Origin of the sequence: Streptomyces sp. NPDC058246, assembly GCF_042881985.1 — a bacterium.
Classification (GTDB): Bacteria; Actinomycetota; Actinomycetes; order Streptomycetales; family Streptomycetaceae; genus Streptomyces.
In genome coordinates this window covers 1-57671 of the sequence record NZ_JBHVWZ010000027.1, presented here as the reverse complement: position 1 = coordinate 57671, position 57671 = coordinate 1, and the positions used below count along the sequence as shown (strand labels likewise).

Annotated in this window: 48 protein-coding genes (1 of these 48 running past the window's edge); 17 read left to right on the top strand and 31 right to left on the bottom strand. The window is 71.6% G+C overall.

Annotation, left to right across the window (positions count from 1 at the left end; genetic code table 11):
- Both ACFVXA_RS30700 and ACFVXA_RS30695 read left to right on the top strand, forming a co-directional pair.
- Positions 1-308, top strand: partial view of a maleylpyruvate isomerase family mycothiol-dependent enzyme gene (locus ACFVXA_RS30700; protein WP_384400771.1) — the final stretch only. Its footprint begins 517 nt before the window's first position; only the last 308 of its 825 coding nucleotides appear in the window; its start codon lies beyond the left edge, outside the window; it ends in the stop codon at positions 306-308.
- 210 nt (positions 309-518) lie between these two features.
- Positions 519-1286 carry an SAM-dependent methyltransferase gene (locus ACFVXA_RS30695; protein WP_390027800.1) on the top strand — a complete coding sequence of 256 codons (768 nt, stop codon included), beginning with the start codon at positions 519-521 and terminating at the stop codon, positions 1284-1286.
- 39 nt (positions 1287-1325) lie between these two features.
- Here the strand turns inward: ACFVXA_RS30695 and ACFVXA_RS30690 are convergent, their stop codons facing one another.
- Together ACFVXA_RS30690 and ACFVXA_RS30685 are read right to left on the bottom strand one after the other, a co-directional pair.
- Entirely contained in the window at positions 1326-2630 is a 1305-nt protein-coding gene (locus ACFVXA_RS30690; protein ID WP_390027798.1) for a nitrate/nitrite transporter, read from the bottom strand.
- On the bottom strand, positions 2627-3313 hold the full coding sequence (locus tag ACFVXA_RS30685) for a GntR family transcriptional regulator (protein WP_362022368.1): 687 nt from the start codon (positions 3311-3313) through the stop codon (positions 2627-2629). Before ACFVXA_RS30685 ends, ACFVXA_RS30690 begins: the two co-directional genes overlap by 4 nt.
- Positions 3314-3540: 227 nt before the next feature.
- Here ACFVXA_RS30685 and ACFVXA_RS30680 point away from each other — a divergent pair, with 227 nt between their 5' ends.
- Positions 3541-4437, top strand: coding sequence for a D-alanyl-D-alanine carboxypeptidase (locus tag ACFVXA_RS30680; RefSeq protein WP_362022371.1), 897 nt, complete (start codon positions 3541-3543; stop codon positions 4435-4437).
- A gap of 91 nt (positions 4438-4528) precedes the next feature.
- Here the strand turns inward: ACFVXA_RS30680 and ACFVXA_RS30675 are convergent, their stop codons facing one another.
- From ACFVXA_RS30675 to pdhA (ACFVXA_RS30665), 3 genes are read right to left on the bottom strand one after another with little or no spacing between them, the layout of a single operon-like run.
- A complete protein-coding gene (locus tag ACFVXA_RS30675) occupies positions 4529-5959 on the bottom strand; it encodes a dihydrolipoamide acetyltransferase family protein (RefSeq protein WP_390027795.1) in 1431 nt (476 codons plus the stop codon).
- Between the two features lie 10 nt (positions 5960-5969).
- On the bottom strand, positions 5970-6950 hold the full coding sequence (locus ACFVXA_RS30670; RefSeq protein WP_362022376.1) for an alpha-ketoacid dehydrogenase subunit beta: 981 nt from the start codon (positions 6948-6950) through the stop codon (positions 5970-5972).
- Positions 6951-6952: 2 nt separating this feature from the next.
- Complete coding sequence (gene pdhA / locus ACFVXA_RS30665) at positions 6953-8185, bottom strand: pyruvate dehydrogenase (acetyl-transferring) E1 component subunit alpha (protein ID WP_390027793.1); 1233 nt, start codon at positions 8183-8185, stop codon at positions 6953-6955.
- A gap of 414 nt (positions 8186-8599) precedes the next feature.
- Here pdhA (ACFVXA_RS30665) and ACFVXA_RS30660 point away from each other — a divergent pair, with 414 nt between their 5' ends.
- From ACFVXA_RS30660 to ACFVXA_RS30650, 3 genes are all read left to right on the top strand, one after another.
- Positions 8600-9265: a response regulator gene (locus ACFVXA_RS30660; RefSeq protein WP_384400764.1), complete on the top strand. Its 666-nt coding sequence runs from the start codon at positions 8600-8602 to the stop codon at positions 9263-9265.
- A gap of 231 nt (positions 9266-9496) precedes the next feature.
- Positions 9497-9994 (top strand): pyridoxamine 5'-phosphate oxidase family protein, encoded by a 498-nt coding sequence (locus tag ACFVXA_RS30655; RefSeq protein ID WP_384400761.1) that lies wholly within the window; start codon positions 9497-9499, stop codon positions 9992-9994.
- Between the two features lie 45 nt (positions 9995-10039).
- Positions 10040-11158 carry a phosphotransferase gene (locus ACFVXA_RS30650; protein ID WP_390027790.1) on the top strand — a complete coding sequence of 373 codons (1119 nt, stop codon included), beginning with the start codon at positions 10040-10042 and terminating at the stop codon, positions 11156-11158.
- Between the two features lie 81 nt (positions 11159-11239).
- On the opposite strand, the gene ACFVXA_RS30645 is transcribed toward ACFVXA_RS30650, so the two are convergent.
- Positions 11240-12808 (bottom strand): protein kinase, encoded by a 1569-nt coding sequence (locus tag ACFVXA_RS30645; protein ID WP_383907967.1) that lies wholly within the window; start codon positions 12806-12808, stop codon positions 11240-11242.
- A gap of 389 nt (positions 12809-13197) precedes the next feature.
- Between ACFVXA_RS30645 and ACFVXA_RS30640 the strand changes: the two genes are divergently transcribed.
- Complete coding sequence (locus ACFVXA_RS30640; RefSeq protein WP_362022393.1) at positions 13198-14835, top strand: protein kinase; 1638 nt, start codon at positions 13198-13200, stop codon at positions 14833-14835.
- Positions 14836-15090: 255 nt separating this feature from the next.
- On the opposite strand, the gene ACFVXA_RS30635 is transcribed toward ACFVXA_RS30640, so the two are convergent.
- Positions 15091-15633, bottom strand: coding sequence for a bacterial proteasome activator family protein (locus tag ACFVXA_RS30635; RefSeq protein ID WP_362022395.1), 543 nt, complete (start codon positions 15631-15633; stop codon positions 15091-15093).
- Positions 15634-15861: 228 nt separating this feature from the next.
- Here ACFVXA_RS30635 and ACFVXA_RS30630 point away from each other — a divergent pair, with 228 nt between their 5' ends.
- A complete protein-coding gene (locus ACFVXA_RS30630) occupies positions 15862-16386 on the top strand; it encodes a hypothetical protein (RefSeq protein ID WP_384022131.1) in 525 nt (174 codons plus the stop codon).
- 46 nt (positions 16387-16432) lie between these two features.
- On the opposite strand, the gene ACFVXA_RS30625 is transcribed toward ACFVXA_RS30630, so the two are convergent.
- The 7 genes from ACFVXA_RS30625 to pdhA (ACFVXA_RS30595) form a co-directional block, all read right to left on the bottom strand.
- Positions 16433-17413, bottom strand: a complete 981-nt coding sequence (locus ACFVXA_RS30625) for an NAD(P)H-quinone oxidoreductase (RefSeq protein WP_383744526.1) — start codon at positions 17411-17413, stop codon at positions 16433-16435.
- A gap of 38 nt (positions 17414-17451) precedes the next feature.
- A complete protein-coding gene (locus ACFVXA_RS30620; RefSeq protein ID WP_362022403.1) occupies positions 17452-18549 on the bottom strand; it encodes a potassium channel family protein in 1098 nt (365 codons plus the stop codon).
- A 112-nt stretch (positions 18550-18661) separates the two neighbouring features.
- The gene (locus tag ACFVXA_RS30615; protein ID WP_390027788.1) at positions 18662-20080 is read right to left on the bottom strand and encodes a molybdopterin molybdotransferase MoeA; all 1419 of its coding nucleotides are present in this window, start codon (positions 20078-20080) and stop codon (positions 18662-18664) included.
- On the bottom strand, positions 20080-21066 hold the full coding sequence (locus ACFVXA_RS30610; protein WP_390027786.1) for an NTP transferase domain-containing protein: 987 nt from the start codon (positions 21064-21066) through the stop codon (positions 20080-20082). Before ACFVXA_RS30610 ends, ACFVXA_RS30615 begins: the two co-directional genes overlap by 1 nt.
- Positions 21067-21141: 75 nt before the next feature.
- Positions 21142-22698: a dihydrolipoamide acetyltransferase family protein gene (locus ACFVXA_RS30605; protein ID WP_390027783.1), complete on the bottom strand. Its 1557-nt coding sequence runs from the start codon at positions 22696-22698 to the stop codon at positions 21142-21144.
- Entirely contained in the window at positions 22698-23702 is a 1005-nt protein-coding gene (locus tag ACFVXA_RS30600) for an alpha-ketoacid dehydrogenase subunit beta (RefSeq protein WP_362022415.1), read from the bottom strand. The genes ACFVXA_RS30605 and ACFVXA_RS30600 overlap by 1 nt, the downstream gene beginning before the upstream one ends.
- Complete coding sequence (gene pdhA / locus ACFVXA_RS30595; protein ID WP_383907946.1) at positions 23699-24856, bottom strand: pyruvate dehydrogenase (acetyl-transferring) E1 component subunit alpha; 1158 nt, start codon at positions 24854-24856, stop codon at positions 23699-23701. The genes ACFVXA_RS30600 and pdhA (ACFVXA_RS30595) overlap by 4 nt, the downstream gene beginning before the upstream one ends.
- Before the next feature lie 174 nt (positions 24857-25030).
- Between pdhA (ACFVXA_RS30595) and ACFVXA_RS30590 the strand changes: the two genes are divergently transcribed.
- A complete protein-coding gene (locus tag ACFVXA_RS30590; protein WP_383744539.1) occupies positions 25031-25531 on the top strand; it encodes an Lrp/AsnC family transcriptional regulator in 501 nt (166 codons plus the stop codon).
- 154 nt (positions 25532-25685) lie between these two features.
- Here the strand turns inward: ACFVXA_RS30590 and ACFVXA_RS30585 are convergent, their stop codons facing one another.
- Both ACFVXA_RS30585 and ACFVXA_RS30580 read right to left on the bottom strand, forming a co-directional pair.
- On the bottom strand, positions 25686-26276 hold the full coding sequence (locus ACFVXA_RS30585; protein WP_390027780.1) for a TetR/AcrR family transcriptional regulator: 591 nt from the start codon (positions 26274-26276) through the stop codon (positions 25686-25688).
- Positions 26273-27787, bottom strand: coding sequence for a 3-hydroxyacyl-CoA dehydrogenase (locus ACFVXA_RS30580; RefSeq protein ID WP_362022423.1), 1515 nt, complete (start codon positions 27785-27787; stop codon positions 26273-26275). The genes ACFVXA_RS30585 and ACFVXA_RS30580 overlap by 4 nt, the downstream gene beginning before the upstream one ends.
- 148 nt (positions 27788-27935) lie before the next feature.
- Here ACFVXA_RS30580 and paaN point away from each other — a divergent pair, with 148 nt between their 5' ends.
- Positions 27936-29627 (top strand): phenylacetic acid degradation protein PaaN, encoded by a 1692-nt coding sequence (gene paaN / locus ACFVXA_RS30575; RefSeq protein ID WP_390027777.1) that lies wholly within the window; start codon positions 27936-27938, stop codon positions 29625-29627.
- Positions 29628-29693: 66 nt separating this feature from the next.
- Here the strand turns inward: paaN and ACFVXA_RS30570 are convergent, their stop codons facing one another.
- From ACFVXA_RS30570 to ACFVXA_RS30560, 3 genes are read right to left on the bottom strand one after another with little or no spacing between them, the layout of a single operon-like run.
- Entirely contained in the window at positions 29694-30443 is a 750-nt protein-coding gene (locus ACFVXA_RS30570; protein ID WP_384400736.1) for a TrmH family RNA methyltransferase, read from the bottom strand.
- Entirely contained in the window at positions 30440-31651 is a 1212-nt protein-coding gene (locus ACFVXA_RS30565) for an HTTM domain-containing protein (protein ID WP_390027775.1), read from the bottom strand. The genes ACFVXA_RS30570 and ACFVXA_RS30565 overlap by 4 nt, the downstream gene beginning before the upstream one ends.
- Positions 31648-32736 (bottom strand): DUF5819 family protein, encoded by a 1089-nt coding sequence (locus tag ACFVXA_RS30560; protein ID WP_390027773.1) that lies wholly within the window; start codon positions 32734-32736, stop codon positions 31648-31650. Before ACFVXA_RS30560 ends, ACFVXA_RS30565 begins: the two co-directional genes overlap by 4 nt.
- Before the next feature lie 304 nt (positions 32737-33040).
- On the opposite strand from ACFVXA_RS30560, the gene paaA reads away from it, so the two are divergent.
- From paaA to ACFVXA_RS30530, 6 genes are all read left to right on the top strand, one after another.
- Positions 33041-34183 carry a 1,2-phenylacetyl-CoA epoxidase subunit PaaA gene (gene paaA / locus ACFVXA_RS30555; RefSeq protein WP_384400730.1) on the top strand — a complete coding sequence of 381 codons (1143 nt, stop codon included), beginning with the start codon at positions 33041-33043 and terminating at the stop codon, positions 34181-34183.
- Positions 34180-34467 carry a 1,2-phenylacetyl-CoA epoxidase subunit PaaB gene (gene paaB, locus ACFVXA_RS30550; RefSeq protein WP_362022439.1) on the top strand — a complete coding sequence of 96 codons (288 nt, stop codon included), beginning with the start codon at positions 34180-34182 and terminating at the stop codon, positions 34465-34467. The genes paaA and paaB overlap by 4 nt, the downstream gene beginning before the upstream one ends.
- On the top strand, positions 34464-35183 hold the full coding sequence (paaC, locus tag ACFVXA_RS30545; protein ID WP_362022442.1) for a 1,2-phenylacetyl-CoA epoxidase subunit PaaC: 720 nt from the start codon (positions 34464-34466) through the stop codon (positions 35181-35183). Before paaB ends, paaC begins: the two co-directional genes overlap by 4 nt.
- On the top strand, positions 35177-35743 hold the full coding sequence (paaD, locus tag ACFVXA_RS30540; RefSeq protein ID WP_384400727.1) for a 1,2-phenylacetyl-CoA epoxidase subunit PaaD: 567 nt from the start codon (positions 35177-35179) through the stop codon (positions 35741-35743). The genes paaC and paaD overlap by 7 nt, the downstream gene beginning before the upstream one ends.
- Entirely contained in the window at positions 35743-36807 is a 1065-nt protein-coding gene (locus ACFVXA_RS30535; RefSeq protein WP_384400724.1) for a 2Fe-2S iron-sulfur cluster-binding protein, read from the top strand. The genes paaD and ACFVXA_RS30535 overlap by 1 nt, the downstream gene beginning before the upstream one ends.
- 112 nt (positions 36808-36919) lie before the next feature.
- On the top strand, positions 36920-38062 hold the full coding sequence (locus ACFVXA_RS30530; RefSeq protein ID WP_384400721.1) for an acyl-CoA dehydrogenase family protein: 1143 nt from the start codon (positions 36920-36922) through the stop codon (positions 38060-38062).
- Positions 38063-38382: 320 nt separating this feature from the next.
- Here ACFVXA_RS30530 and ACFVXA_RS30525 read toward each other — a convergent pair whose 3' ends face one another.
- The 4 genes from ACFVXA_RS30525 to ACFVXA_RS30510 all read right to left on the bottom strand — a co-directional run bounded on the left by ACFVXA_RS30525 (position 38383) and on the right by ACFVXA_RS30510 (position 42149).
- Positions 38383-38712, bottom strand: coding sequence for a rhodanese-like domain-containing protein (locus tag ACFVXA_RS30525; RefSeq protein ID WP_362022517.1), 330 nt, complete (start codon positions 38710-38712; stop codon positions 38383-38385).
- Positions 38713-38850: 138 nt separating this feature from the next.
- On the bottom strand, positions 38851-39696 hold the full coding sequence (locus ACFVXA_RS30520; protein WP_390027835.1) for a hypothetical protein: 846 nt from the start codon (positions 39694-39696) through the stop codon (positions 38851-38853).
- A gap of 383 nt (positions 39697-40079) precedes the next feature.
- Positions 40080-41447, bottom strand: coding sequence for a DUF2252 domain-containing protein (locus ACFVXA_RS30515; protein WP_383908059.1), 1368 nt, complete (start codon positions 41445-41447; stop codon positions 40080-40082).
- Between the two features lie 330 nt (positions 41448-41777).
- A complete protein-coding gene (locus ACFVXA_RS30510; protein ID WP_362022457.1) occupies positions 41778-42149 on the bottom strand; it encodes a helix-turn-helix domain-containing protein in 372 nt (123 codons plus the stop codon).
- A gap of 172 nt (positions 42150-42321) precedes the next feature.
- On the opposite strand from ACFVXA_RS30510, the gene ACFVXA_RS30505 reads away from it, so the two are divergent.
- The gene (locus ACFVXA_RS30505) at positions 42322-42975 is read left to right on the top strand and encodes an NAD(P)H-dependent oxidoreductase (RefSeq protein WP_362022460.1); all 654 of its coding nucleotides are present in this window, start codon (positions 42322-42324) and stop codon (positions 42973-42975) included.
- Positions 42976-43396: 421 nt separating this feature from the next.
- Here ACFVXA_RS30505 and ACFVXA_RS30500 read toward each other — a convergent pair whose 3' ends face one another.
- From ACFVXA_RS30500 to ACFVXA_RS30465, 8 genes are all read right to left on the bottom strand, one after another.
- Complete coding sequence (locus ACFVXA_RS30500; RefSeq protein ID WP_383744559.1) at positions 43397-44602, bottom strand: cytochrome P450; 1206 nt, start codon at positions 44600-44602, stop codon at positions 43397-43399.
- Positions 44599-47826, bottom strand: coding sequence for an AMP-binding protein (locus ACFVXA_RS30495; RefSeq protein WP_390027771.1), 3228 nt, complete (start codon positions 47824-47826; stop codon positions 44599-44601). The genes ACFVXA_RS30500 and ACFVXA_RS30495 overlap by 4 nt, the downstream gene beginning before the upstream one ends.
- Entirely contained in the window at positions 47823-49007 is a 1185-nt protein-coding gene (locus tag ACFVXA_RS30490) for an aminotransferase class V-fold PLP-dependent enzyme (protein WP_390027769.1), read from the bottom strand. Before ACFVXA_RS30490 ends, ACFVXA_RS30495 begins: the two co-directional genes overlap by 4 nt.
- Before the next feature lie 40 nt (positions 49008-49047).
- Positions 49048-50016 carry a proline dehydrogenase family protein gene (locus ACFVXA_RS30485; protein WP_390027766.1) on the bottom strand — a complete coding sequence of 323 codons (969 nt, stop codon included), beginning with the start codon at positions 50014-50016 and terminating at the stop codon, positions 49048-49050.
- A complete protein-coding gene (locus ACFVXA_RS30480; RefSeq protein WP_383907916.1) occupies positions 50013-51101 on the bottom strand; it encodes a fatty acid desaturase in 1089 nt (362 codons plus the stop codon). Before ACFVXA_RS30480 ends, ACFVXA_RS30485 begins: the two co-directional genes overlap by 4 nt.
- A 106-nt stretch (positions 51102-51207) precedes the next feature.
- A complete protein-coding gene (locus tag ACFVXA_RS30475) occupies positions 51208-53151 on the bottom strand; it encodes a S9 family peptidase (RefSeq protein ID WP_390027763.1) in 1944 nt (647 codons plus the stop codon).
- Positions 53148-55472: an ATP-grasp domain-containing protein gene (locus tag ACFVXA_RS30470; RefSeq protein ID WP_390027760.1), complete on the bottom strand. Its 2325-nt coding sequence runs from the start codon at positions 55470-55472 to the stop codon at positions 53148-53150. Before ACFVXA_RS30470 ends, ACFVXA_RS30475 begins: the two co-directional genes overlap by 4 nt.
- Positions 55462-56745, bottom strand: coding sequence for an ATP-grasp domain-containing protein (locus ACFVXA_RS30465; RefSeq protein WP_383744574.1), 1284 nt, complete (start codon positions 56743-56745; stop codon positions 55462-55464). The genes ACFVXA_RS30470 and ACFVXA_RS30465 overlap by 11 nt, the downstream gene beginning before the upstream one ends.
- Positions 56746-57671 lie beyond the last annotated feature (926 nt).

The following is a 57671-nucleotide window of genomic DNA, read 5'->3' as shown; positions in this document are numbered from 1 at the left end:
AACTCCTCGCCGCCCTCCCGAAGGTCGTCGCCAAGGACGCGGGCGCGCCGGCGAACTCGGCAGTGGTCTTCGACATCCACGGACCCGTGGAATTCCTCCGCACGGTCCGCGTCGACGCCGACGGCCACGGCTCCATAGACGGCGCCCCCTCCCTCGGCCCGGCCGCCACCCTCGTCCTCGACTGGGAAACCTTCGTCCGCCTCACCTGCGGCCGCGTCCACCCCGACGCCGTCTCCGACCGCATCAAGTCCGAGGGCGACCCGGACCTGGCCTCAGCCATCCTCAGGTCTCTCGCGGTCACTCCGTAGCGCCGAGCCCTTCCGGCGTCTCCCGTCCGGCGTCAGCGCTGAGCCCCGTCCGGCGTCAGCGCTGAGCCCGTCCGGCGTCTCCCGTCCGGTGTTCGAGGACGATGCCGTGCGGGCCGAAGGGGCCTGGGGCGCAGCCCCAGGTACGGAGGGCAGGGGCGGCGGGGGCGAAAAAAACTGTCGCCGCCACCCCCGCGAACCTACCCTCCCCCTATGACCGCCGCCCCCGCAGACACCCCACCCCGCCTCACCCGCCTCACCTTCCACGGCCCTCTCTCCGAGGCCCGCGCGACCCGTCTGGTGGAGCGGCTGGCGCAGACGAACCCCGCCACCGTGCTCGACATCGGCTGCGGCTGGGGCGAGCTGATGCTCCGTCTCCTCACCGCCGCGCCCGCCGCGAAGGGCGTAGGCATCGACCTGAACGCCGAAGACCTGGCCCGTGGCCGACAGAACGCCACGGACCGCGGCCTGTCGGCCAGGGTCGACTTCGTCGAGGAGTCCGCGCTCGGCACGGCTCGGGGCCCCGCCGACCTCGTCCTGTGCCTGGGCTCCGGTCACGCCCTCAGCGAGGCCGAGCCTCCGACGCACACCGCCGAGGTCCTCCGTGAACTGCGCCGGCTCGTGGCCGACGGCGGACGTGTGCTGCTCGGCGAGGGGTTCTGGCAGCGCACGCCCACACCCGGGGAGCTGTCCGGCATGTGGCCGGGCGCCTCGGCCGAGGAGCTCTACGACCTCGCGGGCCTGGTCGAGCTGGCCGTCGCGGCCGGTTTCCGGCCGGAGTGGATCGAGACGGCCGGCATGGCGGAGTGGGAGGAGTTCGAATCGGGATACCAGGCGGACGCGGAGGTATGGCTCGCCGGCCACGGTGACCACCCCCTCGCGGCCGAGACCCGGGAACGCCTCGACCGGCACCGCCGCGCCTGGATGAGTTACCGAGGCGTCCTGGGCCTGGCCTATCTCACCCTGGTCCCCACCACCTGACGTACCCCGGGGCCGCCGGATCCCTGGGTGGGCAGGCCCCTAGGCCGGCACATGCACCGTCTCCACCCGGCTCGCCACCAACCGCTCCCGCTCTCTCCTCGCCGCCTGCTTCCGCAGGCGGAAGATCTGGCTGAGCCCGACCGCCTGGAGGACGAACACGGCGGCGAAGGCGACCTGGTAGTTGTCGCCGGTCGCGTCCAGCAGCACGCCGATGGCCAGCAGCGTCGTCATGGAGGCGACGAAACCGCCCATGTTGGTGATGCCGGAGGCGGTGCCCTGACGCTCGGGCGGATTGGCGGGCCGGGCGAAGTCGAAGCCGATCATCGAGGCCGGCCCGCACGCCCCCAGCACCACGCACAGCACGATCAGCAGCCACATCGGATCGTGCTCGGCGGGGTACGCCAACGCCCCCGCCCAGACGACCGCCGTGGCGGTCACCGTGCCGAGCGCCAGCGGAAGCCGCGCCGCGTGATGCCGGGCGACGATCTGCCCGTACACCAGGCCGACGACCATGTTGGAGAGGACGACCAGCGTCAGCAGCTCACCGGCGGTCGCCCGGCTGAGCCCCTGCGCCTCGACCAGGAACGGCAGGCCCCACAGCAGCAGGAACACCATCGCCGGGAACTGTGTCGTGAAGTGCACCCACATCCCGAGCCGGGTGCCGGGCTCCCGCCAGGAGGCGGCGATCTGCCGGCGGACGTACGCGGCCCCCTGGTGCGGGAACGGCTCCGGCTGGTGCCCCTCGGGGTGGTCCTTCAGGAAGAGGAGCAGGAGGACGAGGACCACGACACCGGCGAGCGCGCTGCCCGCGAACGCCGCCGTCCAGCCGACCCCGTGCAGCAGCCGGGCGATGACGAGGGTGGACACCAGGTTGCCCGCCATCCCGACCAGCCCCGCCAACTGCGCGACCAGCGGGCCGCGCCGGGCCGGGAACCAGCGGGTGCCGAGCCGCAGCACGCTGATGAACGTCATCGCGTCCCCGCAGCCCAGCAGTCCGCGCGAGGCCAGCGCCATGCCGTACGAGGAGGAGAACGCGAAGCCCAACTGCCCGGCCGTGAACAGCAGGACACCGATGGTCAGCACCTTCTTGGTGCCGAGCCGGTCGACCAGCAGGCCGACGGGTATCTGCATGCCCGCGTAGACCAGGAGCTGGAGTATCGAGAAGGTGGAGAGGGCGGAGGCGCCCACGTGGAAGCGGTCGGCCGCGTCCAGGCCCGCCACGCCCAGCGACGTACGGAAGATGACGGCGACGAAGTAGACGGAGACGCCGATGCCCCAGACGGCGATCGCGCGCCGGCCGCCGGGCGGGTCCCCGGGCAGCGAGACGGCGGAGCCGGAGCTCATCGGACCTCGCCCCGCGCCAGGTTGGAGAACCAGCTGACGTGCCGGTGGATGATCCCGACGACCGCCTCCGCGTCACCCGAGCGCAGCGCTTCGAGGATCTGCTGGTGCTCGGCGAGCGTCTTGGTGATCCGGTCGGGGTGGGCGTGCATCACGGCGACTCCCATCCTCAACTGCCGGTCGCGGAGCTGGTCGTAGAGCCGGGAGAGGATCTCGTTGCCGCCGCTGCGGACGATCTCGGCGTGGAAGCAGCGGTCGGTGACGGCGGCGGCCGCGAGATCTCCGGCGGCGGCCTGCTCCTTCTGCTGGGCCAGCAGCTCCTCCAGGCGCGCGAGGAGCTGCGGCGACGCGGGTACGGCCTTGCGTGCGGCGTGCTCCTCGACGAGCTGGCGGGTTTCGACGACGTCCGCGATCTCCTGGGCGGAGACGGGCAGGACGAGCGCGCCCTTCTTCGGGTAGAGCTTGATCAGCCCCTCGACCTCCAGCCGGAGCAGCGCCTCGCGCACGGGGGTCCGCGAGACCCCGACCGCGTCGGCGAGCTCGCCCTCGGTGAGCAGCGTCCCGCCCTCGTAACGGCGTTCCAGGACAGCCTGCTTGACGTGCGCGTAGACGCGGTCCGCGGCGGGCGGCTGTTTCACGGGGTGCTTCACCGGGTGGTTCGCGGGCGCGGGTGGGGCTGAAGGCATGCGCACATCATAGATACAACACGTACGCATGGTCGCGACCGTTCCAGAATGCGGAACGGCGGGAACCTCCACGCGTGCAACCGGCGGAACCTCCCTGTGTAACTCACGTCACACAACGCCCTACCCGTTTCCCTACATCCCTTTGCGCGGTTCACGAGTCCGTACGTAAGACGGCACTGCCATGTGCCGTTCTCTCAGGGGCATTTCGCGCATTCGGAGCGTTCATTTTGATTACCGGCATTAAGGGCACGCGTTTCCGCAGGGCCGCCGCTGTGACCGTCACGACCGGCGCCGTACTGGCGGCCGGAGCCTTCGGCGCCGCGCCCGCGGGCGCCGTGGCCGCGCCCACGATCGCCGCCAAGGGCGGCTATGTGATGAACAACGGAACGGCCAAGACCCTCTACACCAAGGCCGCCGACACCAAGCGTTCCACCGGCTCCACCACCAAGATCATGACCGCCAAGGTGGTGCTGGCGCAGCCGAACCTGAACCTGGACGCCAAGGTCACCATCCAGAAGGCGTACAGCGACTACGTGGTCGCCAACAACGCCTCCCAGGCCCACCTGATCGTCGGCGACAAGGTCACCGTCCGCCAGCTCCTCTACGGGCTGATGCTGCCGTCCGGCTGCGACGCCGCGTACGCGCTTGCCGACAAGTTCGGCTCGGGCAGCACCCGCGCCGCCCGCGTGAAGTCGTTCATCGGAAAGATGAACGCCGCCGCGACGAGCCTCCACCTGACGAACACGCACTTCGACTCGTTCGACGGCATCGGCAACGGCTCCAACTACTCGACGCCGCGCGACCTGACGAAGATCGCCAGCAGCGCGATGAAGAACACCACGTTCAAGACGGTCGTCAAGACGAAGTCGTACACGGCCAAGACGATCACCAAGACCGGCAGCACCCGCACCATGGCCGCGTGGACCAACACCAACGGTCTGCTCAGCAGTTACACCGGCACCATCGGCGTGAAGACCGGCTCCGGTCCCGAGGCCGGCTACTGCCTGGTCTTCGCCGCCACCCGCAACGGCAAGACGGTCATCGGGACGGTCCTCTCCTCGACGTCCATCCCCGCCCGCGAGTCGGACGCGAAGAAGCTGATGGACTACGCCTTCGCCCAGTAGTCCCGGGCGCACGGGCGAACAGCCCGAGGTGTACGCCGAAGGGGCCTGCCGCGGATGACGCGGCAGGCCCCTTCGGCTTGTCGGAACGGGCTCACGCCCAGGTGATCAACCGCTTCGGCTGTTCCAGGATCGCCGCCACGTCGGCGAGGACCTTGGAGCCCAGCTCGCCGTCGACCAGACGGTGGTCGAAGGAGAGCGCCAGCGTGGTGACCTGACGGGGCTTGACCTTGCCCTTGTGGACCCAGGGCTGGAGCTTGATCGCGCCGACCGCGAGGATCGCGGACTCGCCCGGGTTGAGGATCGGCGTGCCCGTGTCGACGCCGAAGACGCCGACGTTCGTGATCGTGACCGTGCCGCCCTGCATCGCGGCGGGCGAGGTCTTGCCCTCGCGGGCCGTGGAGACCAGTTCGCCCAGTGCCTCGGCGAGCTGGGGGAGCGTCTTGGCCTGGGCGTCCTTGATGTTCGGGACGATCAGGCCGCGGGGCGTGGCGGCGGCGATGCCCAGGTTCACATAGTGCTTCTGGACGATCTCCTGGTTGGCCTCGTCCCAGGACGCGTTGACCTCGGGGTTGCGCTTGATCGCGACCAGCAGGGCCTTGGCGATGAGCAGCAGCGGGTTCACCCGCAGCCCCTGCATCTCCTTGTCCTGCTTGAGCTCCTCGACGAGCCTCATCGTGCGCGTCACGTCGACCGTCACGAACTCGGTGACATGCGGCGCGGTGAACGCCGAGCCGATCATCGCGGCGGCCGTGGCCTTACGGACCCCCTTGACCGGGATACGGGTCTCCCGCGCCGTGTCGAACGAGGCGACCGGCGCGGGTGCCTGCGTCCGGACGGGAACCGGGGTCTCCTCCACGACCGGCGCCGGGGCGGGCTGGGCCGGGCCGGCCTGGGCGGGGGCCACCGCCGCGTGCACGTCCTCGCGGGTGATGATGCCGTCCGGGCCCGACGGGGTGACCGTCGCCAGGTCGACCCCGAGGTCCTTGGCGAGCTTCCGGACCGGGGGCTTGGCCAGCGGGCGCTGCTCGGTGTGTCCGTGGCCGTTGAGCTCGCCCTGGATCGCGGTGGCCGCGTAGAGCGTCTCGGACTGCTGGGCCGGTACCTCGACGCCCTTGCGGGGGCGGCGCTTGGTGGAGGACTGGGCGACGCCGTACCCCACGAGGACCGGGGTGCGGCCCTCGGGCTTGGGTTCCTCGGCGGGGGCCGGCTCCTCGGTTACGGTCTCCTGGGCCGGGGTCTGGGCCGCGGGTGCCCCACCGGCCACGTCCACCGCGATGATCACCTGGCCGACGTCCACCGTGGTCCCCTCGGGGAAGCGGAGCTCGCGCACCACACCGTCGTACGGGATGGGCAGCTCCACGGCGGCCTTGGCCGTCTCGACCTCGCAGACGACCTGGCCGTCGGTGACGGAGTCACCGGGCTGGACGTACCACTTGAGGATCTCCGCCTCGGTGAGTCCCTCGCCCACGTCGGGCATCTTGAACTCGCGGAGCCCCGACGCGTTCTCAGTCATCGTCGTCACGACCCTCTCCTCAGTACGCCAGCGAGCGGTCGACGGCGTCGAGCACCCGGTCCAGGCCCGGAAGGTACTCCTCTTCCAGGCGCGCCGGCGGGTAGGGGGCGTGGTAGCCGCCGACCCGCAGGACGGGTGCCTCCAGGTGGTAGAAGCACCGCTCGGTGATGCGGGCGGCGATCTCCGCGCCCGTACCGAGGAACACCGGGGCCTCGTGCACCACGACCAGGCGGCGGGTCTTCTCGACCGAGGCCTGGACGGAGTCGAAGTCGATGGGGGACATCGAGCGCAGGTCCAGGACCTCGATCGACTTGCCCTCCTCCTGGGCCGCCGCGGCGGCCTCCAGACAGACCTTCACCATCGGGCCGTACGCGGCGAGGGTGAGGTCGCCGCCCTCGCGCACCACACGTGCCTTGTGCAGCGGTCCGGGAATCGCGTCCTTGTTGACCTCGGACTTGTCCCAGTAGCGGCGCTTCGGCTCGAAGAAGATCACCGGGTCGTCGCTCTGGATGGCCTGCTGCATCATCCAGTAGGCGTCGCCCGCGTTCGACGGGGAGACCACCTTCAGGCCCGCCACGTGCGCGAACAGCGCCTCGGGGGACTCCGAGTGGTGCTCGACCGCGCCGATGCCGCCGCCGTACGGGATGCGGATGACGACGGGGAGCTTGATCTTGCCGAGCGCCCGCGCGTGCATCTTCGCGAGCTGCGTGACGATCTGGTCGTACGCCGGGAAGACGAAACCGTCGAACTGGATCTCCACCACCGGGCGGTAGCCCCGCAGGGCGAGGCCGATCGCCGTGCCGACGATGCCGGACTCGGCGAGCGGGGTGTCGATCACCCGGTCCTCGCCGAAGTCCTTCTGGAGGCCGTCGGTGACCCGGAAGACACCGCCGAGCTTGCCGACGTCCTCGCCCATGATGAGGACCTTGGGGTCGGTGTCCAGGGCTGTGCGCAGCGACTCGTTGATCGCCTTGGCGAGCGCCATCTTTTCCGCGGCCATCGCTACTTGCCCTCCCCTTCGTCCGCGAACGACGCCTGGTAGGCGGCGAACTGGGCCCGCTCCTCGTCGACGAGCGCGTGCCCGTCCGCATACACGTTCTCGAAGATGGCGAAGTGGTCCGGGTCCGGCATGGCACGGACGACCTCGCGTACTCGTTTGCCCAACGCTTCGCTCTCGGCCTCGAGTTCCGCGAAGAATCCCTCGTCCGCGTGGTTCGAGGCCTCCAGGTACGTGCGCAGGCGCAGGATCGGATCCTTCACCTCCCACGCCTCGCGCTCCTCGTCGGCCCGGTACTTGGTCGGGTCGTCGGAGGTGGTGTGCGCGCCCATGCGGTAGGTGAACGCCTCGACGAGCGTGGGGCCCTCGCCGCGGCGGGCGCGCTCCAGCGCCCACTTGGTGACGGCCAGGCAGGCGAGGACGTCGTTGCCGTCGACGCGTACGCCCGGGAAGCCGTAGCCCTGCGCGCGCTGGTAGAGCGGGACGCGGGTCTGCTTCTCGGTGGGCTCGGAGATGGCCCACTGGTTGTTCTGGCAGAAGAACACGACGGGAGCGTTGTAGACCGCGGAGAAGGTGAACGATTCGGCGACGTCGCCCTGGCTGGAGGCGCCGTCCCCGAAGTACGCGATCACGGCCGAGTCGGCACCGTCCTTGGCGATGCCCATGGCGTAGCCGGTGGCGTGCAGCGTCTGCGAGCCGATGACGATCGTGTACAGGTGGAAGTTGTTGCTGTTCGGGTCCCAGCCGCCGTTGTTCACCCCGCGGAACATGCCGAGCAGGTTGGTGGGGTCGACCCCGCGGCACCAGGCGACGCCGTGTTCGCGGTAGGTCGGGAAGACGTAGTCGTCCTCGCGGGTGGCCCGTCCGGAGCCGATCTGGGCCGCCTCCTGGCCGAGCAGCGAGGCCCACAGACCCAGCTCGCCCTGGCGCTGGAGGGACGTGGCCTCGGCGTCGAAGCGGCGGGTCAGCACCATGTCCCGGTACAGACCGCGCAGCTCCTCGGGCGTGATGTCGGCGACGTACGGGTCGTACGTGGCGTCCTTGACCCGCTTGCCCTCCGGGGTCAGCAGCTGAACCAGTTCCGGGTCGGTGCCCGGTGACTTCTTGGCGGCCGCGCCGGTGCGCTTGGCACCGGCGCTCGCGGCGCTCTTCGTACCGGTCGTACTGGCGCTGCTCTTCGCGCCGGTTGTCCCGGCGCTGCGGCGCGGCTTGCGCGCGGCAGTGCTCTCCACGGTCACGTGTGCTCCTCCGTCGGTCCGGCCCCCGGGGTTGCCGGATGGCTGGGGGTCCCCCCTTGCTCGCTTTTTTGAGCTTGGGGGAGCGGCTCGCCTGTTCCAGTACCCGTGCACGGGGTGGGTGCCCTCGGCCGGGAACAGGCGTGACAGGTGCCCCGGCGAGCGCCCTGCAACAGTCACGTTACCCAGTGCTTCACAATTCTGTGAAACCCCTCCTGACCTGCGTTTTTGCTTGGATTTCCAAGTACTTATTAGTCGGATTTCCAAGTAATTCGCGTGGGCCGGGAACAGTCGCTGGTCACAGCACTGGTTACAGCCTTGCAGGGGGCCGGAACACGGGCACGTTATCCCGGCCACCCCTTGCTCGGGAAGAGTTCACTTCGGGCGGGGCAAAGGGGCGTGTGTGAGACTGACCTCGTGCGTGAAGACGGAAAAATCACCGTATTCCTCCTCGACGACCACGAGGTGGTGAGACGGGGAGTCCACGAGCTGCTCTCGGTGGAGGACGACATCGAGGTGGTCGGCGAGGCCGGTACGGCGGCCGACGCGCTGGTAAGGATTCCGGCCACCCGCCCGGACGTCGCCGTCCTGGACGTACGGCTGCCGGACGGCAGCGGCGTGGAGGTCTGCCGCGAGATCCGCTCCGGGGACGCGGACATCAAGTGCCTGATGCTGACCTCGTTCGCCGACGACGAGGCCCTCTTCGACGCGATCATGGCGGGCGCCTCGGGCTATGTCCTCAAGGCCATCCGCGGTAACGAACTGCTTTCGGCCGTACGAGACGTCGCCGCCGGAAAGTCCCTGCTCGACCCGGTGGCCACCGCCCGTGTCCTGGAGCGGCTGCGCGACGGCGGCAGCGCCAGGAGCGACGACAGGCTCGCGCACCTCACCGAGCAGGAGCGCAAGATTCTCGACCTGATCGGTGAGGGCCTCACCAATCGCGCGATCGGGGAACGGCTGCACCTGGCCGAGAAGACGATCAAGAATTACGTGTCGAGTCTGCTGTCCAAGCTGGGAATGGAACGGCGGTCCCAGGCGGCGGCGTATGTGGCGCGGATACAGGCAGAGCAGCAGAACCACTGATCGGGCGGCGCCGGCGCCGACGGATCGGCTCAGTGGCCCTGATTCGGTGCCCATGTCGATCTGCCCGGTTCCGGGGTCGTCGATCGGTTCGGTTCCGTTCGGTTCCGGGGGGCGAGCGGCCGGGTTCCGGGGTGTCGATCTGCCCGGTTCCGGGATTCGGGACTTATGGCCCCCCTGGCAGGGGGCGGGCGCCTCTTTTTCGTGGCGTTCCGTGTCCCGGAGATTGGTGGCATGCCCACCGACGAACGGTCTGCCGAACGGCGGCCCGCCGACGCACAGCTCGCCGACGAACAACTCGCCGTGGACCTGATCGGCCGCACCGACTACGGCCGGGCGGCCACCAGCATGCGCGCGCTGCCCTTCCTCGCGTTCGCCCGCCACATCGTGGTCGACGGCCGTGTGCTGCTGCGGATGCCGCGCAACTGCGGATACCACCACGCCTGCACCGGCAGCGTCGTCGCGTACGGCACCGACAACCTGAGCTCCGCGCGGCCGGGCGAGAGCCTGTGGTCCGTGCAGATCGTGGGCCGGTGCGAACCCGTCGAGCCGACCGCGGCCGAACTGGAGCTCTTCGGTCCCGCGCCGCGCCTCGTGGACGGGGAGCCCTACGAGCCGGTCTATCTGGGCATCGAGCCGCAGTTCTCCACTGTGCACTCCACGGACGGGGGCCTGGAGGGCGGTTCCAGGACGTCCTGTGACTCACGAGTGATCGAAGACGACTGTCTGTGACACGTGCGAGGTCAGGGGTCCGGCTGGTGCCCTAGCATCTGGCGCGTGCCGCGCTCATCTGTACCACCCCTTGCGTCTTTCGCGCCCCCTCTGGGCGCCCTCCTCCGCCAGTACGCCGCCGGGTCCGCGCTGACCTGCGAACCGGTAGACCAGGGGCTGCTCAACCGCGGCTACCGGCTCTGCACCACCCGCGGCCGGTACTTCCTCAAGCACCACTTCGACCCGGAGACCGCCGACCCGGTCGCCATCGCCCGCCAGCACCGCGCGACCCAGCGCCTGGCGGACCTCGGCGTCCCGGTCGCCCCGCCGCTGACCGGCACCGACGGGCGCACGGTCGCCGTCGTCGGGGGCCACGCGTACGCGCTGCACCCGTGGATCGACGGCCGGCACCGGCACGGCGGCCAGCTCAGCACCGAGCAGTGCACCCGCCTGGGAGCCCTCCTGGGCGTCGTACACGCGAGTCTGGAACGGGTGATGCCGGCGCAGGGGCGCGTGACGACGCAACGCGCCGACGGGGGCGGGTCGGCCGACGACAGGTCGAGCGACGCCGGGCCGGCCGACCGCGCCGAGGGCGCCGTGGAGGGCGCCGATCCCGCCCGGGGTGCCGACCCCGCCGACACCTTCGCGCTCATCGACCGCCTGCTCGCCGAGGTGCGCCGCCACCGCCCCTCGGACGCCTTCGACGAGCTGGCCCGGCACCGGCTCCTGGAACGGCGCGCCCTCCTGGAACGGCACGCCGACCGACGGCCTCCCCAGGGCGGCTCGGTCGGCTGGGTGCACGGCGACTTCCACCCGTTCAACCTGCTCTACCGCGACGGCGAGCCGGCCGCGATCGTCGACTGGGACCGGCTGGGCGTCCACCCTCGCGCGGAGGAGGCCGTACGCGCCGCGGTGATCTTCTTCGTACGCCCCCTCGGCACGCTCGACCTCACGAAAGTACGGGCCTACGCGCGCGCGTACCGCCGCGCCGCGGGCGCCACCCCGTCCGAGCTCACGGCCGCCGTGCACCGAGTGTGGTGGGAGCGCCTGAACGACTTCTGGATACTGCGCTGGCACTACGAGCGCGGGGACACCCGCGCCGATCCGCAGTTCCCGGCGGCCTCGGCGCTGGCGGTGTGGTGGACGCGGGAGTACGAGTCGGTGTGCGAGGCATTCGCGGGGTGACCCTCGGACTCGGACTCGGACTCGGAGCGGTCCGGACTCGGACTCGGACTCGGATTCGGACTCGGAGCGGTCCGGATTCGGTCAGAGGCCGCCCGGGCCGCCCTGCGGCGTCCCGGCGCTGCCGCCCGTTTCCGTCGGCTGTGCCGTGTCCGGCGCCGACGTGGTCGGGTCCGCAGTCGTCGGCTGGTCCGTCGGCGTCGTGTCGGTCGGCTGGTTGTCCGTCGGCTCCGTGGTCGGCTGGCCGGTGTCGCTCTGGGACGGCGTGTACGACGGTGTGTAGCCCCCGCCGGTGCCGGTGCTGGTCGAGTTGTCCGTGGAGTTGTCCGTGGACTGGTCCGTCGCCCCGTCGCTGGGCGTCTGGCTGGACTTGTCCTGAGTGCTGGAGTGGGTGGTGGTCGGCGACTTCGTCGTACCGGTCCCGCCGCCCGTGCCGCCCCCGCCGTTGTTGAGCGCCAGCGCGACACCCGCCGCGATCGCGATCACCGCGAGGACCGCGAGGATCCACAGCTTGCCGCGGCCACCGCCCCGGTTGCCGTGCCCCTCGAAGCCGCCGTCGTCCCCGCCGCCGTACCCGGCGGGCATGATCGGCTGCGGGATCTGCGTGGTGCCGGAGTCACCGGGGTGCGGCAGCGCGGACGTGCCCGCGAAGCCGCCCGCCGGGGTGTGCAGACCCTCGTGCGCGGTGACCGGCCCGGTGTTCCAGGTGCCGGTGTGCCCGCCCTGGTCGTACAGCATCTGCAGCCCGTACTGGACCAGCCCGCGCATCTCCTCGGCGGTCTGGAACCGGTCGTCCGGCTCCTTCGCGAGCGCGCGCATGACGAGCCCGTCGAGCTCCGGCGGCACCGCGTCCGAGACCTCGGACGGCGGCATGGGAATGTCCTGGACGTGCTGGTAGACCACCGACAGCGGCGTCTCGCCGGTGAACGGGGGCCGCAGCGCGAGGAGTTCGTAGAGCAGGCAGCCGGTCGCGTACAGGTCGGAACGGTGGTCGACGGCCTTGCCGAGCGCCTGCTCCGGGGAAAGGTACTGCGGCGTGCCCATGACCATGCCGGTCTGCGTCATGGTCGACTGCGCGCCGTGCAGGGCGCGCGCGATGCCGAAGTCCATCACCTTGACCGCGCCCGTGTGCGTGATGATCACGTTCGCCGGCTTGATGTCGCGGTGCACGATGCCGTGCTGGTGCGAGTAGGCGAGGGCTTCGAGGACGCCCGAGACGATGATCAGCGCCTGCTCGGGCCCGGGGGCCTCCGCGTTGAGCAGCAGATCGCGGATCGTGCGGCCCTCGACGATCTCCATCACGATGTACGGGACGACACCGTGGCCGACCACGTCCTCGCCGGAGTCGTACACGGCGACGACCGCGTGGTGGTTGAGCCCGGCGACCGACTGGGCCTCGCGCGTGAAACGGGCCTTGGACACCGGGTCCTCGGCCAGGTCGGAGCGGAGCAGCTTGACCGCGACGGTCCGCCCGAGGCGTACGTCCTCGGCCGCGAACACCTCGGCCATGCCGCCCCGGCCGAGTCTGCGGGTCAGCCGATATCGGCCGTCGCCGACCAGCCCGCCGTTACCCCACATCTCCGGCGCATCTGACATACCGCCGCCAGTCGCCTCGGGGTCGGACGGGCCCTGAGCGCGCTGCTGCTGTGCCATCAGTCCTCGCCGTCGTTTCTGCCCGCGGTCTGCGCGGTGGTTGTTACGGTCTCCGTCGGGCCACGCTACAGGCTCGGCGCAAGGCGCCGGTCCGAGATGGACGTGAGATGGACCGGCCATCAAACCCGCCGCAGGGGCCCGCGTGCAAATTCTGTGTACCGCCCGTACGGCACCTGTAACGCTTCCGCGACGCTTCTTTCGCAGACGGTCACGGAACGGGCACCGAGCTTGACGTGTCAGTGCCCTCGGGCAGACTTGGCCGGGAATAAGCCAATGGATCACCGAACACCGGCCGGTCGACGAGAAATCGGTCGTCGGTCACGGGACATTCGATCACGGACCGCGGGAGCAACCAGCCGCTGCCGCCGCGCCGATGGGGGACGCAGAACATGAGCCAGGACGGCGCACAGGGCCGGTACGCGGGGCGTGCGGTCGCCGGCGGCCGCTACCAGCTGCGCGATCTGCTCGGCGAGGGCGGCATGGCGTCGGTGCATCTCGCGTACGACTCGGTGCTCGACCGCCAGGTCGCCATCAAGACGCTGCACACCGAGCTCGGCCGCGAGCAGGCGTTCCGCGAGCGGTTCCGCCGCGAGGCCCAGTCGGTGGCCAAGCTCACGCACACGAACATCGTCTCGGTCTTCGACACCGGCGAGGACGACCTCGACGGCATGACGACCCCGTACATCGTCATGGAGTACGTCGAGGGCCGCCCGCTCGGCTCCGTGCTCGACCAGGACATCGCCCAGCACGGCGCCATGCCCGCCGACAAGGCCCTGAAGATCACCGCCGATGTGCTGGCGGCCCTGGAGATCAGCCACGAGATGGGCCTGGTCCACCGGGACATCAAGCCGGGCAACGTGATGATGACGAAGCGGGGCATCGTCAAGGTCATGGACTTCGGCATCGCCCGCGCCATGCAGTCCGGCGTCACCTCGATGACGCAGACAGGCATGGTCGTCGGCACCCCTCAGTACCTCTCCCCGGAGCAGGCGCTCGGCAGAGGCGTGGACGCCAGATCCGATCTGTACTCCGTCGGCATCATGCTCTTCCAACTGGTCACCGGGCGGCTGCCGTTCGAGGCGGACTCGCCGCTGGCCATCGCGTACGCGCACGTCCAGGAGGAGCCGGTCGCACCCTCCTCCATCAACCGCTCGCTGCCCCCGGCGGTGGACGCGCTGGTCGCCCGCGCGCTGAAGAAGAACCCGAACGAGCGTTTCCCGAGCGCCGAGTCCATGCGCGACGAGTGCCTGCGGGTGGCCCAGTCCTTCCAGGCCGCCGCGCCGAGCATCGTGCCGGGCGCCCAGACGTCGAGCGGCGCGGGTGTCAGCTCCGCCGTCTTCCCGCCCGTCGAGCAGGGCGCCCCGGCGCCGGGTCCGGTGCACACGCCGTACCAGCCCGGTCCGTACGGGACGCCGACCCCGGCGCCCCAGGCTCCGGCCCCGGCGTACGGCTATCCGCAGCAGGGCGGCTACCAGACTCCGCCGCAGACCGCCGCGTACTCCCCGCAGCAGGCGCCGTCCACTCCGCCGCCGTACAACCTCACGCCCCAGCCCACCACGCCCGTGTCGGGCGGTTCGGGGGGCCGCAAGAGCAACAAGGGGGTCGTCGTCGGGTCGATCGTGGTCGCGCTCCTCGCGATCGGCGGCCTGATCACGGCGCTCACGCTGAACGGCGGCAGCGGCGACGACAAGGGCGGCGGCAACGCCAGCAAGTCGCCGACGACCGCGGTGGCGGGGCACGTGGGTCCGGACACGTCCAAGACGATCGACACGGAGAAGTGCACGGATCCGCAGGAGTCCTACGACGACCCGAACAAGATCCAGGTCCCGGACTTCGCGTTCAAGAACCTCAAGTCGGTGAAGTCCTGCTTCCAGGCCGCCGGCTGGCAAATGAAGGTCACCCGCGTCGACGAGAACACCTACGGCGAGGACACGATCATGGACCAGTTCCCCTCCGCCGGAACGGACGTCGACCCGAAGAACATGCCCGAGATCGAGCTGAAGGTCTCGACGGGCGACCCGGCCTGAGTCGTCAGCCTTGAGCCTTTGGCCTTGAGTCCTTGGCCTTGAGCCCTTGGCCCTGAGCCTTTGGCCTTGATGCCTTGGCCCTGAGCCCTTGGCCTTGATTCCTTGGCTCCCATTCCTGACGCGGAGAGCGGGCCCGGCACCTTTGGTGCCGGGCCCGTTTCGTAAGGGGTCGGTGGCCTGGGTCAACGGGTCCGATGGGTAAAGGGGTCGGCGCCTTGGATGCCGGGCCCTACGCGTAAGGGTGTCGCCCCGGGGCTACAGGTACGGTCCGCCCGAGCGGCCGCCCGTGCGGGGGTCCTCGTCGCCGTCGGCGCCTCCGACACCCGGCGGGAGGGCGCGGCGCATCGACTCCAGCTGGGCCCTGGCCGCCATCTGCTGGGCGAACAGGGTCGTCTGGATCCCGTGGAAGAGCCCCTCCAGCCAGCCCACCAACTGGGCCTGCGCGATCCGCAGTTCGGCATCACTGGGAATACCGTCGTCCGTGAACGGCAGGGAGAGCCTCTCCAGCTCCTCCACGAGGTCAGGAGCGAGCCCGTCCTCCAGCTCCTTCACGGAGCTCGCGTGGATCTCCTTGAGCCGGACGCGGCTGGCCTCGTCCAGGGGTGCGGCGCGCACCTCCTCGAGGAGCTGCTTGATCATGCTGCCGATCCGCATCACCTTGGCGGGCTGTTCCACCATCTCAGTCACCGGGACCTCGCGGGAGTCCTCGTCTCCGGTGCCGCCGAGAGCCATCCCGTCCTGGCCAACGACCAGGATCTGAGGGTTCTCCGGCGACCTTTCGTTCCTCGGCATCTCCATGCCGCCATTCTCTCGCACTCGTACACCACATCACGGTGGTGCCCCCCGGACGGGCTGATCCACCGCATCCGAGGGTGCCGGCATGTGCGCCCTGGCGCGGGGACGGCGCGGGAGCGGCGGCCGCGCGACGGTCACGTTCTGTCGAGATGCCGGGCGCACGGCGTCATGTGAGGCTGTTCCCGTCGATCTCGGCAACCCGTCCACCCGTACCGGGAGGGGGTCACCGGCGTGACTCCACGGCTCCGCCTCACTCTGCGCGCGGCCGGTCCGCTGCTGGTCTTGGTGACCGGCGTGGCCGGCACGATCGGCGTGACCTGCGTCGGTCAGAGCACCTACTCGGTCGAGCCCGTCTCGTACGCGGTCGAGCCCGTCCCGCACGCCACCCGGTCGGCCCCCAGCGCCGCCGCCTCCCGTGCGGGGAGCCTCGCGGGGGAGGGACGGGCGCGGCCGGGGCGCGGGGAGCCGGACACCCCGGATGCCGAAGAGAGCGGGGACACGGAGGCCACCGAGGACACGGAGGACACGTCCACGGACCCCGAAGCCGATCCCGACGGCACCGTTCCGGACTCCTCGGAGGCGAGCGTCACCCCCGAGCCGTCGCAGGGGGACGCGATCTCCGTCCAGCAGGGCGTCGGGCGCCCCCGACCCGCCCCGGAGCCCGTGCTCGAAATCCTGCCCCTGGGCAGCGGCCTGATCCTCATCGGCCTGGGGCTGGGACTGGCGTTCCTGGGACTGCGGGTGCGGCGCCGCTGAGGCGCACCGCCGAAGCGGCGCGCCTCTTTGTGGGCCAGAGCGGTCCTCAGGGAGCGACGAGCAGCACCTTGCCGATGTGTCCGCTCTCCTCCAGGACCCGATGGGCCGCCGCCGCCTGGCTCATCGGCAGTTCGCGGTCGACGATCGGCCGTACGTGACCGGAGTCGATCAGCGGCCACACGTGTTCGCGTACGGCCGCGACGATCGCCGCCTTCTCACCGAGCGGGCGGGCGCGCAGCGAGGTCGCGCTGATGGCGGCGCGCTTGCTGAGGAGGGAGGCGATGTTCAGCTCGGCCTTGATGCCGCCCTGCATGCCGATGATCGCCAGCCGTCCGTTGACGGCGAGGGCGCGCACGTTCGGGTCCAGGTACTTGGCGCCCATGTTGTCGAGGATGACGTCGGCGCCGGCGCCGTCCGTGGCCCGCTCGATCTCCTCGACGAAGTCCTGCTCGCGGTAGTTGATCAGGATGTCCGCGCCCAGTTCGGCGCAGAAGTCGAGCTTCTCCTTGGTGCCCGCCGTGACCGCGACCTTCGCGCCGACGGCCTTCGCCAGTTGGATCGCCATGGTGCCGATGCCGCTGGAGCCGCCGTGCGCGAGCAGGGTCTCGCCGGGGCGCAGATGAGCCACCATGAAGACGTTCGACCAGACGGTGCTGGTCACCTCGGGCAGCGCGGCGGCCTGCTTGAGGTCGAGACCCGCGGGCACCGGGAGTAGTTGCCCGGCCGGGACGGCGACCTTCTGGGCGTATCCACCGCCCGCGAGCAGCGCGCACACCTCGTCACCGACCGCCCACCCGGACACCCCGGGACCGATCTCGACGATCCGCCCCGAGCATTCGAGGCCGGGGTAGGGGGACGCGCCGGGCGGCGGGTTGTAGAAGCCTTGCCGTTGCAGCAGATCGGCGCGGTTGACGGCGCTGGCCACCACCTCGACCAGCACTTCGCCTTCGCCGGGCACGGGGTCCGGGACCTCGTCCCACACCAGCGCCTCGGGCCCACCAGGTTCTGGAATCGTGATCGCGTACATGAGGGGGACGCTACTCCTCGCCCTGGCCGGGTCGCCGACTAGTCCTGGGGCAGGGGCCGGCTGTGTGGTGCCACCTGCGTGCCGGGGGTGGCCCGGATGATCGTGATGAGACGGTCCGTCAACTGAAGGGTCCCGACGGCCGGATCGTCGTAGCCGAGGACCCGGTGTCCTCGTACGACGCTCACGACCAGGTCGTCCGTCTCGCGTACGCCCTTGCCGACCTCGGCCTTTATGACGGGCCGTTCGACGATGTCGAGCCCGCTGCCCTGCTGGATGAGGTCCTCCATGACCATGCCGGCGGCGGGGCTGAGGACGGAGAGCCCGAGCAGCCGCCCGGCCGCGCTGGCGCTGGTGATGACGGCGTCCGCGCCGGACTGCTTGAGCAGCGGCGCGTTCTCCTCTTCCCGTACGGCGGCGACGATCTTCGCCCCGCGGTTGAGCTGCCGCGCGGTCAGCGTGACCAGCACCGCCGTGTCGTCCCGCTGTGTGGCGATGATGATCTGCCGTGCCTTGTGCACCTCGGCCCGCATCAGCACATCGGTGCGCGTCGCGTCCCCGACGACCCCCGCATATCCGTCGGCCGCTGCCGCGTCGACCACCTTGGAGCTCGGGTCGACGACCACGACCTGCTCCTTCTTCAGTCCGGTCGCGCAGACGGTCTCAATGGCCGACCGCCCCTTGGTCCCGAATCCGACAACGACGGTGTGATCCCTCAAGGCCGCCCTCCAGCGGTTCAGCCGCCACTCCTCCCGGGTGCGTTCCGTGAGGACCTCCAGCGTCGTGCCGACCAGAATGATCAGGAACAGCACACGCAGCGGCGTGATGACGAAGATGTTGGTGAGCCGGGCGGCATCGCTGACCGGGGTGATGTCGCCGTATCCGGTGGTGGAGAGGGTGACGGTCGCGTAGTAGAAGGCGTCGAGCAGGTCGACGGAGCCGTCCGAGTTGTCGTTGTAGCCGTCGCGGTCGGCCCAGACGATGAACGCGGTGGCGACGAGCACCAGCAGCGCCATCGCCAGCCGTTTGCCGACCTGAAGTATCGGGCGTTCCACGATCTTCCGTGGGAGTGTCACCCGATGGGTCACGAGATGTTCGTCCGCTTGGCGGGCGATCGCATCATGGCCCGGAAGTTTCACGTGAAACACACCCCGTTTGAATTCATCGCAGGCTGATCGCCGCAGACCGCTTGGCGCAGACTGCTTATCGCAGAGAGTTCATCGCACAGCGTTCATCGCAGAGCGTTCGAGCTCATGGGAAACACACGTCGATCCCCGCGGTGGCCCAAGGCAGGTCGAGGAGTTCGAGCTCCTGGCCCGCACGCGCTCCGTCCGGCGGTACGACCGCGAGGGCGTCGGACGCGGCGACGCCGCGCAGCATCGCCGGGCCGTTGAAGTGCAGCGGCACGGCCCGGTCGGCGCGCAGGACGACGGGGATGAGCCGGGTGTCGTACGGATGCCCGTGCACGGCCTCCTTCAGGGGCAGCGTGTACGGCTCCGGGGCCGCCCGCCCGGCGAGGACCCGCAGCAGGGGCTCGGCGAGCGTGAGCAGGCCGGAGACGGCGGCCAGGGGGTTGCCGGGGAGGCCCACGAGGTGCTGGTCCTCCCCGGTGCGGGCCAGGAGCATGGGGTGCCCGGGGCGCACCTTGACGCCGTCCACGAGGAGTTCCGCGCCGATGCGGCTCAGGGTGGGGTGGACGTGGTCGACGGGCCCCGCCGCGGTACCGCCCGTGGTGACGATCAGCTCGGCGGCGGAGCCGGTGATCGCCTTGTGCAGTGCCTTGGCGTCGTCGCCGAGCCGGCGCACCGCGACGACCTCGGCGCCGAGCGCCCGCAGCCACGGCGGCAGCATCGGGCCGAGCGCGTCCCGGATGAGCCCCTCGTGGGGCAGACCCTCGGTGAGCAACTCGTCGCCGAGGACGAGGACTTCGACGCGCGGGCGGGGCACGGCGGCGAGCGTGTCGTACCCGGCGGCCGCCGCGAGACCCAGTACGGCGGGGGTGATCATCGCACCGGCCGGCAGCAGCTGATCGCCACTGCGGCACTCCTGGCCGCGCGGGCGGATGTCCTGACCGTGCACGACCGTGGGGGTCCCCCCTGGTCGAGTGGCGCCGAGACCCTTGGGGAGGGTCGGGTGCAGCCGCCCCTTGTCGTCCAGCCGCCCGTGCTCGCTGCGCAGCACCGCGGTGACGTCCTGCGGGATTCTCGCCCCGGTGGCGATCCGCACCGCCTCGCCGTCGCTGAGCGCCTCCGGCGCCGCGTGCCCGGCGAGCACCCCTGTCTCCCGTACGTCCCAGGGACCGGGTCCCGCGACCGCCCAGCCGTCCATCGCGGAGGTGTCGAAGGAAGGGAGGTCCGTGAGCGCGCTGAGAGGCGCGGCGAGAACGAGACCGAGGGAGGCGTCGAGGGGGACCGAGACGGGCGTCCGACGGGGCACGGCGCGGGCGGCTCGCTCGGCCGTGGCGCGGGCCTCGGGCCAGGGCGTGGCCTTGTGGTGGGCGTGCGCGGCCTGTCGTCCGTGCCGCTCTCCCTCCGGGGAGGGCGCGGGGACCGGACGGGGCTCGCGGGCGGCCGGGGTGGCCGCTCCGTTCTCCTTCACCAAGGCGAGAGCCTCCTCGACGTCGAAATCCTCGGCGTCCTGGCTGTCCCGGGTCGAGCGGGCGGCGGTCATCAGGCGTCCGGCTTGGCGTCGGTGGTGTCCGGCTCGGCGCTCGGGGCGTCCGGCTGGGGGTCGGGGGTGTCCTCGTCGGCCCAGCGCAGCGCCAGGGCCGCCGCCTTGCGGGCGGCCTCGGCCACGGCCTCCGGGCCTCCGCCGGCTCGCGCGGCCGCGTAGCCCACGAGGAACGTGGTCAGCGGCGCGGCGGGCCGGGCGACACCGTGCGCGGCGTCGCGGGCCAGGTCGAGCAGGACGCCGGTGTCGACGTCCAGGTCGATGCCCAGCTCGTCCTTGGCTGCGGAAATCCATTCATCCAACACGTTCCCATGCTCCCTGATACGTGCCCGGGCGGCGGCGATGTCGTCCCAGGTGTCGCAGTCGAAGGACGCGACGGGGTCGGAGATGCGGGTGAGATCGAGCACGGCGGTGAGCCGCCGCAGCGGCAGCCCCGTGAGTCCGCCGTGCCCGGCAGCGAGCACGGCCAGCTCCCGGCGCAGGGCCGCCGCGCGGTACGCGGCCACGAGGGGTTGATCGCGGCCGTCGGGATCGGTGAGCAGCACGCCGTCGGGTTTCGCCGCGCTGCCCGGGGTGCCGCCCTCCTGAAGGGCGGTCAGCAGGCGCCGTACCGTCTCCTCGTCCAGGAACGGCAGGTCGGCCGAGAGCACGACGACGTACTCCGCGGTGGTCTGCCGCAGTCCGGCGTCGAGTGCGGCCAGCGGTCCCCCGCCGGGCGGGTCCTCGCGGGCCCACCGCACGGGGCGTGCGGTGGCCCTTGGCTCGGCCACGACCACCGTGGTGACCGCGTCGGCGCACGCGGCCAGCACCCGGTCGAGCAGCGCCCGGCCGCCCACCCGCACGCCGGGCTTGTCCGCGCCGCCCAGCCGCCGCGCGGCACCACCCGCGAGCACGACGGCGTCGTACGGGGCATCGGCGCCGGGAGTGCCCGGCGGCGCGGGGCGGCCCGACGGATCGGGGCCGCCCGGTGGCTCGTACGCGGTCATCCCCCGAGTATGAGCGTCTGAAGGATCATTGCCACCCCCGTGCACAGCATGTGGACGGGGACGGCCCTGCCTGGGCTACAGCGTCCGCAGGAGCACCGCCGGATGTTCCACGCAGTCCGCCACATAGCGCAGGAAGCCGCCCGCCGTGCCGCCGTCGCACACCCGGTGGTCGAAGGTCAGCGCGAGCTGGACGACCTGCCGCACCGCCAGCTCGCCCTCGTGCACCCAGGGCTTGGGGACGATCCTGCCGACGCCCAGCATGGCCGCCTCGGGGTGGTTGATGATCGGTGTGGAACCGTCGACGCCGAACACCCCGTAGTTGTTCAACGTGAAGGTGCCGCCGGTGAGTTCCGCGGGCGTCAGCGTCCCGGTCCGCGCCGCCTCGGTCAGCCGGGCGAACTCCGCGCTCAGCGCCTGGGCGTCACGCGCGTGGGCGTCCCGTACGACCGGTACGACGAGTCCCCGCTCGGTCTGGGCCGCGAAACCGAGGTGCACCTGGTCGAGCTGGACGACCTCGCGGGCGTCCATGTCGACGGTCGAGTTGAGCTCGGGGAACCGCGCCAGCGCGGCGGTGCAGATCCGTGCCAGCAGCGCGATCAGGGAGATCTTCGGGCCGCCGACGGAATTCATCGCCGCGCGCGCCCGCATGAGCTCCGTGGCGTCGGCGTCCACCCAGCAGGTCGCGTCGGGGATCTCGCGACGGCTGCGGGAGAGCTTGTCGGCGACGGCACCGCGGATGCCCCGGAGGGGGACGCGGGTTTCGTGCGGGGTGGCACCCCGACCGGCCGTGACCCCGCCGGACACGGGCGAAAGCGGGACCGGGGGGAAGGGGGAGGGCGAGATCCCGGAGGCGGGCGTACCCGGCCCGTGCTGAACCGCCGGGGTCCGGCCGGGCTCCTCGGCAGAGCGCGTCCGCACCGGACTGCCCGCCGCCCCCCGCATCGCGTCCTCCACATCCGCCCGCAGGATCAGCCCGTCGGGACCCGAGCCCTCAAGCTCGCGCAGATCCACGCCGTTCTCCCGGGCGAGCCGCCGCACCAGCGGCGAAATGACCGGCACGGGACCGGCACCGCGCACGGCGGTACCCCCCCGCCCCTCGGCGCCCGACAGCTCGCGGCCGTCGGCGACCGGTCGGCCGCCCTCCCCTGACGGCGCGTCGGTGCGCTGCCCGGACTCCCCGGCCTCGTACCCCGCGGGGGCGGTCACCGACGGGCGGCCGCTGTCCGCGGACGGCCCCCCGGAGGCCCCCGGAGGCCGCTGTACCGAAGCCGTCCCGGCGGACGGCCGTACCCTTCTGCGCCGCGCCGGAGGAGCTCCCGTGCCATACCCCACCAGGACGTTTCCGGAGCCCTCGGCGTCCGCGTCGCCCTCGACGGAGGAGGCCGGCGCGCCCACGGCGACCGTCAACAGGGGGGCACCCACGGGCAGTTCCGTGCCCTCCTCGCCGAAGCGGGCGGTGACCACTCCCCCGTAGGGGCAGGGGACCTCGACCATCGCCTTGGCGGTCTCCACCTCTACGACTGGCTGATCGATGGCGACGACGTCACCGACCTCCACCAGCCAGCGGACGATCTCCGCCTCGGTGAGCCCCTCCCCGAGGTCGGGGAGCTTGAACTCGAGCACCTGGGCCATCAGCTGTCCGCCTCCCACTGCAGACGCCCCACGGCGTCCAGGATCCGGTCGACACCGGGCAGATGGTGGCGCTCCAGCATCGGCGGCGGATACGGGATGTCGAACCCGGCGACGCGCAGCACCGGCGCCTCCAGGTGGTGGAAGCAGCGCTCGGTGACGCGGGCCGCGATCTCGCCGCCCGGGCCGCCGAAGCCGCCCGACTCGTGCACGACGACCGCGCGCCCGGTCCGCCGTACCGACGCGCTCACCGTGTCGTCGTCGAACGGCACCAGGGAGCGCAGGTCGACGACTTCGAGGTCCCAGCCCTCGGCCCGCGCCGCCTCGGCGGCTTCGAGGCAGACGGGCAGGGACGGCCCGTACGTGATGAGAGTGGCGCTCCGGCCCGAGCGCCGCACCACCGCGCGGCCTATCGGTTCAACGGCCGGCGGTTCGTCCGGGTTCCAGGAATCCTTCGACCAGTACAGGCGCTTGGGCTCCAGGAAGACGACCGGGTCGTCGGAGGCGATGGCGGCGCGCAGCATCCCGTAGGCGTCGGCGACCGTCGCGGGCGTGACGACATGGAGCCCCGGAGTCGCCATGTAGTACGCCTCGGAGGAGTCGCTGTGGTGCTCGACGCCGCCGATGCCGCCGCCGTAGGGCACGCGGATGGTGATCGGCAGCGGCATGGCGCCGCGCGTGCGGTTGCGCATCCGCGCGACATGGCTGATCAGCTGCTCGAACGCCGGGTAGGCAAAGGCGTCGAACTGCATCTCCACGACCGGGCGCAGCCCGTACATGGCCATGCCGACGGCTGTCCCGAGGATGCCCGCCTCGGCCAGCGGCGTGTCCGTACAACGGTCCTCGCCGAACTCCTTGGCCAGGCCGTCGGTGACCCGGAAGACGCCGCCGAGGGTGCCGACGTCCTCGCCCATGACGTGGACGCTCGGGTCGGCGGCCATGGCGTCGCGCAACGCGCGCCCGAGGGCCTGCGCCATGGTGGCCGGTTTGAGGGCAACGGTGGTCATCGCCCGGCTCCTTCCGGCCCCGCGTGCGGTCCGTCCGCCTCCGCGTCGAGCTCGGCTCGCAACTGAGCCTCCTGCTCACGCAGTTGCGGTGTGGGCTCGGCATACACGTGGGCGAACAGATCCATGGGGTCGAGCACCGGGTTCTGGTTCATGCGCTCGCGCAGATCCGCGGCCATCGCCTCGGCGTCCTCGCGCGCGGCCCGGATGCCTTCGTCGTCGAGCAGGCCGCGTTCGGTCAACTCGCGCTCCAGGAGGGCGATCGGGTCGTGGGCACGCCAGGTCTCGACCTCGGAGTCGCCGCGGTAGCGGGTGGCGTCGTCGGCGTTCGTGTGGGCGTCGATGCGGTACGTCACGGCCTCGACGAGCGTCGGACCGCGCCCCGCGCGCGCGTGGGCGATGGCCTCGCCGAGCACCTGGTGCACCGCCGCCGCGTCGTTGCCGTCGACCAGACGGCCCGGCATCCCGTAGCCGACGGCCTTGTGGGCCAGCGACGGGGCGGCGGTCTGCTTGGCCAGCGGGACGGAGATGGCGAAGCCGTTGTTCTGGACGAGGAAGACGACCGGGGCCTGCCAGACGGCGGCGAAGTTCAGTGCCTCGTGGAAGTCGCCCTCGCTGGTGCCGCCGTCGCCGACCAGGGCGAGCGCGACCACGTCGTCGCCCTTGAGGCGGGCGGCGTGCGCGAGGCCCACGGCGTGCGGGAGCTGGGTGGCGAGGGGGGTGCACAGGGGTGCGATGCGGTGCTCGTGCGGGTCGTACCCGGTGTGCCAGTCGCCGCGCAGCAGGGTGAGCGCCTGGACGGGGTCGAGACCGCGGGCGACGGCCGCGAGGGTGTCGCGGTAGCTGGGGAAGAGCCAGTCGCGCTCCTGGAGGACCAGCGCGGCGGCGACCTCACAGGCCTCCTGGCCGGTGCTGGAGGGGTACACGGCCAGGCGGCCCTGCTTGGTGAGGGCGGTGGCCTGCGTGTTGTAGCGGCGGCCTCGGACCAGTTCCGCGTACAGACGGCGCAGCAGGTCCGGGTCGACCTGTGCGGCCGCCTCGGTGCCGAGGACGCGGTGGGGCAGCGCGTCGGGCAGCAGCGGCGCGGGGTCGGTGCGGGGCTGCCAGGCGGGCGGCGGCGTGGGCCGGTAAGCGCCTCGCTGCTCCATGACCGTCATGACGGCACCTCCTCGTGGGAGCGGCTTCAGGCGCGTCACGGGTGTGACGCGCCCCACCTACCGATTGTTCGGTCGTCGGCACATTTTGGCTACAGGCGCCGCCAGGCTGTGGACAAACGGTTCTGCACAGCCTGAGATGGACGCAGTACGTCCATGGTAGGGAGGCGGGGGGACATGGCACCTGAACAAATGGCCGAGCCACCGGAGGCCGGCCCCGCCCTGCCGCCCGCCCGCCCGCTCGACGCCATCGATCAGGACATCCTGCAGATGCTCCAGGCGGACGGCCGCGCGTCGATACGTTCCGTGGCCGAACGGGTCCATGTCTCGCGGGCCAACGCCTACGCGCGGATCAACCGCCTCATCGAGGACGGTGTGATCCGCGGCTTCGGGGCGCGCGTCGACCACGAACGCGCCGGGCAGGGCACCTCCGCCTACATCACCCTCAAGATCGTGCAGAACTCCTGGCGCACCGTGCGCGAGCAGCTGAGGGTGCTCCCCGGGGCCTCCCACATCGCGCTGGTGGGCGGCGACTTCGACGTGCTGCTCCTGGTGCACACGCCGGACAACAGAGCGCTGCGCGAGCTGGTGCTCACCCGCCTCCAGGCCATCCCGGAGGTGCTCAGCACGCGCACCCTGCTGGTCTTCGAGGAGGAGGACCTGGAGCCGCAGGGCTGACCTCCGAGGAGCGCGGATCCGGAACCGCAGGGCTGACCTGCGAGGAGTGCGGGTCCGAAGCCGCAGGGCTGATCTCCGAGGAGTGCGGGTCCGAAGCCACGGGCGGCCCTGCCCAGAGCCCTCTGTAGAGCCGTCTGAAGTGCCCTCCGAAGGACTACGACTCCTTGCGGAGCCCTCCGAAGACCAACAGCACCACCGCGTCGGCCACTTCCCGCTCGCCCACGCCGCGCCCGTCGGGCCGGTACCACTCCACGATCGAGTTGATCATCCCGAAGACCAGCCGGGTGGCGAGCCGGACCTCCACATCGCCGCGTACGTCACCGTCGGCGGCCGCGGCCTTCAGGAGCTCGGCCACCTGGTGGTCGAAGTCGCGGCGCCGCTCCAGGGCCCAGCGCTCGGTGTCCGTGTTGCCGCGCACGCGCAGCAGCAGGGTCACGTAGGGCAGTTCGGAGGTGAGCACCTCGACCATGCGCCGTACGACGTACTCCAGGCGCTCCGCGGCACGCCCCACGCGCGCGTGGTCCTCGTCGAGGATCCCGAAGAGGCCGTCGAGCGCGCGCCGGACGGCGCGGCTCAGCAGCTCCTCCTTGCCGGCGACATGGTGGTAGATCGATGACTTGGAGATGCCGGCCGCCTTGGAGAGGTGCTCCATGGAGGTGCCGTCGTAGCCGCGCTCGTTGAAGACCTGGACGGCGACGGTGAGCAGGGTCTCCGGGGTGTACGTGTCGCGCTTGGCGGTGGTCATGAGGTGCCCTCCCGCTTCTCGGATGCGTACGCGTGGCGGTAGAGCGCGAGGGACGGCGCGTAGCGCCCGGAGGGGTCGCGCTGGTGCAGGTCGTCCAGGAGGGAGCACGCCCAGCTCCGGCCGAGCCGTCGGCTCCACTCGAAGGGGCCCAGGGGGTAGTTGACGCCGAGCCGCATCGCGGTGTCGATGTCCTCCTCGGTGGCCACTCCCTTGGCGACGGCGTCGTGCGCCAGGTCGACGATCCGGGCCACGGTCCGGGCGACGACCATGCCGGGGACGTCTCCGATGACGCTGACGTCCTTGCCGAGCGCCTGGAAGAGGCCGACGGCCTCGGAGAGCGTCTGGGGAGCGGTGTCCTGGGAGGCAGACAGGGCGATCCGGGTCGCCTTGCGGTAGTCGAGTGCCAGGTCGAAGTAGACGACGTCGCGGAACTCGACCGAGGTCTGGCCGTCGGCGAGGACCAGCTGACCGCCGCTGGGCAGCACCAGGCGGGTGCCGTGGTCCTCCTCGTCCTCGCGGACCTGGATGCCCGCCTCGCGGATCAGGGCGAGCAGTTCGGAGGCCGGCCCCAGATCGCCCTCGACGACGACGTACGCGGGCGCCTGGGCCTTCTCCGCGGTGTGCGGCTCGGAACGCTCGGCGTCCGCCGCGTAGTCGTACCAGCCGTGCCCCGTCTTGCGGCCGAGCCTGCCGGACTCGACGAGCCGGCGCTGGGCGAGCGAGGGCGTGAAGCGGACGTCCTGGAAGAAGGACTGCCACACGGAGTGCGTGACGGACTCGTTGACGTCCTGCCCGATCAGGTCGGTCAGCTCGAACGCGCCCATCCGGAAGCCGCCGGATTCGCGCAGGATCGCATCGATGGTGGCCGGGTCGGCGGCCTGGGCCTCGTACACCGCGAAGGCCTCGGCGTAGAAGGGCCGCGCGATGCGGTTGACGATGAAGCCCGGGGTGTCGGCGCAGGCAACCGGGGTCTTGCCCCAGGCGCGGGCCGTCTCGTACGCGCGCGTGGCCGACGTGACGTCGGTCGCGAACCCGGAGACGACCTCTACCAGGGGCAGCAGCGGCGCCGGGTTGAAGAAGTGCAGGCCGACCAGGCGGCCGGGGTTGCGCAGGGCGCCCCCGATGGCCGTGACGGAGAGCGAGGAGGTGTTGGTGGCGAGCAGGCAGTCGTCCTCGACGATGTCCTCGAGATCGCGGAACAGCCGCTGTTTCACGTCGAGTTCTTCGAGCACCGCCTCGACGACGAGCACGCAGTCCGCGAGGTCGGTGAGGTTCCCGGCCGGCTGGAGCCGGGCCCGCGCGGCGTCCCGTTCGGCGCCGGTGAGCCGGTCCTTCTCGACGAGCCGGTCGAGGCGGGCGCCGATCGCTTCGGCCGCCGCGTCGGCGCGCCCCGGTGCGGCGTCGTAGAGCCGCACGGGGTGGCCCGCGACCAGCGCGACCTGGGCGATGCCCTGGCCCATGGTGCCGGTGCCGACGACGGCCACGGGGCTGCTGAGGTCGAGTGCTGTCATGTGCGCGATCCTCCCGCACGGGGTTTTCCACAGATGCGGCGGACCCCCTTGTCCCGACCGATCGTTCGGTTACTCTAACTCTGACTGTCCGTTCCTGCCCAGCTCGCGAGCGCAATGAAGCGCTCCTGAGACGAGGAGTTGGTCCTTGATGGCCGCCGAACTCACCGCGCACCAGCTGATCGCCCAGCACCGGCCCACCCTCGACCAGGCGCTGGAAGCGATCCGCACGCGCGCGTACTGGTCCCCGCACCCCGAGCACCCCAAGGCGTACGGGGAGCACGGCAGCCTTGGCATGGCGGAAGGCAAGGCCGCCTTCGACGCCCTGCTGGGCAGCCGCCTCGACCTCGGCCAGCCCGGCACCGACGACTGGGTCGGCGGCGAGGTCTCGCCGTACGGCATCGACCTGGGCGTCACCTATCCGCACGCGGACATCGACGTGCTGCTGCCCGCCATGCGGGCCGGACAGCGCGCCTGGCGCGACGCCGGCGCGGAGATCCGCGCCGTGGTCTGTCTGGAGATCCTCAAGCGGATCAGCGACCGCACGCACGAGTTCGCGCACGCGGTCATGCACACCAGTGGCCAGGCCTTCATGATGGCGTTCCAGGCGGGCGGCCCGCACGCGCAGGACCGCGCCCTGGAGGCGGTGGCGTACGCGTACGTGGAGCAGGTCCGCACCCCCGACAACGCGGAGTGGACCAAGCCGCAGGGCAAGCGCGACCCGCTCGCGCTGACCAAGCAGTTCACGCCCGTCCCGCGCGGCATCGCCCTGATGATCGGCTGCAACACCTTCCCGACGTGGAACGGCTATCCGGGCCTGTTCGCCTCCCTCGCCACCGGCAACGCGGTCCTGGTGAAGCCCCACCCGCGCGCGGTGCTGCCGCTCGCGCTGACCGTCCAGGTCGCCCGCGAGGTGCTCGCCGAGGCGGGCTTCGACCCGAACCTGGTGGCGCTGGCCGCCGAGCGCCCCGGCGAGGGCATCGCCAAGACCCTGGCCGTCCGGCCCGAGATCCGGATCATCGACTACACCGGCTCCACGGCGTTCGGCGACTGGCTGGAGACCAACGCCCGCCAGGCGCAGGTCTACACGGAGAAGGCCGGCGTCAACACGGTGATCGTGGAGTCGACAGGCGACTACAAGGGAATGCTGTCGAACCTGGCGTTCTCCCTGTCCCTCTACAGCGGCCAGATGTGCACGACCCCGCAGAACCTGCTGATCCCCCGCGACGGCATCCGCACGGACGAGGGCCCCAAGGCGTACGACGAGGTGGTGGCCGACCTCGCGCGGTCGGTCGGCGGACTCCTCGGGGACGACGCCCGCGCCAACGCGCTCCTCGGCGCGATCGTGAACCCGGATGTGAAGGCCCGACTGGAGGCCGCCGCCGGACTGGGTGAAGTCGCCCTCCCCTCACGGGAGGTCAGCAACCCGGAGTTCCCGGACGCCATCGTCCGCACCCCCGTGATCGTGAAGCTGGACGGGGCCAAGCCGGACGACGAAGCGGCCTACATGAGCGAGTGCTTCGGGCCGGTCTCCTTCGCGGTCGCGGTCGACTCGGCCGCGGACGCCGTGGAGCTGCTGCGCCGGACCATCCGGGACAAGGGCGCGATGACCGTCGGCGCGTACACCACCGACGACGAGGTCGAGCAGGCCGTGCGGGAGGCCTGCCTGGAGGAGTGCGCCCAGCTCTCCCTGAACCTCACTGGCGGGGTGTACGTCAATCAGACGGCGGCCTTCTCGGACTTCCACGGCTCGGGCGGCAACCCAGCCGCCAACGCGGCGCTGTGTGACGGCGCGTTCGTCGCGAACCGCTTCCGCGTGGTGGAGGTGCGCCGGGAGGCGTAGGCGTTCACGGCCCTCCCGAAGCGGCATTGCACCGGCGCGTTGTCTTCTACGCCGGTGCGGTGTCCTCTACGCCGGTGCGCTCCCGGTCGCGCTCCAGTGGAACAGCGTCATGGCCACGCTGGTCGCGAGGTTGTAGCTGGAGACCTGGGGGCGCATCGGCAGGGACACCAGGTGGTCGGCGCGGGCGCGGAGTTCTGGGGACAGACCGCTGCGCTCGGAGCCGAAGGCGAGCACGGCGTCATCGGGAAGCTTCAGCCCACGGATGTCCTCGCCCTCCGGATCGAGGGCGAACACCGGGCCCGACGGCAGTTCGTCCACCGTCAGCCGCTCCACGGCGGTCGCGAAGTGCAGACCCGCCCCGCCGCGCACGACCGCGGGATGCCAGGGATCGAGCGTGCCCGTCGTGACCACACCGGTCGCGCCGAAGCCCGCCGCGAGCCGGATCACGGCACCGGCGTTGCCCAGGTTGCGGGGGTTGTCGAGGACGACGACGGGGGCGGTGCGCGGGGTGTGGGCGAGCGCCGCCAGGTTGGCGTCACGGGACGGGCGTACGGCCAGGGCGGCGACGGCCGTGGGGTGCGGGCGGGGGACGAGCGACCGGTACGTGGCCTGCGGGACCTCCCTCAGCAGGCCGTCCAGTACGTCCCGTACGTCCGGGGCCAGCTCCTCGGCGAGAGCGAGCGCCGCCTGCCGGTCGGCGGTGACCGCCACCGGGACCTCGGCCTCGAAACGCACCGCGTGCTTGAGGGCGTGGAAGCCGTCGAGCAGGACGCAGGTGCCGGTGAGCCGGTGCCAGTCGTCTACAGGGTCCTTCATGCGGTGAAGCCTACGTGCGGATCCTCGGCGTTCTCCGGGGTGCGCGGCTCCCGTACGCGCTGCCCCGGCAGCGTACGGTCGCCGCCGGTAAAGAGCCGTCCACGCGCGCGTGCCGCCCATCCGCCGAGGCGGCGCAGGAAGGACGTCGGCAGGAACACCGCGTCGGCGGCGATCATCGCGAGCGAGAAGAACGGCAGCCCGAGGACCACGGCGATCACGGCGTGCTCGGTCATCATGGCCCCCAGCAGGACGTTCTTGACCCGCCGGTTGAACAGGGTGAAGGGGAAGGCGACCTGCACGATCACCGTCCCGTACGTCACCAGCATCACGATCGTGCCGTGCGCCGACATCAGGTCGGACAGCGCCGGCCAGGGCGAGAAGTAGTCCAGGTGGAGCGGGTAGTAGACGGCGGTGCCGTCCTGCCAGCGCGAACCCTGGATCTTGTACCAGCCGGCGGTCGCGTAGATCAGACACGCCTCGGCCATGATCACGAGCAGCGCCGCGTTGTGCACGAGGTTGGCGACGACGTCCAGCAGGATCCGCGGCTCCGTGGTGCGCGCGCGGCGGCCGACGACCCACCACAGGGCCTGCACCGCCCACAGCCCCCAGAACACCACCAGCCAGCCGGTGGCGAGCCATCCCGCGCCCGTCGCCGCGGCCAGCGCCAGACCGAGCACACCCCACAGTGCGGGCCCGACCCGGTCGGGATCCGCCCACTCCGCACGCGCGCGTGCCTGCCGCGCCCGCCGCGCGTCCAGCGACCACACCTGGCCGCAGCGGGTGGACACCAGGTAGATCGCCATCAGGTGGATGACATTGTCACCGCCGTCCCCCATGAAGATGCTGCGGTTCTGCAGGGAGAGCACGCCGACCATGAAGAGCACGGACATCGTGCGGGTGCGCCAGCCCACGAGCAGCAGGGCGCTCGACAGGGCGGCGAGGGCGTAGACGATCTCGAACCACACCTGACTGTCGGACCACAACAGGACCGTGAAGGCGTGGTTGTTCGCGATGAGCCGCTGGGCGAGGTCCCAGCTCCACGGCCCGTCGGGCCCGTACATCTCCTGGCGGTGCGGGAACTCACGCAGCAGGAACAGCAGCCAGGTGGCGGCGAAGCCGATGCGGATCACGGCGGTCTGGTACGGGCCGAGGGCGGAGTCGGTGACGCGGGTGATGCCGCGCGAGACCGACAGGGCGAAGCGGTTCATCGCGCGCTCGCCTCCGTCAGTCCGTCGGTGCGGTCGTCCTCCGGCACGAACCACCAGGGCAGCTCGCGGACGAGGGGCTTGTCGGACACCTGCTCCTCGCTCCACTTGGGGGGCGGCACGTTGGTGGTGCGGGAACGGACCTGGACGCGTTCCAGGACGGCGCCCTCGCCGCCCGCGTGCTCGCGGTCGAGGCGCAGGACGGCGACCCGGCGCAGGTAGCGCTCGGAGAGGTCGCCGCGCAGGCCCGCGGGACGGTCCTGGGCGTCGTGCGTACTGGCGTAGAAGTCCCAGGCGCGGCGCAGTTCGTTCTGCTGGGTGTGGCTCGGCAGCAGGTTGCCGTCGATCTCCCGGCCGTCGAGCGCGGACAGGTCGAACCAGCCGGTCTCGCGGCTGGTGCCGTCCGCGCCGCGGACCAGGGCGCGGACCTGGACCGAGATGTTCTGCTGCAGCGGATTGGGCGCGAAGAGTTTCCAGTTCTGCTCGAACTCGGGGTAGATCCACTCGTCGATCGCCCGGCCGTGCTGCTTGGTGACCGTGTTCGATGGCGCGACATGCAGGAACACCATCCCGAGATGCACACAGGCGGCGACCGCGACGACCGCGAGGGCGAGCGCGGCGGCGACCTGGTAGCGGATGGAGAGGGCGGCTATGCCGGTGGGGGCGGGCGTGAGGGTCTCGGGGGTGAGGGTCTCGGGGGCCCGCTTCTCCTGGGTGCGCTTCTCGTGGGTGGGATCCTCGGGCGCGGCGGAGCCGTCAGTCTCAGACCCGCCAGTCTCGGGGCCGTCAGTCTCAGACCCGCCAGTCTCGGGGCCGTCAGTCTCTGGGCCGTCAGTCTCAGACCCGCCAGTCTCGGGGCCGTCAGTCTCAGAACCGTCGGTCTCGGATTCACCGGGACCGTGCGGCGTGGACCTGTCAGCGCCGCGAGACTCGGAACCGTCGAGCCGGCGAGGCGCGGAAGTATCCGACCCGTGGGGCCCGGAACCGTCCGACCCACGGGGCGCGGAGCCGTCCGGCGCGTGCGACCCGCGAGGCTCGGAACCGTCCGGTCCTGGCCCGGTTGTCGAGCCCTCGTCGTGCGCGTCCATTCCGCCCCGATTCACGATCCCGAATCCGATGTCGGCCGCCGGGCGCAGGCACCGCACCGCCACACCACGCCGCCGCCACACCACACCACGCCGCCGCCGCGCACCGCACCCCGCGGCACCGCGACGTTCGCACGGGCACGGTACTCAGCCCGGGCCGCCCGGCACAGCCCCAACGGACACAGCGGTCACACCTGTGCCCGCGAGGTTATCCACAGCGGTTGACACCTTACGGCGCTCGACCGACCATGGATTCGAGCGGACCGAACGATCGGTCGGTCGGGAGTGAGAGGTCGAGGGGGACCGCATGGCGACAGCAGCAGCGCACCACACGGCCCGCGCGGACGCGGACGGACCGGCGGACGAAGCGGCACGCACCGCGGCGTACGAGGCCGTTTTCGACGCGGCGGTGGCGGCCGACGAGCGCATCGAGCCCCGCGACTGGATGCCGGACGCCTACCGCTCCACCTTGGTCCGGCAGATCGCGCAGCACGCCCACTCCGAGATCATCGGCATGCAGCCGGAGGCGAACTGGATCACGCGTGCGCCCTCGCTGCGCCGCAAGGCGATCCTGATGGCGAAGGTCCAGGACGAGGCCGGGCACGGGCTGTATCTGTACAGCGCGGCAGAGACCCTCGGCACCGGCCGCGACGAGCTGCTCGACAAGCTGCACAGCGGCCGGCAGAAGTACTCGTCGATCTTCAACTACCCGACGCTGACCTGGGCGGACGTCGGCGCCATCGGCTGGCTGGTGGACGGCGCCGCGATCACCAACCAGGTCCCCCTGTGCCGCTGCTCGTACGGGCCGTACGCGCGCGCGATGGTCCGCGTCTGCAAGGAGGAGTCCTTCCACCAGCGCCAGGGGTACGAGCTGCTGCTGGCCCTCAGCCGTGGCACACCCGAGCAGCACGCGATGGCGCAGGACGCGGTGAACCGCTGGTGGTGGCCCTCCCTGATGATGTTCGGCCCGCCCGACGACGAGTCCTCGCACTCCGCGCAGTCGATGGCGTGGAAGATCAAGCGCCATTCGAACGACGAGCTGCGCCAGCGCTTCGTAGACATCTGCGTCCCCCAGGCCGAGTCGCTGGACCTGACCCTGCCGGACCCGGACCTGGTGTGGAACGAGGAGCGGGGGCACCACGACTTCGGCCCGATCGACTGGACGGAGTTCTGGGAGGTCCTCAAGGGCAACGGCCCGTGCAACGAAGAACGCATCACCCAGCGCAAGCGCGCCCACGACGAGGGCGCATGGGTCCGGGAGGCGGCCGCGGCGTACGCGGACAAGCACGCCGGCCGGGCGAACGGGGCCGCGGCGGAGATACACCAGCACACCGTCCGGACGGACGGAGCCCCCGCGGACACCGACAAGCACACCGGCGGGTCGAGCGGAGCCGCCGCGGACGAGCACAGCACCGGCACGGCGGACGAGAGCAGGAAGGCGCGCGCATGACGACCAACGACTGGCCCCTGTGGGAGGTCTTCGTGCGCTCACGCCGCGGCCTCTCCCACACCCACGCCGGCAGCCTGCACGCGCCGGACGCGGAGTTCGCCCTGCGCAACGCGCGCGATCTGTACACGCGCCGCGGCGAGGGCGTCTCGATCTGGGTCGTCCCGTCCGCCGCCGTCACGGCCTCCTCGCCCGACGAGAAGGACCCCTTCTTCGAGCCGGCCGCGGACAAGCCGTACCGACACCCGACGTTCTACGAGATCCCGGAAGGGGTGAAGCACCTGTGACGGTCTCCGTGAACACCGCGGCCGCCCTGGCCCTCGGCGACGACGCCCTGGTGCTCTCGCACCGCCTGGGAGAGTGGGCGGGCCACGCGCCCGTCCTCGAAGAGGAAGTCGCCCTGGCCAACATCGCGCTGGACCTGCTGGGCCAGGCCCGGGTGCTGCTGTCCCTGGCCGGTGACGAGGACGAGCTGGCCTATCTGCGTGAGGAGCGCTCCTTCCGCAACCTCCAGCTCGTCGAGCAGCCGAACGGCGACTTCGCGCACACCATCGCCCGCCAGCTCTACTTCTCCACCTACCAGCGGCTCCTGTACACGCAACTGGCCGCCGAGGACGGGGAGTTCGCCCCGCTCGCGGCGAAGGCCGTCAAGGAAGTGGTCTACCACCAGGACCACGCCGAGCAGTGGACGCTGCGGCTCGGCGACGGCACGGACGTCAGCCATGAACGGATGCGGCAGGCCTGCGAGGCCTTGTGGCGGTTCACGGGCGAGATGTTCCAGCCGGTCGAGGGCGTGCACGTCGACTGGGAGCGGATGCGGACCGACTGGCTGGAGTCCGTGGGAGACGTGCTGCGCCGGGCCACCCTGGAGGTCCCCGAGGGTCCGCAGTCGGGGGCCTGGGCCGCGGGCGCCGGGCGCCAGGGACTGCACACCGAATCCTTCGGACGGATGCTCGCCGAGATGCAGCATCTGCACCGCAGCCACCCGGGGGCGTCATGGTGACGACCACCGCCCTCGAAGAGGAACTGCGCAGGCTCGCCGGGTCCGTGCCGGACCCCGAGCTGCCCGTGCTGACGCTGGAGGAGCTCGGGGTACTGCGCGCCGTGCATGTCCGAGGCGCGGACACGGTCGAGGTCGAGCTGACCCCGACGTACACCGGCTGCCCGGCCATCGAGGCGATGTCCGTCGACATCGAGCGGGTGCTGCACGAGCACGGCATGCGGGAGGTGTCCGTCCGTACGGTGCTCAGCCCGGCCTGGTCGACGGACGACATCTCGGACGAAGGGCGGCGCAAGCTGCGGGAGTTCGGGATAGCGCCGCCGCGCGGCGGGCGTACGGCAGGTCCGGTGACGGTCACGCTGGGGCCCACCCGGACGGCCCCCGGACCCGGCGGATCCGTCGGACTCGTTGACGCCGTGGAGCCGGAGTGGGAGCCCGTGTGCTGCCCGCACTGCGGGTCGGCCGACACCGAGCTGCTCAGCCGTTTCTCCTCCACCGCCTGCAAGGCGCTGCGCCGCTGCCTGTCCTGCCGTGAACCGTTCGACCACTTCAAGGAGTTGTGATGGCCCGCTTCCACCCGCTCCCGGTGGCCGAGGTCGAGCGGCTCACCGACGACTCCGTCGCCCTGACCTTCGCGGTGCCGCCCGCCCTGCGCGAGGAGTACCGGCACGCGCCCGGCCAGCATCTGGCGCTGCGCCGCACGGCCGACGGCACGGAGATCCGCCGTACGTACTCGATCTGCTCACCGGCACCCGCACCCGGCGACGCGGGGCCGCGAACGCTCCGGGTCGGTGTGCGCCTGGTCGACGGCGGCGCGTTCTCGACGTACGCGCTCAAGGAGATCGCGGTCGGCGACGAGGTGGAGGTGATGACGCCGGCAGGACGGTTCACCCTCGAACCCGCCTCCGGGCTGTACGCCGCCGTGGTGGGCGGCAGCGGGATCACCCCGGTGCTGTCGATCGTCTCGACGCTGCTGGCGCGGGAGCCGGGGGCGAGGTTCTGCCTGATACGCAGCGACCGGACCGCGGCCTCGACGATGTTCCTGGAGGAGGTCGCCGACCTCAAGGACCGTTTTCCCGAGCGGTTCCAGCTGGTCACGGTGCTCTCCCGGGAGGAGCAGCAGGCCGGTCTGCCCACCGGGCGGCTCGACCAGGAGCGGCTCACCGCGCTGCTTCCCGCGCTGCTGCCCGTGGACCGGGTGGCGGGGTGGTTCCTGTGCGGGCCGTTCGGGCTGGTGCAGGGCGCCGAGCGGGCGCTGCGCGGGCTCGGTGTGGCACGGACCCGTATCCACGAGGAGATCTTCCACGTGGACGACGGGGCCGGGCACGCTCCCGCCGTGGCCACTCCCTCGCACAGCACGGTGACCGCCCGGCTCGACGGCCGCGGCGGGACCTGGCCCGTCCAGGACGGCGAGTCGCTCCTGGAGGCCGTGCTGCGCAACCGGCCGGACGCGCCGTACGCCTGCAAGGGCGGGGTGTGCGGGACCTGTCGCGCCTTCCTCGTCTCGGGCGAGGTGCGGATGGACCGCAACTTCGCGCTGGAACCTGAGGAGACGGAGGCGGGTTACGTGCTGGCCTGCCAGTCGCATCCGGCCACGGAGAAGGTGGAGTTGGACTTCGACCGCTAGCCCGTGGTGACGGCCGTTCCCTTCTCCTAGAACCTGTTCTATCTTGACGCTCCGTCAGATCAGGTCGGGAGTGCCGGGCCGTTGGCCGGTGTGCGCGTGGGAGGACAGCACCGTGGACTTCACCTTCACCGAGGAGCAGCAGGCGGCGGTCGAGGCGGCGAAGGCGGTGTTCGCCGCGGTCGCGCCGGACGGTGTGCCCAGCCCCGCACTCACCGCGGGCGCCGTCGCCGAGGACTTCGACCGGGCGCTGTGGGCGAGGCTCGCCGCCGCGGACCTGCTGAGCCTGCTGCTCGACACGGAGTACGGCGGGGCGGGACTGGACGCGGTCGCGCTGTGTCTGGTGCTGCGCGAGTCGGCCAAGGTGCTGGCGCGGGTGCCGTTGCTGGAGAACACGGCGGCTGCGGTGGCCGTGCAGAGGTACGGCGGTGCGGAGTTGAGGGCGGACCTGCCGGCGCGGGCGGGCCGGGGCGAGCTCGTGCTGACCGTCGCCGCCAACGGCCGCACCGGCCACGACCCGGCCGAACTCGCGGTGACCGCTCGGCAGGACGGTCAGGACAGTGACGTATGGGTGCTGGACGGGGTGCAGACCGCGGTCCCCTGGGCGCACAACGCCGACCTCATCGTCGTCCCCGCGCACACGGACGCCGGCCGGGCGGTCCTCGCTCTCGTCCCCCGCGTCCACGCAGGGGTGGTACTCGCCGAGCAGATCTCCACCACCGGTGAGCGGCTCGGCGAGATGCGTCTGGACTCCGCGCGGATCGCCGCCCGGGATGTCCTTGACGCGGAGGGGGCGTGGGAGTGGCTGCGCGAGCTGTTGGCCACTGGGACGTGCGCGCTGGCGCTCGGGCTCGGGGAGGGCGTGCTCGGGATGACGAGTGCGTACACGAGCAAGCGGGAGCAGTTCGGGTTCCCGGTCGCCACCTTCCAGGCGGTCGCCGTGCAGACCGCCGACCGCTATATCGACCTGCGCGCGATGGAGGCGACGCTGTGGCAGGCCGCGTGGCGGATCAGCACGGGCACGGGCGGTGCGCTTCCGGCGTCCGGGGATGTGGCCGTGGCCAAGATCTGGGCGTCGGAAGGGGTACGACGGGTCGTACAGACCGCGCAGCATCTGCACGGGGGGTTCGGGGCCGACACCGACTATCCGCTGCACCGCTATCACGCCTGGGCCAAGCAGCTGGAGCTGTCACTCGGCCCCGCGGCGGCCCACGAGGAGGCGCTGGGAGACCTGCTCGCGGCCCATCCACTGGGCTGACACCCGGCCCGCCCACCCAGGACTGACGTCGCTGCCCGCCCCCGCCCTGCCCAAGGTGCCACTGGGCTGACGCCCTCGCCGAGCAGCAGAGCGGGCACGGGCAGGGAGTGGTTCCGCACCGGTGCAGGCCCCCAGGCCCCAGTGATCCAGCACCCTGCGGTGGGCGTGCGCCTGGTTTCCGGCCCGGCGGGGCTCCCCCGGTGCAGCGAGGCGCCTGTCCAGCCGGGCTCCCGCGGACTGTCCAGCGAGGTTCCCGCGGCCAGGCGGGGATTCCCGCGCACTGTCCGGCGAGGTTCCCGCCAGGTGGGGATGCCCGACTGTTACACCACGGCGCCCGGCTGCCCGCTGCCGTCGATCACCGGGCGGCCGGCGGCTTCCCAGACCTGCATGCCGCCGTCCACGTTCACGGCGTCGATGCCTTGCTGGACCAGGTACATCGTGACCTGGGCGGAGCGGCCGCCGGAGCGGCAGATCACGTGGACGCGGCCGTCCTGTGGGGCCGCCTCGGTCAACTCGCCGTAGCGGGAGACGAATTCGCTCATGGGGATGTGCAGTGCCCCTTCGGCATGGCCTGCATCCCACTCCTCGTCCTCCCGGACGTCCAGCAGGAAGTCTCCGTCCGCGAGATCGCCGACCCCGACCGTGGGCACACCAGCTCCGAAACTCATGTCTCCGACGCTACCCGACCGCACCGACAGCCCCACCCAGGGAGCCCGGAGAATCCCAGCAGACCATGAGACTCCCAGCGGACCCAGCGGACCCAGAGGATCCCTGCGGGCTCCGAGATCTCAGGAAGCCTGGCCGGTCAGCTCCGCCAGCTCCGCCTCACGCTCGCTCACCTGGGCAAGCAGCTGTTCGGCGATCTCCTCCAGGAGGCGGTCCGGGTCGTCCGGGGCGAGCTTGAGCAGCGCGCCGATGGCGCTCTCCTCCAGTTCGTGGGCGATGAAGGTGAGCATTTCCTTGCGCTGGGCGAGCCACTCGAGACGGGCATAGAGCTCCTCGCTGCGGCTCGGCTTCCACTCCTCCGGGACCGGGCCCGCGGCCCACTCCTCGGAGAGCTCCCGGAGCAGCGCCTCGTCGCCCCGGCCGTACGCGGCGTTCACCCGCGCGATGAACTCGTCGCGCCGCTTGCGCTCGTCCTCGTCCTGCGCCAGATCGGGGTGAGCCTTGCGCACCAGCTCGCGGTAGAGCTTGCGGGCCTCCTCGCTGGGGCGCACACGCTGCGGGGGCCGTACGGGCTGGTCCGTCAGCATCGCGACGGCCTCGGGGAACAGGCCCTCCGAGTCCATCCACCCGTGGAACAGCTCCTCGACCCCCGGCATGGGCATGACCCGGGCCCGTGCCTCGTGCGCCTTGCGGATGTCCTCCGGGTCGCCGGTGCGCTCGGCCCGCGCCTCGGCGATCTGGGCCTCCAGCTCGTCGAGCCGGGAGTACATCGGCCCCAGCTTCTGGTGGTGCAACCGCGAGAAGTTGTCGACCTCGACCCGGAAGGTCTCCACGGCGATCTCGAACTCGATCAACGCCTGCTCGGCCGCCCGCACCGCCCGCTCGAGCCGGTCCTCGGGCCGGGGCGCGCCCTCGGCCTCAGCGGACCGGGGCTGCTCGTCCTCGGACGCGGCCGGGGAGGACGTCACGCCCTCGGACGCCGCCTGCGACGACTCCGCCGCGTGGGACCCGGCGGACTCGTCCGCCGCGCCCTCCAGGGCACCGGACTGCTCCCGTGCCCCCTCATCGGTGGGCTCGGACTGGCTCTGCTCGGCTTCCGGCGTCGTCACCCGACCAGCGTAGGCCACGGGCCCGTGCGGCTCGGCGCCTTCCCCACCGCCACGGCCACGGCCACCGGACCTGAGCCCACCTGAATCGACCAGGGGCCGCTGAACCCACCTGACCGACCAGGGGCCGCTGGACCCGAACCTCGCCGCGCCGATCAACGGCGAGCTCGTCCGTCACCCCCCGGGCTCCACCGCGTGTCACCCCGGGTTTCCGCCGCATGTCACCTCCCGGGCTCCGCCGCGCGTCACACCCCGGCCTCCGCCGCGATCCGCCCTGCCCGCACCGCCCCCACCAACTCCGCGTGATCCGCCTCCGTACGGTCCGCGTACGCCACGGCGAACGTCGCGACGGCCTCGTCCAGCTCCTCCTTCTTGCCGCAGTAGCCGGCGACCAGGCGCGGGTCGACGCTGTGGGCGTGGGCGCGGGCGAGGAGGGCGCCGGTCATGCGGCCGTAGTCGTCGATCTGGTCGGCGGCGAGGGCGGCGGGGTCGACGCTGCCCTTGCGGTTGCGGAACTGGCGCACCTGGAAGGGGCGGCCCTCCACCGTGGTCCAGCCCAGCAGGATGTCGCTGACGACCTGCATGCGCTTCTGGCCGAGGACCACGCGGCGGCCCTCGTGCGGCACTTCGGGTATCGCGTGGCCGGCGGTCGCCAGGTGGGGGAGGAGCGCCGAGGCACGGGCCTCCTTCACCTGGAGGACGAGGGGTTCGCCGCGGTGGTCAAGCAGGAGCACGACGTACGAGCGGGTGCCCACGCTGCCGGTGCCGACGACGCGGAAGGCGACGTCGTGCACCGCGTACCGGGCGATGAGAGGGAGGCGGTCTTCCGAGAGCGTCGTCAAGTAGTGCTCCAGGGACGCCGCGACCGCTGCCGCCTCCGCGTCGGGTATCCGGCGCAGCACCGGCGACGCGTCCACGAACCGGCGGCCGCCGCCCTCCACCGCCTCCGTCGACTTGGCGGCGAACCGCCCGCTGGTGTTGCCCCGCGCTTTCTCGGAGACCCGCTCCAAGGTGCCGAGCAGGTCGTGGGCGTCGGTGTGGGAGACGAGTTCCTCGTCCGCGATCGCGTTCCACGCGTCGAGCACCGGGAGCTTGGCCAGCAGGCGCATGGTCCGGCGGTACGAGCCCACCGTGTCGTGCGCGGCGGCCCGGCAGGTGTCCTCGTCCGCCCCGGCCTCCCGGCCGGCCAGCACGAGCGAGGTGGCGAGCCGCTTGAGGTCCCACTCCCAGGGGCCGTGCACCGTCTCGTCGAAGTCGTTCAGATCGATGACGAGGCCGCCGCGCGCGTCCCCGTACAGGCCGAAGTTCGCCGCGTGGGCGTCACCGCAGATCTGGGCGCTGATCCCGGTCCTGGGGGTGCGGGCGAGGTCGTACGCCATCAGGCCCGCCGAACCGCGCAGGAAGGCGAAGGGTGTGGCCGCCATCCTGCCGACCCTTATCGGGGTGAGCCCGGGGATCCTGCCTCGGTTGGACTCCTCGACCGCGGTCACGGCGTCCGGCCGGCCCGCGTCGACCGTCAGCTCGGCGTGCGCGCCGCGGGGCACTCGGCCGCGCAGGGCCTTCCCCTCCTCCTTGGGCGAACCCTGCACCGGCCAGGCGGCGAATCCCGGCACCGCGAATCCCCGGGCCCCAAAAGTCCCGGACTCCCGCTGCCCCGTCTGCTCTTCTTGCCCCGGCTGCCCCGGCTGCTCCTCTTGCCCCGGCTGCTCGCCCTGCCCCTCCTGCGCCTGCCGCACCAGACCCGCAGTACCCAGCTCGGCCACTCCGACCGCCTCCCCCGTGCACGAACATCAACTCGTGCCGACCGTACAGCCGGTCGCCGAAACGCGTCAGACCCTGTGGACAACTCCACGGCCGTATCTGTGGACAACTCCACGGCCACGCCGGTGGACAGCATCTGTGGACGACTCCACGGCCATGCCGGTGGGCAGCTCGAGGGTCGGCTATTTCCGAAGTCCCTGCGGGCACGGTCCGCTCTCCGGCAAATGCTGCTCCGCCCAGGCCCCCAGCTCCTTGAGCGCGGGTTCGAGCGCGGCACCCGCGTCCGTCAGGCGGTACGCGACCCGCAGCGGGGGCCCTTCGTCGACCTCGCGGACGACCAGTCCCGCCGCGCCGAGTTCGGTGAGTCGGTCCGAGAGCATCCGTTCGCTGATGCCGGGGATCGCCCTGCGCAGCTCGGCGAAATGGACGGGCCGTTGCATCAGGACGGCCACGACCAGGCCCGTCCAGCGTTTTCCGAGCAGCGTGAACACCCGGGTGATGTCGTCGTCCACCTGCTGGCACGCACTTACGTCGTGGCTTCCCCGTTCCGCCATGGGTCCAGAGTACTGCGCCTCCACAAGGGGATGAAAAAAAGTAAGCAGCTGTGTTATCTATAGTCAAGTACGAAACGGAAGCCCGACTGCCGGCCGGCCTCGCATGCGAGCCGGGATCGGACTCCGCGACCACCCCTTGCTCCCCCTTGCACACGCTCACTTGGAGACCCTCATGGCCACCCTGCTCCACATAGACTCGTCCGTATTTCCGGGCTCCGTCTCCGCCTCCCGCGCGGTCACGGACGCCTTCCGCAAGGCCTGGGAGGAGCAGCACCCGGAGGGCACGGTGATCTACCGCGATCTCGCCGCGAACCCCGTGCCGCACATCACCGCCGACTCCCACAGCGCCGGTTTCGCCGCCCCGGACACCCACACCCCCGAGCAGGCCGCCGCCTTCGCGGAGCGCGTGAAGCTCATCGAGGAGCTGGAGCGGGCGGACGCCATCCTGATCGGCGCGCCCATGTACAACTTCACGATTCCGTCCACCCTCAAGGCCTGGCTGGACAACGTGATCCTCGGCGGCCGCACCGCCATGACCGAGGACTCGAAGATCAAGGGCACCCCGGTCACCGTCGTCGCCAGCCGAGGCGGCTCCTACGCGCCGGGCACCCCGCGTGAGGGCTTCGAGTACGTGCAGAACTACCTGGAGGCGGTGCTGCGCGACGCCCTCGCCCTGGACCTCGAATTCATCGTCCCGGAGCTCACCATGGCGCCGCACAACCCGGCGATGTCCGAGCTGGTCCCGCTCTTCGAGGCCTCCCGCGCCAAGGCCCTCGACGAGGCCGCCGCCAAGGCCAAGGAGCTCGCGGAGCGCGTCGCCGCGTAACCCCTCCGGGACCGGCACGTCGACGGCGACCGCCCCACCCGCGCCGTGTGACCACCCTCACCCCGGGTGATCACACGGCGCACTCGCGCGCCCCGCGTGCCCTGCCCGCCCCGTGCGCCCCGCGTGCCCCGCCCGCCCCGCGCGGCAGAGCGGCAGAGCGGCACAGCGCAACGCCTCAGCGACAACGCCGCGCCCACGCCGCGAAAGCGCACCCACGACTGCCGCCCCGGACTGCCTGACCCTCGTGGCCCGCGCCTGACCCTCCTGCTCCTGGCCAGCGCCTGACCTTCCTGGCCCACGCCTGACTTTCCTGGCCCGCGCCGCCTGACCCTCCTGGCCCGCGCCGGTCGCGTGCCGGGGCACGCTTACCTTCCCTTCCCTTCGCTGCCTTCCGCTGCCTTTCGGTGCCTTTCGCTGCGCTTCACTTTGCCGTGAGCCGCACCGGAAGCCGCTCCAGCCCGCTGACCACGATCGACTCGACCGGCACCGCCGGACCTGTCTGCTCCACGCTCGCCACCGCGTCCAGCAGTTCGTCGAAGAAGACCCGCATCTCGGAACGTGCCAGCATTCCGCCGAGGCAGAAGTGCTCCCCGGCACCCAGGGCGAGGTGGCGGTTGGGACGGCGTGCGATGTCGAAGCGGTCAGGATTCTCGAAGACGCGCTCGTCGCGGTTGGCGGACGGGAGCCACACCGCGACACGCTCACCCTCGTGGATCTGCCGGCCATGGAGTACGACGGGCTCGGTGACCGTGCGCATGACGTGTGTGGCGCTCGATGTCCAGCGCAGCACTTCCTCGACCGCCGAGGGCAACAGCTCGCGGTTCGCGCGCAGTCGCTCCCAGGCGTCCGGATGGTCGAGGAAGGCCTGCATGCCGCTGGAAACCGCCAGGCGTACGTTCTCGGTGCCGCCGACGAGGAGGTTGTCGCAGTTGAGCAGGACGTCCTCCTCGGAGAGGAGCTCACCGTCCACCTCAGCCGTCACCAGCGCGCTGACCAGGTCGTCAGCGGGCTCGACCATGCGCCGGTACATGAGGTCGGTGAAGTACTGCATGATCTGCTGGTGAGCGGACCGACGGGTCTCCGGGTCCCCCGCGGCGAACGCCTTGCTCGCGAGTGAGAACAGCAGTTCCTGCTCACTCGCCGGCACCCCCATGAGGCGGCAGATGACGTACAGGGGGAGCCGCGCCGCGATGTCGGTGACGAAGTCGCACTCCCCGCTCTCCACCGCGCGCGCGACGACGGCGCGCACCGTCTCGCGCATGGCGCCCTCGAGCGCGCGGACCGAACGGGTGGTGAACCAGTCGGCCACGAGCGAGCGCAGCGCCTTGTGCCGGGGCGGGTCGGTGAGCGCCAGGGTGTGGCCGCCGCCCGGATCGGCGCCGTGCGTGACGGGGCGGAGCAGAATGCCCCGGGCCGAGCTGAAGACCCGGGCGTCCCGGGACACGGCGCGAACGTCGTCGTACCTGGTCAGCGACCAGAATCCCGGGTACTGCCCGGGCTCGTGCCAGTGCACCGGGTCGTGGTCGCGCATCCAGCGCCACACGTCGTGCGGACCACCGGTCGCGTGGAACCGGGGATCGAGGAGATGGGTCGTCTCGGATGTCGTCTCAGGAACCGTGAGGGTCACGACCTGGCTCCTTGCGGGAGTGTGCGGACAAGGTCGGCGAATCCCTTGAGGAGGTCACGCGCGAGCACGTGGGATACGGCGTCGGGACGGTAGTTGACCACCAGACGAAGCCTTCCGTCGGCCAGCGGCCAGATCTCCGTCTGGACCTCCAGCGGGATGTCGAGGTACGGCGGGCGCAGGAAGTCGGTCAGGAGACCGTCGAGCGCCAGCGTGGGAACTGCGTTGTCCTGCAGGACGAACAGCGTCTGGAAGAGCGGAGCCCTGTCGCCGCGGGGCGGGTTCACCAGACGTACGACCTCACCGAACGACACGTCCTGGGCGGCGAAGGCCCGGGTCACGGCGCGGTGGGCCGCGGCGACGGCGCCGGGTCCGTCGGCCAGGGCGTCGCCGCGCAGCCGGATGCAGGACATGTCGATGTGGCAGCCGACGGCGTCCTCCAGCCGACTGTCGTGCCGTTGGGCGACGGGGATGCCGACGGCGAAGTCGTCGCCGCCGGTGAGACGGGCCAGCACGCGGCCGTAGCAGGACAGCAGCACGACGAAGCGTGTCACCCCCGCCGCGGTGGCCGCCGTGTCCAGCCGGCCGGTGTCCTCGACGCCGAGGACGACCTCGATGCGGCCCGGCGGCACCCGCCGCGCACTCGCCGGTTCGCCGGGCCACCGTAGCTCCGGGACGTCCCGCAACTCTGCTGCCAGCCAGGCGCGTTGCCGGTCGGTGTCGGCGACCGCCAGTCGGGCCGTGCGCAGCGCGTGGGTCTCGGCGACGGTGGGCGCGGCGGCCCGCAGAGGGGCACGATCCGTGCCGCACAGCGCGTTGTACGCGTCGGCGAGGTCGGCCGCGAGGACCGCTTCCGACCAGCCGTCGAAGGCGATGTGGTGCACGACGCAGCCGAGGACCCAGCCGCGCCCGGACCGCAACGGCACCAGGACGGCCCGCCAGATGTCTCCTTCGGACACTTCCAGGGGTTCGGCGAGCACCTCGCGCAGCGTGGCGACCGCGGTCTCGACGTCCGGCTCCGCGGGCAGCACCTCGAGGACGGGGGCGGGTACGTCGACGGGTCGGGCGACGGGGTCGGGGTCGAGGAGATAGGCGCACCGCAGCACCTGATGACGCCGGTGGACGGTGCCGACCGCCGCTTCGAGGGCGTCCGGGTCCAGCTCACCCTCGATCGACCACAGCACCGGGCAGTGCGCGGACCGGTCGTCCGGGTCGAGAAGGTGGCGGGTGAGGTAGACGGTCTGCATGGGGGTGAGCGGCACATCGCTCCGCGGTGTCGCGGCGTGCGCGGTGGACGGCTGGGAGGCGCGCAGCCACTGGGCGAAGGAGCGCGCGGTCGGGTGCTCGTAGAACGCCGAGACCGGAACGGGACGGCCGAGTTCGCGGGCCAGCTGGGCGCAGACCCGCCCCATGTCCAGTGAGGTCCCGCCGAGCGCCCGGAAATCGTTGCCGAGGGGCACGGCCTCGGTGCGCAGCACCGCGCTGACGGCGCGGACGACCGCGCGGACGAGCGGGTCATCGGCGTCCTGCTCGGCCGGCGCCTGCGCCGCGGCGGAGGCGGGCGCGGGGCCGGGGAGCGGCATCTCCAGCAGTGCGCGCTCGTCCAGCTTGCCGTTGGCAGTCAGCGGGAAGGACGGGACGCTGAGCAAGGCGTCCGGGCACTGGTAACGCACCAGCAGGGGACGCAGTGCGTCCAGGGCGTCCCGCAGCGGGTCCCCGGGCACGGCGGGCACACAGAAGGCCACCAGTCCCCGGGCGGTGCCCGCCTCGTCACGACGGACGACCACCCGGCAGCGTCCGACCGCCGGCAGCAGATGCTCGATCTGGCGCTCGACCTCGGCCGGTTCGATCCGGTGGCCGTGCAGTTTCACCTGCCGGTCCATACGGCCGCGGTAGTGAAGCACCCCGTCGTCGTCCATGTGGCCCAGGTCGCCCGTGCGGTAGACGCGTACCGCCCGCTCCCCGAGCCGCACTTCGGGGAACTTCGCAGCGGTGAGCGCCGGATCCCCCAGGTAGCGCAGGGCGAGTCCGTCCCCCGCGACACAGATCTCCCCGTCGATGATGTGGATGTCGGTGCCGGGGACGGGCCGGCCGACGGGGATGCCGTCGGCGCTGTCGCAGTCGGCCTCGGTGATCCGGTGGGTCGTCACGAACACCGTGCTCTCCACCGGCCCGTAGCCGTTGATCAACGCGATGTCGGGGTGGCGGCGCACGAAGGCCCGTACATGGGGCACGGAGAGCCGTTCGCCGCCGGTCATGATCTGGCGCAGACCTCGGAAGGCGTCCGGGTCCTCGTCCACGATCATGTTGAACAGGCTGCTCGTGAGCCACACCGTGTCGACGCCGTACGCGGACACGCCGTCCCGCAGCACCTGTGCGGTCAGGTACGGCTCGTCCACGACGAGCGAGGTGCCGCCGTTGTAGAGCGCGCCCCACAGTTCGAGTGAGAAGGCGTCCCAGGGCACCGCGGCCGCCAGGGGCAGCACGGTGCCGGGGGAGAACCGGGCGAAGGTGCCGGGGCGCATGAGCCGCGTCGTCGCGACGTGCGGGACGACGACGCCTTTGGGACGGCCGGTGGTACCGGAGGTGAAGAAGACGCACGCCGGTGCCGTGGCGGCCACCTCGACCGGCTGGAAGCCGGTGGACCGCTCGGCCTGCTGGAAGCCAGTGGAACGCTCGGCCTGCTGGAAGCCAGTGGTCCGCTCGGCCGGTTGAAAGCCAGTGGACCGCTCGGCCTGCTGGAAGCCAGTGGTCCGCTCGGCCGGCTGGAAGCCAGTGGACCGCTCGGCCGGCGTCCAGGACCCGGGCTCGGGCACGGCCCAGACCGGTACCCCGATCTCCGGTGGCGCGGTTCCTCGGTCGGTGACGAGCGTGCTCGCCCCGAGTTCCTCGACGGCTTCCCGGAGACGGCGGTCGGGCCACGCCGGGTCCAGCAGGGCGTAGGCGGCACCGGTCTTGAGCACCGCGAGGACCGCGACGACGAGCCGCGCGCTGCGTGGCAGCAGCACGGGCACCAGCGAGCCGGGACCGATGCCCCGGCCCGCCAGTGACGCTGCCCAGGCATCGGCGGTGCGGTCCAGCTCGCGGTAGCCGAGCACATGCTCCCCGTGCACCACGGCGACCGCCGTGGGCCGCTCCTCGGCATGCCGGCGGACCGCCGCGTGCAGAGTCCGCGCACCGGCCGTCCCGGGTCCTGGCTGCCGGGACCGGCCGTCGGAGCGGGTCAAGACCGTGCCCCCGCGGTGACGGCCTCGCGCAGGGCCCTGCCGAAGGCGTCGATCTCCTCCAGGGTGTTGTAGTAGTGCACCGAGGCCCGCACGGCCGTGTCCACGCCGCGCTGCGCCATGTAGAGCGGCGTGTGGTTGCCGACGATCTTCCAGACGTTGATCCCCTGCTCGCCGAGCGCGCGGCGGATCCGGTCGGCCGGCAGACCGGGGTGCCGGAAGGAGACGATGCCCGACTGGACCTCGCCGGGGGCGATCAGTTCGACTCCGGGTGTCCCCGCCACCGTGGCGCGGAGCGCCTGGAAGAGTTCCTTGTGGTCGAACGGAGTTCCCGACTCGTGCAGGGTGAGGGCCGCGTTGAGTCCGGCCACCGCGGCGGTGGTCCGTTCGGCGAGTTCCAGGCCGCGTGCGCTGGTGTCGGTGACGCGGTAGCCGGTGGCCGAGTCGACGTGCGCGACATGCAGGTCGTGGAAGTCGGTCGCCAGCGCCTGACGCAGTTCGGGTGCCACATAGGCGAAACCGGTGCCGCGCGGGCCGCGCAGGAACTTACGGCCGGCGCCGGTGAGCAGCTGGCAGCCGATGCGGGCCACGTCCACGGGGACCTGGCCGATCGACTGGCAGGCGTCCACGGCGTAGAAGCACCGGTACGGGGCGAGGATGCGGCCGATCTCCTCGACGGGATTGACGATGCCGCAGCCGGAGGGGATGTGCGTCACCGATACGAACGCCACCTGGTCGGAGATGTTCGCGGCCATCCAGTCCAGATCGAGGTCGCCGCCGGGAAGGGTGGGGACGACCTCGATCCGGCAGCCGGTCCGGTCCCGGAGGGCGAACAGGGATATGAGGTTGCCCGCGTACTCGTAGGGGGTGACCCAGACCGTGTCCGAGGGGCCGAGCCCGAGCCGGGGCACCACCGCACACCAGGCCCGCGTCGCGCTGTCGAACAGGGCGACGTCCTCGGCCGGGGCGCCCACCACCCGGGCGAGACGCTGGTAGACCTCGCGCTGGAGGACGTCGTCGAAGAACTCCTCGGTCTCGTAACAGCCGGTCGCCGCCTCCCGCTCGATACATGCCGTCATCGCCGCCCGGACGGTCTGCGGCATCAGGCCGGCGCCGGCCGTGTTCAGATGAATCAGCCGGCGTCCCGTACCGTCCATGCCGTTCCGCCTCTCTTCGCTGTGCATCGTTGTTCCACCTGTCCGGTGCTGAGTGATCCGGTGAGTACTAGTAGTCGGCCCCGACGACCCGCTCGGTGCCGTCGGCGAGGTCCGCCAGGGCGGTGAGCACCATGGGCGGGTGCTCGGCCAGGCGGTGCAGCAGATGCAGCCACCAGTTCTCGCCGTAGGTGGCGTAGATCCGGCAGGTGTGGCCGGCGTCCTGGTAGCGGCGGAGCAGCTGGGGCTGGACGCCGTGCAGCATCTCGATCTCGGTGACCCGGGCCAGCAGCCCACTGCTCTCGGCCGCGGCCAGCACGGCCGGATCCTGGGTGGCGAGGCTGAGCCGCACCCCGCGTTCGACCAGCTCTCCGGCGAACCGCAGATAGCGCTCGTCGAGCGCGGGGCCACGGCCGACCGCGACGTCCGGGGGCTCCTGGAAGGCACCCTTGACGAGCCGTACCTTCCGGCCGGGCTGCGCCACCGCGGCCAGGTCGTGCTCGGTCCGGTGGAGGTGGGCCTGGAGGGTGATCCCGACGGTGTCGTACTCGGCCGCGAGTTCGCGGTACACGCCCAGCACCTCGTCGACGGTCGGGAAGCGTTCCATGCTGAGGATCACTTCACAGCCCCGGTCGGCGGCGGCCTCGACGATGCGTGCGGTGTTGCGCAGAGCGAGGTCCCGGGAGACCGCGAGGCCCACGTTGGACAGGTCGAAGCCGACCTGTTCCGGAGCGGGTTCGTAGGCGAGCAGCGACAGGTACTCCTGGACGACCCGCTCGATCTGCGCGCGGTCGGAGTTCTCCTCCCCGACGAACTCGACGGTGCTCCGGTAGCCCTTCGCGCGCAGCGCCGCGAGGCAGGCGAGGAACTCCTCGCGGTCCGCGGCGACGACGTACCGGCGTGCCGAAGGCGACAGCAGATGCTGGAGGAGGGATCCGGGAGCGGTGAAGGCCTTGCGGCACCGGTCGTCCGCGGCCAGGGCGCGCAGCCCCTGGGAGGCGGCGTCGTACAGCGCGCGCTGCGAGGTCTGGGGGTTCATGACGCCACCTTGGTCTTTCGGTCGGTGTCCAGGCCGGCGGGTGCGGACACCGGGGAAGCGGCCGCAAGGAGCATGAGCTGCGCGAACGTCCGGTCGGTCGCCGCGGGATCGCCGCCGCTCTTGCGCCACTCGCGGTACTTGGCCGCGTAGCTGATCACGGTCTCCTTGTCGCGCTTGGAGCGGGGCCGGGTGAAGGCGCCGGCCCACAGACCGTCCCAGGCGGCGTAACCGGGATCGCGCAGCAGGACCCGGTGGGCGCGCCCGAGATTCCAGTACGGAATCCCGGTGTTGAGGTGGTGGACGAGGTGATAGCGGTCGTTGTGACGGCTGATCAGGAAGCGCTCCAGGAAACGCCCGTGACGATTGCGGGTGAGCAGGACCTGCCCGCGCTCGCTCTCGGGCATCGGATAGTGCTCGGACAGTTCGGCGAGCCAGCCGATGGCCACGTTGGTGGTGAACAGCGGCACGAACCAGAAGAGCAGCAGTTCCGGCAGCACCCCGAACCATGCGCAGAGCCCGAAGACGAGGGCCCACTGCGTGAGGAAGACGGCACGCTCGACGCGCAGGGGCACCGTGACGGACACGGTGATCTGCGAGCTGTCGCAGAAGACCCGCTCACGGGCGATGTACCCGATGTAGGCGAAGGTGCGCAGGCCCAGGACGGAGAGGATGACTTCCTTCAGGAAGAAGTGACGGTCGCTGCGGGCGGTGTCGTACAGCCCGCACTCGATGTGAAATCGGTAGTCGGGGTCCGCGTCGGCGTCACCCAGGTTGCGGTGGTGCGATCCCACGTGGGAGCTGCGGTAGGGACCGTGCAGGTGCCATACCAGGTAGCCGGACAGAACCGATCCGCCTATCAGGTTCACGAACTTGTTGCGCGCCAGCACCTTGTGGCTCGACTCGTGCAGGAAGTGCGCGAGAAACCGTTGGACGGAACCGATGACGACCAGCGCCAGCGGATAGAACCAGTAGGAGCCGGCCACGCAGAGCGCCACCGATCCGGCGATCAGCGCGTACTCGAAGAGCACGCCGAGCAACCAGTGGTGGTTGTCGAGACGGCACAGCTCCCGGAGATCCTTTCTCACCGCTGGCTCGAGCCGGTCGAAGTTCAACTGTTCGATTGCGGACATACCAACCCTTCGGTCGTGGTGCGTGATGCGTTCTCGCGACGAGTCGGCAGCGAGAGCGGGCTCAGGGCGCGGGCGTGAAGCCCAGGACGCGCCCGTACAGCTCAAGTTCGGCGTGGAGTGAGGCGACGACGGTCGAGGAGCGCCGAAAGCCATGGCCTTCGCCCTCGAAGGTCAGGTAGCGGTGCTCGGGACCGGACGCGCCGAGCAGGGCGAGCATCCGCTCGGCCTGGGCCGGCGGGCAGACGGTGTCCGCGAGGCCCTGGAGCAGCACGAACGGCGCCCGGATCCGCGTCGCCGCCGCCACGGGCGACTGTTCCTCGTACCGGTCCTTGTCCCTGGGCCAGGGACCGATCAGACCGTCCAGGTAGCGCGACTCGAAGTCATGAGTGCCCCGGGTGCGCCAGCCGACGGCGTCGAGCACCGGGTAGTAGATGCCCGCGGCCCCGTACAGATCCGGCTCGGTGCCGAGGGAAGCCGCCGCTGTCCAGCCGCCCGCACTGCCGCCACGGATGGCGATGCGGTCCGCCGCGGCGAGACCGTCGGCGATCAGGCCGCGGACCGCTGTGGCGCAGTCGCGCACATCGGTGCGGCCCCAGCTCTCGCGCAGCCGCTCACGGTAGGCCCGGCCATAGCCGGTCGACCCGCCGTACTGCACGTCGAGCACTCCGATGCCGCGGCTGGTGAAGTAACTGATCTCCTGGTTGAGCAGCAGATGGCTGCGGCTGGTCGGGCCACCGTGCACGAAGACGATCCATGGGGGCATCTCGCCCTCAGGACCGGTGAGTTCCGGGTGATACGGCGGATACACATGCGCGTGCACCTCCTCGCCGTCCGGCCCTTGGCAGGTACGCCGGTACGGTCTGCTCGCCCAGGCGTCACGTGAGGTGTCGGCCGGTACCCGCAGTACGTCGAGGCTGTGGTCGGCCGGATCGGCCAGCACCACGGTGCGGCGCATGCGCGGCCCGGCGGCGACCGCGGCGATCCGGCGGCCGTCCGTCGCCGGGAAGAACCACTCGGTGGCCGCACCCGGAAGATCCGTCAGCCGGCCGTCCCGGGTGAGGATCCCGAGCCGGCGCTCACCGACCCCGTGCAGCACGGCGAGGGTTCCGTCGCGCAACGGCAGGCACCAGCGCAGGCCGATCCGCCACAGCGCCTCGCCGAACTCCTCGGCGCTCGGGTACACATTGCGGGTACCGCCCTCTGGCAGGATCTCGTGGACGTTCCACCAGCCGTCCGGATCGGTGACCGCGTACAGCGCCCCGGATCCGTCGGTGGCCCACTCGATCTGAGTGACGGCCTCCCGCCCGCCGCCCGCGACCACGGCCGGTTCGGTCAGCGTGCCGTCCGGGCGGATCCGGGCCATCATGACCTCGGTGGTGTCCCAGGGCATCGCGGGGTGGTCCCAGCCGAGCCACACCACCCGGTCCCCGCCGGGCTCGATCCGCGGCCCCGTCATGAAGTGATGTGTTGCCGCCAACTCCCGTACGAGCGAGGGGTCGTCGGCGGCGCTGCCGTCCAGGGGCACCGCCACCAGCCGGCGCACCGCGTCCGTCGCCTCCGGGTCGGTGACCCGCTCGCGCAGGCACCAGACCTCGTCTCCGCGCACCGAGAAGTCGGCGTAGCGCAGCTCGGCCGGCCACGCGCCCGCCGGGGTGAGCGGGACGGGTGTGCCGCCCGGCCGGTGGCGGTAGACGCGCTGGTCGGCGGCGTGGACGAAGACCACGCCGTCCTCGGCGCGCTCGGACAGGGCCTGCCAGGGCCGACCGCCGTATTCGATCACCCGGGTACGCACGTCCCAGTGGCCCGGCAGCGCCTCCTCGGGCCCCTTGGAGGTGTGCCGTACCAGCGCGCCGCGCCCGTTCTCCTCCGGGCGCGCCTCCGTCCACCACACCTCGTCGCCGACGAAGCCGACCCATTCGACGAGGGCCTCGCCACGCGCGACCTCGGCGGCCCCGATGGGCGAGGGCCAGCTGCCGTACGGGGCTGTGCGTCGTTCCCCCGTCATGACGGGGAGCCTTCCCGGTCGCCGGCCGGTTCGGGGTAGCGGATGCGGGGGATGCCCGGGGCTCCGCTCTCCAGCCGGTACCCGCCCACGACGGGGTCGTCGCTCACCCAGAAGTGCCCGTCCAGATCGGTCCAGTCGCACAGTCCCGCGAGCTGGGCGGCGTAGGCGATGGCACGCGGCGGTTCGAGGAAGCAGCCGAGCATCCGGACACCGCCCAGCTCGGCCGCCCGGCCGAAGGCGGCCAGGGCGGGCAGCAAGCCGCCGAAGCGCATCAGCTTGACGTTGACTCCGCCCGCCGTCCGGACCGCCTGCTCCGCGTCCCGCAGGGAGGCGATGCCTTCGTCGAGAACGATCCTGGTGCCGGGCAGGGCGACGCGGATCTCCGCGACCAGCTCCGGCTCCTGGGCCGGATCCTCCAGGACGGCCGGCGCGAGCGCCTCGACCAGGGGTCGCAGCCGCTCCCAACCCGCCCGGTCCCAACCGCGGTTGACGTCCAGGATCAGCGGCCCAGGGGCCCCGGCGAGAGAGCGCAGGACATCCGCGTCGTCCGACCCGCCGAGCTTGATCTTCAAGGGGCGCCCGTCGTCGGGGATCTCCTCACCGATCGGGACCGTGTGCAGCAACTCGATCCGGCCGGGGTCGGGCAGGCCGAGCAACTGCCACACCGGCAGACCGGCCAGCCGGGCGGCGCGGTCGAGGAACGCCATTTCCACGAGCATCCGGGCGGGCGCGCCGGCCCCCGCCTCGGCGGCCTCCGCCAGCCGCCGGGCGAGCCATGTCACCTCGTCCCGGCCGTCCGGGGGAGGGATGTCCGAGGCGAGTGCGCGTGCCAGCCGTTCCGCTTCCGCCGCGATGGCGGGGCCGTCCTGCCCGTAGCCGAGATCGGCGGCGATCTCGCCCTCACCGAGGACTTCCCCGTCGGCGTCCGCCAGCAGCAGACGGACGAGGTCGACCGACCGGATGGTCATGTGGGAGATCTGGAACGGGTGGGTGAGCGGGTGCGCGCGCACGGTGACGGACACCTCGGGGACCGTGTCGTACGAGGCCGGTCCCGGGACGGGTTCGGTGACGAAGCGCACCGAGTCGGCCAGTCGGCGCGCCAGGGAAGCCGCCTCCTCGGCGGTGTCGGCCCCGACCACCACGGCGCCCACCCGGTCCTCACCGCTGCGGTAGGGGGTGATGACGTCGCCAGGGGAAACCAGCAGCTCGGCGTGGAGCACCGCCGGATGTCGGCGCACTTCCTCCCAGCCGTCCACGGCGACCAGCCGGCCGGGCGGCGGCGCGAAGTAGCGGGAGGCCGCGGCGCGCCCCGGGCCGGCGGGCAGCTCGGGAGAACGGCCGAGAGCGTCGTCGTAGACCATCCCGTACAGTTCCAGGCCGGGCAGGGCGTGTGGCAGCATCCGGTGGATCCAGCCGCCGCCGATCCGTGCGTGGACCTCGCCGAGGACAACCCCGTCCCCGGTGAGCCACAGCTCGACGTGGAACAGTCCGCGGCGCAGTCCCAGCACCGTCAGCGCGGCACAGACCTGCTCCTCGATCTCCTTGCGGCTGTCGTCCGCCACGGGTGCGGGCAGGACGTGCCCGATCTCCACGAAGTACGGCGGCGACAGCTTCTGCTTCGCGGTGACGGCGAGCACGTGCGGACGGCCGTCGAGGAAGACGCCCTCCACGCTGAACTCGGCGCCCTCGACGAACTCCTCGACGATGAAGGGTGCCGCCGCGTCCGGCAGATTCGCGAGCGCCGACGGCAGTTCACCGGCTTGGTTCACCTTGCGCACGCCCGCGCTGTCCGCACCGTCGCGCGGCTTGACCACCCAAGGCCCCCTGCTGCGGGCCAGGAAGGCGCGCGCCTCCTTCTCGTCGGCGCAGACCGCGACGGACGGCTGCGGGAACCCGGCTGCGGTGAGCGCGGCACGGCAGGCGTCCTTGGTGCGGACCCGGCGCACGGCTTCCGGCGGATTGCCCGGCAGCCCGAGGGCGGCGGCCGTCTCGGCCACGGCCTGCTGGGCCATTTCCCGCACCCCGAACACGATGTCGAACGGCTGGTCCCGCGCGGCGCGCAGAGCCCAGTCCGCGGTGCCGGCGGCGTCCGTGAAGTCGACGGCGGACACCGCGTCGGCCCGTTCCCCGACCGCCGGGGTGGCGGCCAGGGTGGCTTCCTGATTGACGACGAGGGTGCGCAGACCGCGCCTGCGTGCCTGTTCGAGGGCCTCGACCGCGACGTCGACGCTGAGGGTCATGGCCCCGCCGCCACCGATCAGCAGCAGGTGGGGCTCCTGCCCCGCGAAGGCCCCCGCGGCCGGGCTGGACTCAGCGGCCATGACCGGCCTCCGAGGCGTCGCGCAGCCGGTACACGCGGTCCTTGAGCTGCTGGATACGGGCGTAGTCCCGTTCGAGCGAGGCGGCCGACTCGTGCGCCGTGTGCACGACCAGCGTGGCGGTGTACAGGTCGACGGTCGGGCGGATGCGGCTGCCGGGTGCCAGCTTGGGGGTCAGCACATGGACGGACTCCAGAGCCTCGATCTCCGCGACCACCTCCTGGTCCAGGCCGTCGACGACCCCGTCGAGGTCGGTGGCGGTGAAGACCAGGCTGGCCTCGCGCAGCTTCCGGTACGTGCCACCCGCGTAGTGGTCCAGGAACTCCTGGGGCCGGGCGTAGGCGAGGGCCGTCATGTCGGCCTGGTTGGTGCCCAGGCACAGATCGTGGAACTCGGGCACCACGCCTCCGGTGAGACGGGCGCCGATCTCGACGAGGGCCGGCCCCTGCGGTGTGACGATGACCTCGGCGTGCGTCGGGCCGAAGTCGATGCCGAGCGCGTCGAGCACCTCGTGCATGTACGCGATGATCTCGGGCGCCGGGCTCTGGTCGGGCGGAGTGATGGAGTCCCGGTCGTAGATGCGGTGCGTGCCCCGCAGTTGCTTGCGGTACTGCCAGATGCCGCAGGCGTACCGCTGCCCGGCGTAGGAGACGAAGTCGACCATGTACTCCTCCCCCTGGAGGAATGACTGGACCAGTACCTCGTCGTTGGTCTCGCCGAAGATGTTGCGGGTGCCCAGCACGGCCTCGGCCGCCTTGCGCACGTCCTCGGGGCCGTGGCAGATGGCGACACCGTCGGTCGCGGCGGACGACAGCGGCTTGACGACGACCGGGTACTCACCGCGGTCCTCGGCCCAGGCGACGACGGATTCGGCGCTGTCGCTCTTGAACTGCTCCGCGCAGCGCACCCCGGAGCGGCGGAGGGCTTCGATCATCTCGTACTTGTCCCGGCGGGCCCGGGACAGCGCCGTTCCGTTGGTGGGCAACCCCAGGCGCTCGGACAGTTCGTCGGCGAGCTCGACGCCGGGCTCCTGGCCGGCCACCACGCACAGCGGGTGGTACTCGGCCAGCCGTGCCGCGGTCTCCTCCGGCGTGCCATGGGGCACGACCGCGCGGTAGGCGGTGAGGTCGGGCAGCCGCATGGACGCCATCAGTTCGGGCGTGCTCTGCACATGGACTACGTCCACACCCAGTCGGGCAAAGGCGGGTGGCAAGTGATTGCCAGTCGTGTACGCATCCACGAGGACGGCAACAGGGCGGTTCTCCGGGTTACTCATGTTTCCACCTCGGGCTATGAGCGGTGGTCAGTGGCCGACACGGGCACACGGTTTCCAGCACGAGGCAGAACTTTGCCACGACTGGTTGAATCTTGGCAACACATTTCTGATCACGGGGAACAATCAGGCAACGTCCGGGAGGACGGCAGGGGAAGGGTCCGCCTGCCCACCGCGCCGCGGCGGCCGCTGGGCCGGGTTCCGGCAGCGTGGGCCCACCGGTCGGGCCTGGAGAGTCGAACGAGAAGGGGCGCGGGACGTGTCAGACGGGCCGAGGACCGGCGACGTCAGGGAGGGACACTCCGCGGGCAAGGGTCTTGGCAAGGAGGCCGGCGACGGTGGACAAGCGGACAAGCCCTTGCGGGGGCGCCGACGGACATGGGCCTTGCGCGGGCGGCGGTGGACTAGGCCCGGCCCTTGCGGGGGCGCCGGTGGACAAAGCCCTTGCGGGGGCGCCGGTGGACAAAGCCCTTGCGCGCAGGCGCTGATGGACAAGGCCGTTGCGCGGGCGACGGCGGACACGGCCGTTGCGGGGGCGCCAGCGGACAAGGCCCTTGCGGCGGGGGCGCCGGCTGACAAAGCCCTCGGGCAGGCGCCGGTGGACACGGCCCTCGCGCGGACATCAGCGGACACGGCCGTCGCGGGGGCGCCAGCGGACAAGGCCCTTGCGGCGGGGGCGCCGGCTGACAAAGCCCTCGCACAGGCGCCGGTGGACACGGCCCTCGCGCGCAGCCGACGGCGCACACGGCCCTCGCGCGGGCTACCGGACGCACGCCGAGCGACGACGGTCCGCGCGGCGATGAGGACGGCAAGGGTGGCCCACCACACCGGCGAGGAGCGGGGACCGGGTGGCAACGAGCCGGCCCGGACCGCGCGCAGGCAGGCGGCGGCCCGGCCGGCATGGCGATGCCCCAGGCGGTGCCTGGGGC

Bases quoted from the DNA above. Each gene is read 5' to 3' on its own strand.
- paaA (WP_384400730.1), top strand. From the start codon at position 33,041: ATGGCGACAGCAGCAGCGCACCACACGGCCCGCGCGGACGCGGACGGA.
- ACFVXA_RS30580 (WP_362022423.1), bottom strand. From the start codon at position 27,787: ATGACAGCACTCGACCTCAGCAGCCCCGTGGCCGTCGTCGGCACCGGC.
- ACFVXA_RS30670 (WP_362022376.1), bottom strand. From the start codon at position 6,950: ATGGCCGCGGAAAAGATGGCGCTCGCCAAGGCGATCAACGAGTCGCTG.
- ACFVXA_RS30645 (WP_383907967.1), bottom strand. From the start codon at position 12,808: ATGGCACAGCAGCAGCGCGCTCAGGGCCCGTCCGACCCCGAGGCGACT.
- ACFVXA_RS30590 (WP_383744539.1), top strand. From the start codon at position 25,031: ATGGCACCTGAACAAATGGCCGAGCCACCGGAGGCCGGCCCCGCCCTG.
- ACFVXA_RS30485 (WP_390027766.1), bottom strand. From the start codon at position 50,016: ATGAACCCCCAGACCTCGCAGCGCGCGCTGTACGACGCCGCCTCCCAG.
- ACFVXA_RS30690 (WP_390027798.1), bottom strand. From the start codon at position 2,630: ATGAGCTCCGGCTCCGCCGTCTCGCTGCCCGGGGACCCGCCCGGCGGC.
- ACFVXA_RS30510 (WP_362022457.1), bottom strand. From the start codon at position 42,149: ATGGCGGAACGGGGAAGCCACGACGTAAGTGCGTGCCAGCAGGTGGAC.
- paaD (WP_384400727.1), top strand. From the start codon at position 35,177: ATGGTGACGACCACCGCCCTCGAAGAGGAACTGCGCAGGCTCGCCGGG.
- ACFVXA_RS30610 (WP_390027786.1), bottom strand. From the start codon at position 21,066: ATGACCGCGTACGAGCCACCGGGCGGCCCCGATCCGTCGGGCCGCCCC.
- ACFVXA_RS30560 (WP_390027773.1), bottom strand. From the start codon at position 32,736: ATGGACGCGCACGACGAGGGCTCGACAACCGGGCCAGGACCGGACGGT.
- ACFVXA_RS30635 (WP_362022395.1), bottom strand. From the start codon at position 15,633: ATGGAGATGCCGAGGAACGAAAGGTCGCCGGAGAACCCTCAGATCCTG.
- paaB (WP_362022439.1), top strand. From the start codon at position 34,180: ATGACGACCAACGACTGGCCCCTGTGGGAGGTCTTCGTGCGCTCACGC.
- ACFVXA_RS30585 (WP_390027780.1), bottom strand. From the start codon at position 26,276: ATGACCACCGCCAAGCGCGACACGTACACCCCGGAGACCCTGCTCACC.
- ACFVXA_RS30685 (WP_362022368.1), bottom strand. From the start codon at position 3,313: ATGCCTTCAGCCCCACCCGCGCCCGCGAACCACCCGGTGAAGCACCCC.
- ACFVXA_RS30625 (WP_383744526.1), bottom strand. From the start codon at position 17,413: ATGTACGCGATCACGATTCCAGAACCTGGTGGGCCCGAGGCGCTGGTG.
- ACFVXA_RS30565 (WP_390027775.1), bottom strand. From the start codon at position 31,651: ATGAACCGCTTCGCCCTGTCGGTCTCGCGCGGCATCACCCGCGTCACC.
- pdhA (WP_383907946.1), bottom strand. From the start codon at position 24,856: ATGACGGTCATGGAGCAGCGAGGCGCTTACCGGCCCACGCCGCCGCCC.
- ACFVXA_RS30655 (WP_384400761.1), top strand. From the start codon at position 9,497: ATGCCCACCGACGAACGGTCTGCCGAACGGCGGCCCGCCGACGCACAG.
- ACFVXA_RS30570 (WP_384400736.1), bottom strand. From the start codon at position 30,443: ATGAAGGACCCTGTAGACGACTGGCACCGGCTCACCGGCACCTGCGTC.
- ACFVXA_RS30640 (WP_362022393.1), top strand. From the start codon at position 13,198: ATGAGCCAGGACGGCGCACAGGGCCGGTACGCGGGGCGTGCGGTCGCC.
- ACFVXA_RS30470 (WP_390027760.1), bottom strand. From the start codon at position 55,472: ATGGCCGCTGAGTCCAGCCCGGCCGCGGGGGCCTTCGCGGGGCAGGAG.
- ACFVXA_RS30505 (WP_362022460.1), top strand. From the start codon at position 42,322: ATGGCCACCCTGCTCCACATAGACTCGTCCGTATTTCCGGGCTCCGTC.
- ACFVXA_RS30490 (WP_390027769.1), bottom strand. From the start codon at position 49,007: ATGCACAGCGAAGAGAGGCGGAACGGCATGGACGGTACGGGACGCCGG.
- ACFVXA_RS30615 (WP_390027788.1), bottom strand. From the start codon at position 20,080: ATGACCGCCGCCCGCTCGACCCGGGACAGCCAGGACGCCGAGGATTTC.
- ACFVXA_RS30475 (WP_390027763.1), bottom strand. From the start codon at position 53,151: ATGACGGGGGAACGACGCACAGCCCCGTACGGCAGCTGGCCCTCGCCC.
- ACFVXA_RS30535 (WP_384400724.1), top strand. From the start codon at position 35,743: ATGGCCCGCTTCCACCCGCTCCCGGTGGCCGAGGTCGAGCGGCTCACC.
- ACFVXA_RS30600 (WP_362022415.1), bottom strand. From the start codon at position 23,702: ATGACCACCGTTGCCCTCAAACCGGCCACCATGGCGCAGGCCCTCGGG.
- ACFVXA_RS30605 (WP_390027783.1), bottom strand. From the start codon at position 22,698: ATGGCCCAGGTGCTCGAGTTCAAGCTCCCCGACCTCGGGGAGGGGCTC.
- ACFVXA_RS30465 (WP_383744574.1), bottom strand. From the start codon at position 56,745: ATGAGTAACCCGGAGAACCGCCCTGTTGCCGTCCTCGTGGATGCGTAC.
- paaN (WP_390027777.1), top strand. From the start codon at position 27,936: ATGGCCGCCGAACTCACCGCGCACCAGCTGATCGCCCAGCACCGGCCC.
- ACFVXA_RS30695 (WP_390027800.1), top strand. From the start codon at position 519: ATGACCGCCGCCCCCGCAGACACCCCACCCCGCCTCACCCGCCTCACC.